General features: G+C 56.2%; 60 protein-coding genes (1 of these 60 cut by a window edge). 50 read left to right on the plus strand and 10 right to left on the minus strand.

Annotated elements, in window-relative coordinates; all coding sequences use genetic code 11:
- From xseB to spo0A, 9 genes are all read left to right on the plus strand, one after another.
- On the plus strand, positions 1-105 hold the 3' portion of the coding sequence (gene xseB, locus AAC01S_RS01560; protein ID WP_067617667.1) for an exodeoxyribonuclease VII small subunit. It extends 153 nt beyond the left edge of the window; 105 of the gene's 258 nt are visible here — the last part of the coding sequence; the start codon falls outside the window, past its left edge; its stop codon occupies positions 103-105.
- Complete coding sequence (locus AAC01S_RS01565; RefSeq protein WP_245630014.1) at positions 102-989, plus strand: polyprenyl synthetase family protein; 888 nt, start codon at positions 102-104, stop codon at positions 987-989. The genes xseB and AAC01S_RS01565 overlap by 4 nt, the downstream gene beginning before the upstream one ends.
- An 821-nt stretch (positions 990-1,810) precedes the next feature.
- Entirely contained in the window at positions 1,811-2,395 is a 585-nt protein-coding gene (locus AAC01S_RS01570) for a CNNM metal transporter family protein (RefSeq protein ID WP_067617670.1), read from the plus strand.
- Positions 2,396-2,417: 22 nt separating this feature from the next.
- On the plus strand, positions 2,418-3,263 hold the full coding sequence (locus AAC01S_RS01575; RefSeq protein WP_067617671.1) for a TlyA family RNA methyltransferase: 846 nt from the start codon (positions 2,418-2,420) through the stop codon (positions 3,261-3,263).
- 39 nt (positions 3,264-3,302) lie between these two features.
- Positions 3,303-3,803, plus strand: coding sequence for a hypothetical protein (locus AAC01S_RS01580; protein ID WP_067617674.1), 501 nt, complete (start codon positions 3,303-3,305; stop codon positions 3,801-3,803).
- A 15-nt stretch (positions 3,804-3,818) separates the two neighbouring features.
- Complete coding sequence (locus AAC01S_RS01585; RefSeq protein WP_067617677.1) at positions 3,819-4,667, plus strand: NAD(+)/NADH kinase; 849 nt, start codon at positions 3,819-3,821, stop codon at positions 4,665-4,667.
- A gap of 20 nt (positions 4,668-4,687) precedes the next feature.
- Positions 4,688-6,379, plus strand: a complete 1,692-nt coding sequence (gene recN, locus AAC01S_RS01590) for a DNA repair protein RecN (protein WP_067617679.1) — start codon at positions 4,688-4,690, stop codon at positions 6,377-6,379.
- Positions 6,380-6,470: 91 nt separating this feature from the next.
- Complete coding sequence (gene spoIVB / locus AAC01S_RS01595) at positions 6,471-7,742, plus strand: SpoIVB peptidase (RefSeq protein ID WP_067617682.1); 1,272 nt, start codon at positions 6,471-6,473, stop codon at positions 7,740-7,742.
- A gap of 154 nt (positions 7,743-7,896) precedes the next feature.
- Positions 7,897-8,721, plus strand: a complete 825-nt coding sequence (gene spo0A / locus AAC01S_RS01600; RefSeq protein ID WP_067617685.1) for a sporulation transcription factor Spo0A — start codon at positions 7,897-7,899, stop codon at positions 8,719-8,721.
- An 86-nt stretch (positions 8,722-8,807) separates the two neighbouring features.
- Here the strand turns inward: spo0A and AAC01S_RS01605 are convergent, their stop codons facing one another.
- Entirely contained in the window at positions 8,808-9,173 is a 366-nt protein-coding gene (locus tag AAC01S_RS01605) for a hypothetical protein (protein WP_067617687.1), read from the minus strand.
- A gap of 147 nt (positions 9,174-9,320) precedes the next feature.
- On the opposite strand from AAC01S_RS01605, the gene hemQ reads away from it, so the two are divergent.
- The 3 genes from hemQ to AAC01S_RS20020 all read left to right on the plus strand — a co-directional run bounded on the left by hemQ (position 9,321) and on the right by AAC01S_RS20020 (position 11,549).
- A complete protein-coding gene (hemQ, locus tag AAC01S_RS01610) occupies positions 9,321-10,100 on the plus strand; it encodes a hydrogen peroxide-dependent heme synthase (RefSeq protein ID WP_067617689.1) in 780 nt (259 codons plus the stop codon).
- A 16-nt stretch (positions 10,101-10,116) separates the two neighbouring features.
- Entirely contained in the window at positions 10,117-11,298 is a 1,182-nt protein-coding gene (locus tag AAC01S_RS01615; protein WP_067617691.1) for a M20 family metallopeptidase, read from the plus strand.
- 128 nt (positions 11,299-11,426) lie between these two features.
- Positions 11,427-11,549 (plus strand): hypothetical protein, encoded by a 123-nt coding sequence (locus AAC01S_RS20020; RefSeq protein ID WP_281178100.1) that lies wholly within the window; start codon positions 11,427-11,429, stop codon positions 11,547-11,549.
- A gap of 114 nt (positions 11,550-11,663) precedes the next feature.
- On the opposite strand, the gene AAC01S_RS01620 is transcribed toward AAC01S_RS20020, so the two are convergent.
- Positions 11,664-12,404 (minus strand): M48 family metallopeptidase, encoded by a 741-nt coding sequence (locus tag AAC01S_RS01620; protein WP_169793987.1) that lies wholly within the window; start codon positions 12,402-12,404, stop codon positions 11,664-11,666.
- Positions 12,405-12,516: 112 nt separating this feature from the next.
- Here AAC01S_RS01620 and AAC01S_RS01625 point away from each other — a divergent pair, with 112 nt between their 5' ends.
- Positions 12,517-13,053 (plus strand): LptM family lipoprotein, encoded by a 537-nt coding sequence (locus AAC01S_RS01625; RefSeq protein WP_067617695.1) that lies wholly within the window; start codon positions 12,517-12,519, stop codon positions 13,051-13,053.
- 50 nt (positions 13,054-13,103) lie between these two features.
- Here AAC01S_RS01625 and AAC01S_RS01630 read toward each other — a convergent pair whose 3' ends face one another.
- From AAC01S_RS01630 to AAC01S_RS01640, 3 genes are all read right to left on the minus strand, one after another.
- Complete coding sequence (locus AAC01S_RS01630; RefSeq protein WP_067617698.1) at positions 13,104-13,613, minus strand: permease; 510 nt, start codon at positions 13,611-13,613, stop codon at positions 13,104-13,106.
- 27 nt (positions 13,614-13,640) lie between these two features.
- Positions 13,641-14,999, minus strand: coding sequence for a glycosyl hydrolase family 18 protein (locus AAC01S_RS01635; RefSeq protein WP_067617701.1), 1,359 nt, complete (start codon positions 14,997-14,999; stop codon positions 13,641-13,643).
- A gap of 81 nt (positions 15,000-15,080) precedes the next feature.
- Entirely contained in the window at positions 15,081-15,761 is a 681-nt protein-coding gene (locus AAC01S_RS01640) for a molybdenum cofactor biosynthesis protein (protein WP_067617704.1), read from the minus strand.
- Between the two features lie 53 nt (positions 15,762-15,814).
- Here AAC01S_RS01640 and moaC point away from each other — a divergent pair, with 53 nt between their 5' ends.
- From moaC to AAC01S_RS01695, 11 genes are all read left to right on the plus strand, one after another.
- Complete coding sequence (moaC, locus tag AAC01S_RS01645) at positions 15,815-16,342, plus strand: cyclic pyranopterin monophosphate synthase MoaC (protein WP_067617707.1); 528 nt, start codon at positions 15,815-15,817, stop codon at positions 16,340-16,342.
- A 102-nt stretch (positions 16,343-16,444) separates the two neighbouring features.
- A complete protein-coding gene (lipA, locus tag AAC01S_RS01650) occupies positions 16,445-17,350 on the plus strand; it encodes a lipoyl synthase (protein WP_067617710.1) in 906 nt (301 codons plus the stop codon).
- 12 nt (positions 17,351-17,362) lie between these two features.
- Positions 17,363-18,049, plus strand: a complete 687-nt coding sequence (gene lipB / locus AAC01S_RS01655; RefSeq protein ID WP_157070999.1) for a lipoyl(octanoyl) transferase LipB — start codon at positions 17,363-17,365, stop codon at positions 18,047-18,049.
- Positions 18,039-19,199, plus strand: coding sequence for a M20/M25/M40 family metallo-hydrolase (locus AAC01S_RS01660; protein ID WP_067617713.1), 1,161 nt, complete (start codon positions 18,039-18,041; stop codon positions 19,197-19,199). The genes lipB and AAC01S_RS01660 overlap by 11 nt, the downstream gene beginning before the upstream one ends.
- A complete protein-coding gene (locus AAC01S_RS01665; protein WP_067617716.1) occupies positions 19,186-19,716 on the plus strand; it encodes an NUDIX hydrolase in 531 nt (176 codons plus the stop codon). Before AAC01S_RS01660 ends, AAC01S_RS01665 begins: the two co-directional genes overlap by 14 nt.
- Entirely contained in the window at positions 19,713-20,894 is a 1,182-nt protein-coding gene (locus AAC01S_RS01670; protein ID WP_067617719.1) for an endonuclease Q family protein, read from the plus strand. The genes AAC01S_RS01665 and AAC01S_RS01670 overlap by 4 nt, the downstream gene beginning before the upstream one ends.
- A gap of 152 nt (positions 20,895-21,046) precedes the next feature.
- Positions 21,047-21,715, plus strand: a complete 669-nt coding sequence (locus AAC01S_RS01675; protein ID WP_245630015.1) for a stage II sporulation protein M — start codon at positions 21,047-21,049, stop codon at positions 21,713-21,715.
- A 10-nt stretch (positions 21,716-21,725) separates the two neighbouring features.
- Complete coding sequence (locus AAC01S_RS01680; RefSeq protein ID WP_067617722.1) at positions 21,726-22,052, plus strand: RNHCP domain-containing protein; 327 nt, start codon at positions 21,726-21,728, stop codon at positions 22,050-22,052.
- A 110-nt stretch (positions 22,053-22,162) separates the two neighbouring features.
- A complete protein-coding gene (gene xerD / locus AAC01S_RS01685) occupies positions 22,163-23,050 on the plus strand; it encodes a site-specific tyrosine recombinase XerD (protein WP_067617875.1) in 888 nt (295 codons plus the stop codon).
- A gap of 21 nt (positions 23,051-23,071) precedes the next feature.
- Positions 23,072-24,256 (plus strand): phosphopentomutase, encoded by a 1,185-nt coding sequence (locus tag AAC01S_RS01690; RefSeq protein ID WP_067617725.1) that lies wholly within the window; start codon positions 23,072-23,074, stop codon positions 24,254-24,256.
- Between the two features lie 106 nt (positions 24,257-24,362).
- Entirely contained in the window at positions 24,363-25,613 is a 1,251-nt protein-coding gene (locus AAC01S_RS01695; RefSeq protein ID WP_245630016.1) for a D-alanyl-D-alanine carboxypeptidase family protein, read from the plus strand.
- A gap of 106 nt (positions 25,614-25,719) precedes the next feature.
- Here the strand turns inward: AAC01S_RS01695 and AAC01S_RS01700 are convergent, their stop codons facing one another.
- The gene (locus AAC01S_RS01700; protein ID WP_067617728.1) at positions 25,720-26,982 is read right to left on the minus strand and encodes a helix-turn-helix domain-containing protein; all 1,263 of its coding nucleotides are present in this window, start codon (positions 26,980-26,982) and stop codon (positions 25,720-25,722) included.
- Between the two features lie 172 nt (positions 26,983-27,154).
- Here AAC01S_RS01700 and spoIIAA point away from each other — a divergent pair, with 172 nt between their 5' ends.
- From spoIIAA to AAC01S_RS01790, 18 genes are all read left to right on the plus strand, one after another.
- Positions 27,155-27,502 (plus strand): anti-sigma F factor antagonist, encoded by a 348-nt coding sequence (gene spoIIAA, locus AAC01S_RS01705; RefSeq protein ID WP_174520807.1) that lies wholly within the window; start codon positions 27,155-27,157, stop codon positions 27,500-27,502.
- Between the two features lie 7 nt (positions 27,503-27,509).
- Entirely contained in the window at positions 27,510-27,971 is a 462-nt protein-coding gene (gene spoIIAB / locus AAC01S_RS01710) for an anti-sigma F factor (protein WP_067617731.1), read from the plus strand.
- Between the two features lie 14 nt (positions 27,972-27,985).
- Positions 27,986-28,741, plus strand: a complete 756-nt coding sequence (gene sigF, locus AAC01S_RS01715) for an RNA polymerase sporulation sigma factor SigF (RefSeq protein WP_067617734.1) — start codon at positions 27,986-27,988, stop codon at positions 28,739-28,741.
- 84 nt (positions 28,742-28,825) lie between these two features.
- On the plus strand, positions 28,826-29,278 hold the full coding sequence (gene spoVAC, locus AAC01S_RS01720) for a stage V sporulation protein AC (RefSeq protein ID WP_067617886.1): 453 nt from the start codon (positions 28,826-28,828) through the stop codon (positions 29,276-29,278).
- A gap of 12 nt (positions 29,279-29,290) precedes the next feature.
- Positions 29,291-30,316: a stage V sporulation protein AD gene (spoVAD, locus tag AAC01S_RS01725; RefSeq protein WP_067617737.1), complete on the plus strand. Its 1,026-nt coding sequence runs from the start codon at positions 29,291-29,293 to the stop codon at positions 30,314-30,316.
- Positions 30,316-30,678: a stage V sporulation protein AE gene (spoVAE, locus tag AAC01S_RS01730; RefSeq protein WP_067617740.1), complete on the plus strand. Its 363-nt coding sequence runs from the start codon at positions 30,316-30,318 to the stop codon at positions 30,676-30,678. The genes spoVAD and spoVAE overlap by 1 nt, the downstream gene beginning before the upstream one ends.
- A gap of 6 nt (positions 30,679-30,684) precedes the next feature.
- Positions 30,685-31,305, plus strand: coding sequence for a stage V sporulation protein AE (locus AAC01S_RS01735; protein WP_281178101.1), 621 nt, complete (start codon positions 30,685-30,687; stop codon positions 31,303-31,305).
- A 326-nt stretch (positions 31,306-31,631) separates the two neighbouring features.
- On the plus strand, positions 31,632-32,309 hold the full coding sequence (locus AAC01S_RS01740) for a spermidine synthase (protein ID WP_083511417.1): 678 nt from the start codon (positions 31,632-31,634) through the stop codon (positions 32,307-32,309).
- Positions 32,310-32,355: 46 nt separating this feature from the next.
- Entirely contained in the window at positions 32,356-32,952 is a 597-nt protein-coding gene (locus AAC01S_RS01745) for a site-2 protease family protein (RefSeq protein WP_067617747.1), read from the plus strand.
- Positions 32,953-32,976: 24 nt separating this feature from the next.
- Positions 32,977-33,696, plus strand: coding sequence for a segregation and condensation protein A (locus AAC01S_RS01750; protein ID WP_067617749.1), 720 nt, complete (start codon positions 32,977-32,979; stop codon positions 33,694-33,696).
- Entirely contained in the window at positions 33,697-34,257 is a 561-nt protein-coding gene (scpB, locus tag AAC01S_RS01755; protein ID WP_067617752.1) for an SMC-Scp complex subunit ScpB, read from the plus strand.
- A 90-nt stretch (positions 34,258-34,347) separates the two neighbouring features.
- Positions 34,348-34,977: a DUF2953 domain-containing protein gene (locus AAC01S_RS01760; RefSeq protein ID WP_067617755.1), complete on the plus strand. Its 630-nt coding sequence runs from the start codon at positions 34,348-34,350 to the stop codon at positions 34,975-34,977.
- A gap of 1 nt (position 34,978) precedes the next feature.
- Positions 34,979-35,419 carry a GerW family sporulation protein gene (gene ytfJ, locus AAC01S_RS01765; RefSeq protein ID WP_067617758.1) on the plus strand — a complete coding sequence of 147 codons (441 nt, stop codon included), beginning with the start codon at positions 34,979-34,981 and terminating at the stop codon, positions 35,417-35,419.
- A 79-nt stretch (positions 35,420-35,498) separates the two neighbouring features.
- The gene (locus AAC01S_RS01770; protein WP_067617762.1) at positions 35,499-36,095 is read left to right on the plus strand and encodes a nucleoside recognition domain-containing protein; all 597 of its coding nucleotides are present in this window, start codon (positions 35,499-35,501) and stop codon (positions 36,093-36,095) included.
- The gene (locus AAC01S_RS01775) at positions 36,095-36,640 is read left to right on the plus strand and encodes a spore maturation protein (RefSeq protein ID WP_067617765.1); all 546 of its coding nucleotides are present in this window, start codon (positions 36,095-36,097) and stop codon (positions 36,638-36,640) included. Before AAC01S_RS01770 ends, AAC01S_RS01775 begins: the two co-directional genes overlap by 1 nt.
- A 50-nt stretch (positions 36,641-36,690) precedes the next feature.
- Positions 36,691-37,500, plus strand: a complete 810-nt coding sequence (locus AAC01S_RS01780; protein WP_067617768.1) for a pseudouridine synthase — start codon at positions 36,691-36,693, stop codon at positions 37,498-37,500.
- Positions 37,501-37,663: 163 nt separating this feature from the next.
- On the plus strand, positions 37,664-38,368 hold the full coding sequence (locus AAC01S_RS01785) for a response regulator transcription factor (protein WP_067617771.1): 705 nt from the start codon (positions 37,664-37,666) through the stop codon (positions 38,366-38,368).
- Positions 38,365-40,110 carry a sensor histidine kinase gene (locus tag AAC01S_RS01790; RefSeq protein ID WP_067617774.1) on the plus strand — a complete coding sequence of 582 codons (1,746 nt, stop codon included), beginning with the start codon at positions 38,365-38,367 and terminating at the stop codon, positions 40,108-40,110. Before AAC01S_RS01785 ends, AAC01S_RS01790 begins: the two co-directional genes overlap by 4 nt.
- Positions 40,111-40,365: 255 nt before the next feature.
- Here AAC01S_RS01790 and AAC01S_RS01795 read toward each other — a convergent pair whose 3' ends face one another.
- A complete protein-coding gene (locus AAC01S_RS01795) occupies positions 40,366-40,773 on the minus strand; it encodes a helix-turn-helix domain-containing protein (protein WP_067617777.1) in 408 nt (135 codons plus the stop codon).
- Between the two features lie 172 nt (positions 40,774-40,945).
- Between AAC01S_RS01795 and AAC01S_RS01800 the strand changes: the two genes are divergently transcribed.
- Positions 40,946-41,584: an SIR2 family NAD-dependent protein deacylase gene (locus AAC01S_RS01800; protein WP_169793988.1), complete on the plus strand. Its 639-nt coding sequence runs from the start codon at positions 40,946-40,948 to the stop codon at positions 41,582-41,584.
- A gap of 183 nt (positions 41,585-41,767) precedes the next feature.
- Positions 41,768-42,184 (plus strand): hypothetical protein, encoded by a 417-nt coding sequence (locus AAC01S_RS01805; protein ID WP_245630017.1) that lies wholly within the window; start codon positions 41,768-41,770, stop codon positions 42,182-42,184.
- Between the two features lie 9 nt (positions 42,185-42,193).
- On the opposite strand, the gene AAC01S_RS01810 is transcribed toward AAC01S_RS01805, so the two are convergent.
- Positions 42,194-42,856, minus strand: coding sequence for a PrsW family intramembrane metalloprotease (locus AAC01S_RS01810; protein WP_245630018.1), 663 nt, complete (start codon positions 42,854-42,856; stop codon positions 42,194-42,196).
- Between the two features lie 70 nt (positions 42,857-42,926).
- On the opposite strand from AAC01S_RS01810, the gene AAC01S_RS01815 reads away from it, so the two are divergent.
- The 4 genes from AAC01S_RS01815 to AAC01S_RS01825 all read left to right on the plus strand — a co-directional run bounded on the left by AAC01S_RS01815 (position 42,927) and on the right by AAC01S_RS01825 (position 45,215).
- On the plus strand, positions 42,927-43,727 hold the full coding sequence (locus tag AAC01S_RS01815) for a DUF2797 domain-containing protein (protein ID WP_067617783.1): 801 nt from the start codon (positions 42,927-42,929) through the stop codon (positions 43,725-43,727).
- A 70-nt stretch (positions 43,728-43,797) separates the two neighbouring features.
- Positions 43,798-43,971 (plus strand): hypothetical protein, encoded by a 174-nt coding sequence (locus tag AAC01S_RS19510; RefSeq protein ID WP_169793989.1) that lies wholly within the window; start codon positions 43,798-43,800, stop codon positions 43,969-43,971.
- 128 nt (positions 43,972-44,099) lie between these two features.
- On the plus strand, positions 44,100-44,807 hold the full coding sequence (locus tag AAC01S_RS01820; protein ID WP_067617786.1) for a S1C family serine protease: 708 nt from the start codon (positions 44,100-44,102) through the stop codon (positions 44,805-44,807).
- A 99-nt stretch (positions 44,808-44,906) separates the two neighbouring features.
- A complete protein-coding gene (locus AAC01S_RS01825; RefSeq protein ID WP_067617789.1) occupies positions 44,907-45,215 on the plus strand; it encodes a rhodanese-like domain-containing protein in 309 nt (102 codons plus the stop codon).
- Here the strand turns inward: AAC01S_RS01825 and AAC01S_RS19135 are convergent.
- Entirely contained in the window at positions 45,173-45,541 is a 369-nt protein-coding gene (locus AAC01S_RS19135; RefSeq protein WP_157071001.1) for a hypothetical protein, read from the minus strand. The genes AAC01S_RS01825 and AAC01S_RS19135 overlap by 43 nt on opposite strands.
- Positions 45,542-45,702: 161 nt before the next feature.
- Here AAC01S_RS19135 and AAC01S_RS01830 point away from each other — a divergent pair, with 161 nt between their 5' ends.
- Positions 45,703-46,428 (plus strand): class I SAM-dependent methyltransferase, encoded by a 726-nt coding sequence (locus tag AAC01S_RS01830; protein ID WP_067617792.1) that lies wholly within the window; start codon positions 45,703-45,705, stop codon positions 46,426-46,428.
- A gap of 267 nt (positions 46,429-46,695) precedes the next feature.
- Here the strand turns inward: AAC01S_RS01830 and AAC01S_RS01835 are convergent, their stop codons facing one another.
- A complete protein-coding gene (locus tag AAC01S_RS01835) occupies positions 46,696-47,400 on the minus strand; it encodes a metallophosphoesterase (protein ID WP_067617795.1) in 705 nt (234 codons plus the stop codon).
- Positions 47,401-47,542: 142 nt separating this feature from the next.
- On the opposite strand from AAC01S_RS01835, the gene AAC01S_RS01840 reads away from it, so the two are divergent.
- Positions 47,543-48,937: a UvrD-helicase domain-containing protein gene (locus AAC01S_RS01840; RefSeq protein ID WP_067617798.1), complete on the plus strand. Its 1,395-nt coding sequence runs from the start codon at positions 47,543-47,545 to the stop codon at positions 48,935-48,937.
- The last annotated feature ends 61 nt before the right edge of the window (positions 48,938-48,998 follow it).

Here is a 48,998-nt window from a genome sequence, read left to right on the forward strand (position 1 = left end):
TTCTGCCGAGAGCAGCTGGACAAGGCCGAGTTTCAGTTGGAACAGTTGTCCATCGAGCATGCCCAAGCGGATGCGAACGGATCTGGAGAAGTGGAAGGGGCGTGATCGAGGATATGTCGTCGTACTTGGATACTTGCAAACAGGAATTGAACGAGTATTTGTCCCATGCGCTCACAACCAACGGTTTGGCCGCCAAGTTGTACGAATCGATGAACTACTCGCTGATGGCTGACGGAAAGCGTCTGCGCCCGGCCCTGCTGATGGCGACCGCGGAAACGTTCGGGGTCTCCCGTCGCGACGTCCTGCCCGCCGCGGCAGCCGTGGAAATGATTCACTGCTATTCGCTGATTCACGACGATCTCCCGTGCATGGACGACGACAACCTGCGCCGCGGCCAACCGACCAACCATGTGGTCTACGGCGAAGCGATGGCCTTGCTTGCAGGGGACGGCCTGTTGACGGAGGCGTTTCGCCAGTTGTCGCAACCTGGGCTCGACATTCCTGCTTCGAGACAACTGAAAATGGTTCACATTTTGTCCTCGCGAGCCGGAGCGGAAGGGATGGTCGGCGGACAGGCGGTCGATATCGAACGCACGGGTGGACAGGGAAGTCTCGCCGACGTCGAGTTCATCCACCTGCACAAGACGGCGAGGCTGATTCAGGCGAGCATCGAAATCGGCGCCTTGTTCCCGGATCTCTCCGATGCCCAGTGGTCGGCCCTGTCGACCTACGGCGAGTCGCTCGGACTTGCGTTCCAGATGATCGACGACGTGCTCGATGTGACGAGATCGACGGAAGAGCTGGGGAAGACGGCGGGCAAAGACGAGGAAGAAGGCAAGCTGACCTATCCTCGATTCATTGGGGTCGAAGAGACGAAGCGCCTCGCCGAAGAGACGATTCAGGCCGGTCAGCAGGCACTGAGGGACAACGGCATTTCCTCGCCGCTGCTGGAGGAATTGCAATCCATGGTGCTTGTCCGATCCCGCTGATTCGATCCGGCGAGCATGTTTGGTCCTGCCGCATCGAATTTCCAATGGATTTCTGTGGCGGTTCTGGTCGGAATGCGCGCGCGGCACCAGAAACGACTACGATGCACTCATCGTTCATATGGTATAATACATGTACGACTTGCTGACGTAACAACTGAACGTGTTGTTCGTTTGTCAATGGGTGGCGCAGTATTCTAGTCAGCCGTCCGTACCTGAAGGCGGGGCTAAAAATCCGTCAAAGGGCACATCGATGAAGTTCCTGGTGTTGGCTTGGGGCGCCCAGCCCTGGGCTTATGCTGGGAGTTAAGAAAGTTGGGTAGCCCGCAATGGCATGTGGATGCTAACCCACCTTTCGCGGAGGCCCAAGTGCGTAGCTCGCAGTCCACTGGCGTGGAAGGGTTATGGCTTGGGGTATGAACCTGCATGCGGAGGCAATCTGTGTGCAGCGTAGCCTGCCTTGAGTGGTGCTGAAGGATCTCAGGGATTCGAGCGGCATGCCGCGGCCACGGTGATGTCGCTGGTGCTGAGTGAAATCCGTACTGCAAAAGAGGCTAGGGCGCGGTAACGGCTGTCGCGGAAAACGCCTAGACTGTTCGCTACAAGGTGAGGCATCTTGAGGATTATAGTGTGGACTAAGTGGTAATCCAGTCTGACAGGCGGTGACGCGGTCAAGGCGTTCATAATGGGAAACCGCCGTGACGGCGACGTCGCGGTGAATGCTTGGGAAAACCTACTGGACCTAAGCCACAGCGTTTACTCAAGATGTCGCCACCCTTTGATTTTCAATACATATTCCGACATATACGCGTACGCGAGGATCTATGAGAAAAAACGGTTCGAGAACCAACTATAAATTCGTTTTGACCATCGCCGCACTGACGTTGCCTATCAGTGCGGTTTTCGATACATCCACGATTTTTATGAACAAGACGACTTGGTACATAGGCGCGATCGTGGTGACGTGTATTGTCATTATTGGCGCCGTGTTCGACATGTTGGGCATGGCTGCCGCGGCGGCTCGGGAAACGCCGTTTCACGCGATGGCGTCAAAGCGGGTTTACGGCGCTCGCAAAGCCATCAGCATCGTTCGCAATGCCGAAAAAGTGTCGAGTGTGTGCAGCGACGTGATTGGGGATATTGCAGGTGTGCTCAGCGGCGCCGGCGCACTCGCCGTGAGCGTGCAATTGCTGGCGACCATTCACGGTTCGGGATGGATGGGTGAAACCGTGAAAATCGGCATCACCGCCATCATTACCGCCCTCACTGTGGGCGGTAAGGCGATTGGCAAGACCATCGCCATCCATTCGCCGACGCCAATCATTCTGTTCGCCGCCCGAGTTTGGGAGACGGCCGTGCTGGTCGTTCGCCGGGGCATTCCATGGCGGAAAAGCAAGTCAAAGTCGTAGGAAAAGTTGGAGAGGCCTGCGGATGGAAAAGAGAAGGTTGGACGTGCTTCTGTACGATCGCGGAGATTTTCCCAGCCGTGAAGCGGCGCGGCGCGCTGTCATGGCAGGCATGGTCGAAGTCGACGGCGTTCGCGTTGACAAGCCAGGCACGCAAGTGGCGACGGACGCGCCCATTCGTGTGAAACGGGCCGATCACGCGTTCGTGTCCCGCGGTGGACTCAAGCTCGAACGGGCCCTGTCGCGGTTTGGTGTCCCGGTCAAGGATCGGATCGCCATCGACGTTGGCGCTTCGACCGGCGGCTTCACGGATTGTTTGCTCCAACATGGGGCGAGAATGGTCTATTCGGTGGATGTGGGTTATGGGCAGCTTGCGTGGTCACTGCGCCAGGATGCGCGGGTGCGCGTCATGGAACGCCTCAATTTTCGCCACGCGGACGCGGCGCTGTTCGTCCCGAAGCCCAATTTGGCCGTGATGGACGTGTCGTTTATCTCCACGAAACTGCTCTTCGCCAAGTTGGTCGAAGTGTGTGAGCCGGACTCGGATGTCGTCAGTTTGGTGAAGCCGCAATTTGAGGCAGGGCGGGGCCGCGTCGGAAAAGGTGGAATTGTCCGAGATCCGAATGTTCATTTGGACGTGTTAGTGGACATGCTGGATCATGTCACATCCATCGGCTGGTCCTGCAACGGTTTGGATTTTTCACCGATTTCCGGCGGCGACGGGAATATCGAATTTCTCGCGTGGTGGAAGATGAGCGGCTCACCTTCCGAACAAGCCGCCACAGGACAGTGGCGAGACGCCTGTCCCGAACTGGTGAAAACGGCTTGGCAGACGCTCAACGGCGCGTCTGTCGATCTCCGCGTTGATTAAGACCAGCTCCATTCCGTGACGGTTTGGAGTTGCATTGACGTGTTGAATGCTTTGGCCATGGTGGGAGCTTTGGTGTGTTTGACGGTTGTGATTCGCTCGCTGTGGTTCGCCTTTTGGTATCGCAACAGTGAAGAGGGTGTCGAAGGCGGGCTGTCGCAAGTTCGCAAATGGCTTCAGGCAAACGGGTATGACGTATTGAATGTCAAGGGTAAAGCCGAGTACAAAACGCTGTTCGACGATGTATGCATGGAATACTCCGAGAATGCGCCGTTTATTGCGCGCAAGGACGGGCATGAGTATGCTGTATTTGTGGAGTTGGACGAAACGCCCAACGAAGAGATTCACGCTCGATATTTTCCCTTGTCGGTGATCCTCGGTGTGCGCGGGGTCATCGTCGTCGACATATTCCGAGAACGCGTGCGACACGTGGAATTTCAGATTCTGAAAACAAGGCGCCAAGTCATTCGGCAATGGGTGAGGAATAGCGTTTGGTTCGCAAGCGGTGCGCTATTCATCTTCGGGTGGCTTCATCGTGGATAGAGATGGGGGAACGACGTGCGATACATCGCGTTGCTGTACAATCCGAACAAGGCGGAAGCCTGCTCGGTCCGCAAGGAAGTCCAGGAACAACTGACCGTCGCGGGGATCGGCGTGATCGACATTGCGATTGACTACGAGACGGATCTCGTCGCGAATTTTCCGCAGATCCGCCAGACGGAATTGGCCATCGTATTGGGCGGCGACGGGACGCTGCTCGGAATCGCCAGGCAATTGGCTCCATTGTCCATCCCGCTGGTGGGTATCAACGTGGGCCATCTAGGTTTTCTCACGGAATCGGAGCCATCGCAACTAGATGGAGCCATCCGTCGCATCGTGTCTGGCGAGTACCATCTGGAAGGCAGACTGATGCTGGAAGCGTTCGTCTATCGGGATCGAAAGGAAATCGCCCGCTTCACAGCGCTCAACGACGCAGGCATTGGCAAAGGCTCGTTTGCGCGCATGGTGAAGTTGGACGTGCACGTCGACGACGTCTATGTGGATACGTACACAGGCGACGGCGTCATCATTTCGACGCCGACGGGATCCACGGCCTACTCATTGTCCTGCGGCGGACCGATTGTCAGCCCTCACCTCCAAGTCATGCTTATCACGCCTGTCTGCCCGCACTCCTTGTATTCCCGGCCCTGCGTCATCGACTCGTCCGGCGTCGTGCGCTTGACCGTCCACGCCCGCCATCGCGACGTCGCCCTGTCCGTCGACGGGCAGCAAGGCATGATGCTCGACGACGGGGATGAAATCCTCGTGCGGCGCGCGCCGTACGATGCGACATTTGTCAGGTGGCCGGATCGGGAGTTTTTCGATGTGCTCCGAAACAAACTGCACAACGACCAAGGCGGTATGTAGCACGATAGGGAGGCGATAACGTGTTCGTTGAACTGTACGTTCGTCATTTCGTGTTGATCGATGAACTCCGATTGCAGTTCGATCGCGGTTTGCACGTCTTCACCGGCGAAACAGGCGCGGGGAAGTCGCTGTTGCTCGACGCGACCCGCGTCGTGCTGGGCGGGAGAGCGTCGTCGGGCGTGGTGCAGCCTGGTGCGGATCACGCCATTGTCGAGGCGGTGTTCGAAATTCAGCCAGGCTCCCAGGCTGCCTCGTTGCTGGACGACTGGCAGATTGACGTGGGCGACGACGGCATGGTGCTGCTGTCGCGGACCGTCTTTGCCAACGGAAGATCGACCTGCCGCATCAATGGACGCAGCGTCACGGTGCAAATGCTGAAGAGCGTAGGCGACACGTTGGTCGAGATGCAGGGACAACACGAGTCGCAGGCCCTTTTGCAGAAGAGCTATCAGCGGCGTTTGCTCGATTTGTACGGACAGCATTTGCCGCTCGCGGAAGCGACCGCACAGGCCTACAGGGAATGGCAGAACATGGCCAAATTCGTCGTGGAGGCGGAAGCGAACGAGCGCGAGCGCGCGCAGCAAATCGATATCTATCGGTTTCAAATCGACGAGATCGAACGCGTGAATCCCCAACCCGGCGAGGAGGAAGCGCTCCGCGAGGAAAGGCAGCGTCTGCTGCTCTACGGCAAGCTGCAAACGCAGATCGAGCGAGTTGCGAGTTCGCTCGAGGATCCGTCGATCGGGGCGCTTGGCCAGTTGGCTGCGGCGGAACACGACGCTGTCGAATTGGCGAGCCGCGTCCACTCGCTGGCCAATGTCGCGGACTTGTTGGCTTCTGCGCGTGCCCAGGCTGAAGAGGCCGCATTCGAAATCAGCAAATTTTCGGCGCGTATTCAAGCGAATCCGGAACGGCTGGCGGAGATTGAAGACCGGATCGTCGAATTGCGAAGCCTGATGCGCAAGTACGGCGCGTCCGTGGCCGAAGTGCTCAGCCATCTGGAACACGCGAAGCAGGAACTGGCCGATCTCGAAAAGATCGACGCGCATCTCGGCGAACACAAGGAACAGTTGCGCGTGCTTGAGGAGCGCTACCTGCAGCTCGCCGAGGAGCTTCACCAGGCGCGAGTCAGAAGTGCAGCACATTTGCAGGAGGCGATTTTGGCCAGACTGGCGCAACTTCAGATGGGCGACGCAAGGTGGCGCATTGACGTGACGAAAGACGATTCCCTGCAAGGTGAAGACGGCATGGATGATGTCGCGTTCCTGTTCAGCGCGAATCCCGGACAACCTTTGATGCCGCTTCAGAAAGTCGCATCAGGCGGCGAACTTTCGCGAACACTATTGGCAATCAAGGTAGTCGTGGCCGATCTCGAACAAATCGGGACGCTCATTTTCGACGAGATCGACGCTGGAGTGAGCGGCGAGGCGGCGCAGCGAGTCGCGGAATTGCTTCGCATTTTGGGGCGGGATCGGCAGGTTTTGTGCGTGACCCATGCGGCCCAGGTGGCAGCGGCGGGACATGTGCACTTCGAGATTGCCAAGCAAACGCGTGGGAATCGGGCAGTGACGGAAATTCGAACGCTCACCATGGAGGAGCGGCGCAGAGAAGTGGGACGCCTGCTCGGGGCGGCCGCATCGGACGAGACCGCGGTGCGACATGCGGACGCGCTGTTGGAAAGCTTCCGAAAGGACGCCATTGTCTGCACCTAAGTGGGAGCTTTTAAACGTTATATTCCGCCCCTTAGCGGGCACCTTAGGACTACGCTAGACAGGTGCCATGACGAAGGGGAGGGAACGAACGATGGCGGGTCGGTTGCGTACGATCAAGTTCGTGAGTCTTCTCGCGGTAACGGCTGCGTGTTTTGTCCCACAGGTTCGGCAACTGGCTGCGCTGCCGACGGAAGTGACCTTGACAACGCAAGACAAAGTAACGCTTCCTCGTCCGGAAGGCTATCGCTTAAGTCATTCCTCGAACCACTTGGTTGAACCGGACTCATCGTATCCATCCTGTGTAACCATTCAATCCTCATCGCCTGGAGAAACGTCGGTTGACGGCAAAGTGCTGGGGCTGATTCCGTGGCGCACGCGTGTGCGCGTGGTGCCCACTGAACGCGTGGTTGTCGGCGGCCAAGCAGTTGGCATCAAACTGTCGTCAGACGGACCCATTGTCGTCGGCTACCGCCATCTTCGAGACGGCACATCGCCGGCCGCGAATGCCAAAGTTCTGGTTGGCGACGTGATTTTGTCCGTGAACCACCAATCGGTGCACAGTGCGACAGATCTCCAGCGCGCAATGCGCCACGAGGGATCCCCGTTGCAACTGACAGTCAGGCGGGGACGCGCGACGAAACACATTTCGGTCGTCTGTCCGCGAAATACTGGCACGCCGGAACTGGGGTTGTTCGTGCGCGACAAGACCGTTGGTGTCGGTACACTGACATTTATTGATCCCAAGAATCATACATTTGGGGCGTTGGGCCACGTCATCACCGACATCGACACAGGCCAGCCTGTCGTCGGCCAGGGCTCCATCTATCCCGCCATGATCACAGGTCTGCAGCGAGGTCGAATTGGCGCGCCTGGCGAGAAGAAGGGCACATTTTCGTTGCAAGGAAGTACGTTGGGATCCATAGATGAAAACACGCCCTACGGCATCTTCGGCACGATCCCGGCAGTCGCCCAATCTGCGAGAAGTGTTCCAGTCGCTCTTCCTTCACAGGTTCATACTGGCGAGGCAAAGATATACACGGTATTACATGGCAGCCAAGTGGAATCGTTCGACGTTCGCATCGAAAGCGTTGCGCGTCAGTCGGAACCTTCGACGAAAAGCATGATTATCCGCGTTACCGATCCGCGCTTGCTGTCCCAAACGGGCGGTATCGTGCAAGGGATGAGCGGCAGTCCAATCGTTCAGGACGGCCGTTTGGTGGGAGCCGTAACCCATGTGTTTGTATCCGATCCAACTCGCGGGTACGGTGTGTACGCGATGTGGATGATTCAGGAAGCACAAACGCATCGACAGAGTGCCCCAGCCTGGACCGCTTGGTCACATTGGTTCCGGCGGGCTGTGTGACGACAGGATACGACGGAGAGTCATCGTTTTCAGATGGCTCTTTGTCGACAACTGTCGAAGCCGACGACATATAGACGAAAAGTATTACATAGATTTGGCAGGAGTGACTTGTATGTCGTCGAATTCTTAGACTAGCAACGAAAGCTCAGGGGGTATGTTGACTGTGTCGCTTTTGAAGGTCCTCATCGCTGACGATAATCATGAATTTGCTGACTTGCTGGGCGAGTTCATTTCTGCGCAGCCAGATATGCAATTGAGTGGTATCGCGTACAATGGCAACGACGTGCTGAACTTGGTTCGCGATACTGAGCCAGACGTAATCGTATTGGATATTATTATGCCGGTTTTGGATGGCATCGGTGCGCTCGAACGATTGGGCGAAATGGTTTCCCGCATGCCGAAGGTCATTATGCTGACGGCGTTCGGTCAAGAGACCGTCACCCGCCGCGCAGTGGAGCTTGGTGTATCGTACTTCATCCTGAAGCCATTTGACATGCCCCTGTTAGCGGATCGAATTCGTCAAGTGATGCAAGGAAACGCGGCGCCTGTCGCTGCTGCCCAACAGCCGCTGGCCGTATCCAGTTTCTCGAGCCTGGCGCCTTCTCACTTGTCCAACCAGCCTCGTCGCTCGGTCGACGCCCAAATTACGCAAATCATCCACGAAATTGGTGTTCCTGCTCATATCAAGGGTTATCATTACTTGCGCGAAGCCATCGGCATCGTGTACGAGGACGTCGAAATTCTAGGTTCCATCACGAAAATTCTCTATCCGCGCATAGCGGATCGCTATAAAACGACGCCGTCTCGCGTCGAACGCGCGATTCGCCATTCCATCGAAGTGGCATGGGGACGGGGCAATATCGATGCCATTCGCAAAGTGTTCGGCTATACCGTGAGCGCTTCCAAGACGAAGCCGACGAATTCGGAGTTTATCGCGATGATCGCAGACAAACTCCGTATGGAACACAAAGTGGTCTGAAGATTGCTCGAACGCGCTCCAACTTTATCGCGTTGCCGAGATCTCGCCCAATGAATCTGTTCGTATTCATTGGGCGTTTTTCGTGTTTACGAAGGACTGAGTTCGGAAGCGGGGTTGCGCCGACGCATAGTTCGTCTCCGGCCAACGACAAACGACAGCACGGCGAACAGGGCATTGACGGCGCACCACGCCCAGACCGTGAGATCTCCATACGCCGCCGCGATCGCGCTGCACCAGACCAGATTGAGCAAGAATCCGCCTATCGCCGGCCATGCCCGCCACAGAACCAAAAGCCCCGACACCATGCACAGCAACCCAGCCAAGCTTTCGGCTCCGCCTGCGGCGACCAATTGCGAGATCTGGTTCGTCACGCCGTAGCGCGCGAGCCAAATCGATGTAAACATCCCGTAAAGCCCGCAGATGAGCGATCCGATCCAAACAGCGTGCTTCATAACCCAGTCTCCTTTCGGGCTCGTCCATATGTGCTGTCCCTTCATGATATGACGAATCAACTCGTCGATATGCTCGGAATTGCGCAGAGATTTCGCCCACATGCGATGCACTGGTATAATGGCGTGAGAGAAGGAGGCTCGATGGCCATGGCCGCTCCCATAACACTGGATGGATGGTATGTGTTTCACGATCTTCGCCGCGTTCGCTTGCATGACTGGAAGTCCCTTGGACAGACGCGGGCGCAAGCGCTCATGCGCGATTGGGCAGATTTCGCGAACCGTCAGTACGATGTGCAGCGAAATCGCGAAGGTAGCTTTGGACAGTTCGTCGTGTCGGGCAACAAGGCGGATTTGCTGTTTATCTATATGCGTCCTACCTTGAGCGAGTTGAACGACGTCAAGGCGCAATTCGCGAGCACCGACTTGGCAGACGTCACGGAAAGCGTGTATTCGTATGTCTCCGTGGTGGAACTCGGTGGATATTTGGCAAAGCCAGGCGTCGATATCGAACAGGACGAGGCCTTGCAGGCTCGGTTGAAGCCAACGATGCCGGTGCACAGCCACGTCTGTTTTTATCCGATGAACAAGCGCCGGCAGGGTGCGGACAATTGGTATATGCTCCCGCCTGAAGAACGGCGTGAATTCCTGAAGGCTCACGGTATGATCGGCCGTCAATTCGCCGGCAAGGTGAAACAGATCATCAGCGGTTCCGTGGGCTTGGACGACTGGGAATGGGGCGTCACGCTGTTTTCAGACGATCCTCTCCACTTCAAAAAATTGGTCTACGAGATGCGGTTCGACGAATCGAGCGCTCGATTTGCGGAATTCGGACCGTTTTACGTTGGCGTTCAGGTCGACAACGACGGCATATCCGACTGGATGATGTCCTGTGTTTCGGCGTCATCGCGAAACGCCGAGTCAAGATGAGCGGGAGGCGTAACATATGAAGGAAACTGCGACGAGAGCTGCATCCTGGGTTGCCGAGGTAGAATCGCAACTGATCGCGTGGCGGCGGCATTTCCACCGCCATCCGGAATTGTCCTTTCAAGAGGAACAAACCGCAAACTACGTGTACGACACGTTGGCGTCGTTTCCCGGTCTCGAACTGTCGCGCCCCACGAAGACGAGCGTGGTAGCCCGTCTCGTCACGGGGCGTCCCGGCAAGGTTCTGGCTTTGCGCGCGGACATGGACGCACTCCCCATCGACGAAGAAAATGAAGTGGAGTTCGCGTCGCAAAATCCCGGCGTTATGCACGCCTGCGGCCACGATGGTCACACCGCCATGCTGCTCGGGACTGCGAAGATTCTCTCGGAACACCGAGACGAATTGTCCGGGGAAGTTCGGTTCATTTTTCAACACGCGGAAGAATTGATTCCTGGCGGCGCCCGCGAATTGGTGGAACAAGGGGTTCTGGACGGTGTGGACGCCGTTGTGGGGCAACACCTGTGGCAGGGGACGGCGAGCCAGAAGATCGCTGTTCGGGCAGACGCGTTGATGGCGGCGCCAGATACGTTTTACATCACGATCCTGGGGCGGGGCGGACACGCGGCGCAGCCGCATTTGAACGTGGATCCCATCGCGATCGGCGCACAAGTCGTGACGAATCTGCAACACATGGCCTCGCGCATGGTGGATCCGCTGGAGCCGTTCGTCCTCAGTGTCACCAAGTTTGTCGGCGGCACGGCAGACAACGTGATCCCTGGCTCCGTGGAGATGTGCGGGACGGTCCGGACATTCTCCGAAGAGCGCCGAGACTATGCGGCCGAATGGATGGAGAATATCATTCGAGGAATCACCTCGGCCCATGGCGCGAACTATACGTTCCGCTACGAAAAAGGGTATAGTCCGGTCATCAACGACGAGGCGGTCACGGAGTTGGTAAGACAAGCGCTGCTCGCGGAATTTGGCGAAGAGGTCGTAGAAGAAGCCGTCCAAACCATGGGAGGAGAAGATTTCTCGGCGTATCAAAGCGCGGTTCCGGGCACGTTTTTCTTCACGGGCATTCGCAATGACGAAAAGGGTATTGTGTACCCGCACCACCATCCCCGGTTCGATCTCGATGAAGACTCGCTGGCTCTCGGCTGCCGCGCCTTCGTCGCAATCGCCTTGCAGATGCTCGCCTGACGTCGATGGAATGCGGAGCATGAACGGCCCGAGGCATGAGTGGGGTTGTTCGTCCGGGACATCCGCACATCCGAAGGCGGAGAGGCCGTCATACACTACACCAGAACTCGATGAGGGGGGTGTAGTGAATGTACGGAGTATTCGGCGGTTACACCCGTTGGGCAGTCGTGTTCCTGATCATCTTCGTGCTGTTCATCCTGCTGGTGCCGTACACCACCACGACGACCTGCACGACCACGCCAATCGCGTAAAACCATAACCATGGTAGAAGGGAACTGTCTGGCTCCGATCCAGACAGTTCCCAATATACATAGCTCCCGTTTGATCCCGCGCCCGTCTGACCACGCCGGGCTGTATTCTTCCCTTCAAACGCGAATCAACACGCCGTCTTCCTGCAAGTCGTACAAGCGCTCTCCATGGCGTCGCAACCACGCTCTGTGCGTCTCGAAATTCGGCTGCAAACGGCCAACCACGGCCCAAAACGCGGGGCTGTGATTCATCTGTTCCAGATGGGCCAACTCGTGGACGATGACGTAGGAAGCTACTTCGTATGGCGCTCCAATCAATCGCCAGTTCAAGTTGATGTTTCTGCGGCTGGAACAACTTCCCCAACGCCGGGCCTGCTCTTTGATGGTCACGCGCGCAGGGTGCAGGCCGGAACGCGCTTCCCAGACCTGAACCTGTTCGCGAAGCCGCTCCGCCGCCAGGCTTCGCAAAAAGCGATACGTCATCCGATGCAGATCCCAATCGTTCACGTGACCTGGCACGATCACGCTGTGTGCCGTTGGGTCGAGCGTGATCGACCGGCGCTTGGACGCCGTCGTCGCGATGGTGTACGCCTCGCCGCGAATGAGCACGGTGTCACCGGCTGCGATGGGCCGCTTGTAGACGGTGGTCGCCGCGGCTTGCTGCGAGAGGACCCACGACTGATGTTTTCTGATGGTTTGTTCGATCACGTCGTCCTTCACTTGCGTCGGGGCGCTCACGTGAAGCACACCGTCGCGCCAGCGGAGAATGATTCGAACTTGATGAGGACGGGCTGGCACCCGGATATAGGAAATCTGATGTTTGTCGAGCAGCAGAGACTTCACTTGGCCTTTCTCCAATCCGATTCGCCTCGCGGAATCGCGTGCTCCATCCATTGTACAGGATGGGGCATAACCGTGCCTATGCGTCGCAGAATAAGACATGGGATTGGCATTCAAAGGGGGCGTTACTGTGAAGAGGCTGCGCAACGTCGGTCTAATGGTCATGCTCATTGGTTTGGGATTAACGGGATGCGGCCAGAACGGATCCAGTGGGCAAAGCCAACCTTCCGCACAAGGGCAAGCTGCTGCGGTACAAGGCGCTCTGCCGAGCACCATCGCGGATCCACCAAAACATTTGGACATTCCCCACTGGGGGGCGCGCAATCCGCATTTTCACGTCTTGTCTTCCGGTGATCAGATTCGGATTTCGTCGACCGATCACGGTTGGAATGGACAGTTTGTCGATTTGTATTTCGTTCCGTATGCGAACGTAAAAGTCGAAGACGGCGACTATGCTGTTCGCGACACGGCCTCGCCGCAGCGAATCGCCACGGCTCGTATGAAGAACGACCAGACGTGGAGTGTCACGTGGAATACAAAGGGACATCCGCTTCCACAGACATTCTACATACTGGCGAGGACGAACACGGGGCAAGTGAATCTGGAACGAGTGATCAGATCATCTGGGAAGTATATTGATGGAGGCGCGGAGTCGTCGCTCCATTGACTTGTCGTTTCTGATTCGTCGCTTCCAGTTCACCGTTTCGCGGACTTTCGTCACATCTCGTCCGGGCTCTTGAACTGCTGCCACGCGATGTTGAACAACACGCCGCCGGCGATCGCGATCAACACGGAGATGACGGTTCGTATCACGGTGTAGCGAACGCCAAAGAACGGCACTTCCGCGGGCAGTCTCGTCAGGGAGACGAGTTGCCAGGACGTGATGAACGCGAACACGGCGCCAGGAGTCGCGTCCGCCGACAAGAGGCCCGCCGCGATTGGGTAGACCGCCCACCGGGAGCCTGTGCCAAACAGGCCGAGCAAGGCCGCCAGGACGATGCCGAAGAGTCCGGATTTCGGACCGAACCACCGCGCGATGGAAGAGGGTTCGATCAACTGGGCTGCGAGACCGGCGGCGAACATCGAGACGACAATCCACGGAACGGATTGGGTGAGCATCGACCATGACTCATCCAATCCTTCTGCTGCGATGTGGGGGCTGACGAAACTCAGAACCACGTAGCTGCCACAAGTCACAATCGCCAAGACTACCAGGCTCTTATCCACGCTTTTCAACTCCGTTGAAGGGATCGTTTACGGTTCCACCGTCCCGGACGATGCAGCCGAGCCATGCAGCATTTTGACGGTCGACTGCCATGTTTGGGTATCGATCCAGTCCAACGACCAGACCGATATGCCAGCGAGACCATCGTCATTGACCAGCGCAAGGGTGTCCGCATACGTTTGGGCTGTCGGATACCAGATTTCAATATATCCGTCTGGCTGAGGGTAGCGCGTATACATCAGATCGAGCATGGAATTCCACGTTCCTGCAGGCGCGTGCGCTTCAGCCAAAAACGATTGAACACCGCCCGCACTGATTGCGGCGCTGGTCACTGAGCCGTCGTTGTGGACGTGCCAATAACGGGTATAAAACGGGACTCCGAGCACCAGTTTGTCGGTCGGTACGCCGGTGTCGAGCAGATCGTTGACACTTTGCTCAATCCAAGGCACGTCGGCGACGGGACCTGGGTCCTGATCTGAGCTCCAGTGTTCGTCGTACGCCATGAGGACGATCTCGTCCGCGTACTCCGCGAGACCCGCGTGGAAAAACGCTTCGTCATCGCGCAACGGCACAATATCCGGCGAGACGTCTACGGACAAATTGATATTCAGCGGCTGCAGTTTACTATGCAGATCTTCGATGAACTTCGTGTACGCGTCGCGATCGTCGGATGCGATATTTTCGAAATCGACGTTGATCCCGTCCAACCCGTACGTCTTCGCTTGATACACGAGTTCGTCCACCAAATTTTGTTCCGCACGCGGGTTTTGCAGTACGGAATGGGTCAGTGTGGACGAGAACTGGTTGTCGACCATTGCCCACACTTTGATGTGGTGCTGGTGCGCATATTGAACGACCGACGGCAGAACGCCGACGGAAATATTTCCGGATGCATCCTGCAATTCAAACCAGGACGGGCTGACGACGTTGATGCCCGGCGCGTCTTGCATCAATTGAATGCTCGCGGCGGATGTCGTGGCTGGAAGCCAGCCCATGGCGATTTTGTTGCCTGCTATGGCCCAGGTCGAGATCGACGACATCAACGAGGATTGACTTCCGTTTTCGTTGAGCACCTGGGTTGCGGTCTGCGGCAGTACGGATTCGAGTATTTGCTTTGGATTGGACAAGGGCACAGGCAGGCGGGCAAGCAGACTGTCGACCGCCGAACGCATGCGAGATGTGGAAGATTCGCGATAGTCGGCCGTTCCGACAAGCTGATTCAATTCGATACTCGCAAACGCGTTGGCTTCGGACGAGGAGATTTCAGAAAAGAATTTGCTTCCAAACAGGAAGACAATCGCACCCGTCATGGTGGCGACGAACAAGACGAGCGATAGACTGGCTGCTAGAAATTGAGATATCACCTGTCGGACGGGTTGGCGATCCATAGCACACACTCCCTTATGGCAAGGTCCTAAGGGAGTCTATGAATGGCTAGGACGGTTTAGAAGAGTGATAGGCCGGAAACGCTACGAACGATTGGGGGCCCATTCTTGGCGGCCGTCGGCCAATTGCTCCTTTTTCCAAATAGCGACTTCCTTCTTCAATCGCTCAATCAACAAATTGGCGACTTCGAACGCGTCTTTGCGGTGGGGGGCCGATGCGCCGCAGATGACCGCAATGTCAGTCGGTACCAGCGTTCCGATGCGATGCCATTGAAGCGTCTTGACACCTGGATACAAGCGCGCCACATCCGATTCGATTTGCTCCATCTGGCGACGAACCATCGCGCCATACGCTTCGTAGGTCAGGTGTTTCGTCTGTTTGGCGCCCGTCCATTCCCGCACTGTGCCGATAAACAAAACTGTGCCGCCCTGATGCGGGTCTTCCAGGATGCGATACGCTTCGGACACATCGAGCGGTTCCGACGACAGACGGAGCGAGCCAGTTGAGAACGTATCTGTTTCACCGCCCCCGACAGGCGGCAAAAGGGCAATTTCGTCGGACGCTGTGAAATGATCCGCTGCCCGAGCCAGTTGATGGTTTCGCGCGACCATCACGTGGGCGAGGGCCTCCGACGCGTGCGGGTAGCGCGCCGCGACAAACGCGGGCAGTTCTCCGGCCGGCAATTGGCTGGGAATATCGATTTCGATCTTGTCCGTGCCGAAGATCTCCTTCAAGTTCGCAAATAATCTGATCTGAATTTGCATCAGGGATCACCTCATGTCAAAGTAGTAACAGGATCGAATCGGGAGCGTGATCGATGGTGTCTGAAAGACAGTTTACACATTTCACAGAAGATGGGCGACCTGTCATGGTCGATGTGAGTGAAAAGGCATTCACCAAGCGCACCGCAGTCGCGGAAGCGTTTGTTCGCATGCGCGGTGAAACTCGCGAGGCTATTGTACAACATGCCATAAAGAAAGGCGATGTCCTTTCGATCGCGCAGTTGGCAGGCATTATGGCAGCCAAACGCACGTCGGAATTGATCCCCTTGTGCCACCAGGTGCCTTTACACCATGTGTCGCTCGACATCGGGTTTGAGGATACCGATGAAGCGCGTTCCAAAGCCCATTCCGCCGAGGATCCAGAGGCGATCCTTCGCATCGAATGCACGGTGGAAACGGCATACCAGACGGGCGTCGAAATGGAAGCGTTGACGGCTTGCTCGGTTGCCGCGTTGACCGTCTACGACATGTGCAAGTCGATGGATCGGGGAATGTCGCTCGAGCAAGTGAGGTTGATCTACAAGAGCGGCGGCAAAAGCGGAACATTTCGGGCCGATGCGTGAGATGCCGCCTCGTGGAGCCTGCGTGGAGCCGATGGTCGGAAAGATGTACAATGGATAGGTGATGGAAGGCCTATGACACGTCGATGGTAGGGTGATGAATAGATGGAACGCTTGGTTCAGTCGAAGCAGGAAAAAGCGTTGAAGATGGAAGAACAGCGGAAAAATCGTCCTGAATGGCTGAAAATCACCGCCAAGACGGGACCAAACTATACAGCGTTGAAAGACATCATGCGCTCACAATCGCTTCACACCGTTTGCGAAGAAGCGCACTGCCCGAACATCTTCGAATGTTGGGAGCAGCGCACAGCCACGTTTATGATCCTGGGCGACATCTGCACGCGAGCTTGCCGTTTCTGCGCCGTTCACACAGGCAAGCCGTCAGAGTTGGATCTTCGTGAACCGAAACGGGTGGCAGAAGCGGTTGTGGCGATGGGCCTGGAACACGTCGTGGTCACGAGTGTCGCCCGAGACGATTTGGCCGACGGCGGCGCATCCGTGTTCGCGGCGACCATCCGGGAAATTCGCCAACGCGTGCCCGGCTGCGGCGTCGAAGTGTTGATTCCCGACTTCGACGGCAACTGGGACGCGCTGAAAGTCGTCATGGACGCGCGCCCCGACATTCTCAACCACAACGTCGAGACGGTTCGTCGCTTGTCCGACGCGGTGCGATCGCGGGCGAAGTATGATCGCACGCTGGAACTGCTCGAGCGCGCGAAAGCTTTGCGGCCCGATGTGCAGACCAAGTCGAGCATCATGGTTGGCGTCGGCGAAACGATGGAAGAAGTGTTTGAAACGATGGACGACCTGCGGGCTGTCGGCGTCGACATCCTGACCATCGGCCAGTATCTGCAGCCGACCGAAAAGCACCTCGTCGTCGAGAAATTCTACACGCCGACGGAGTTTCTGCGGATGCGCGGGGAAGGTTTAAAACGGGGATTTCGGCACGTCGAATCAGGGCCGATGGTTCGCAGTTCGTATCACGCGAAAGATCAGGTCGTCAGAGCGTAAGGAGGGTGTCGCGTGACAGTCGAGATCGAGTGGCGGGAACTCGGGACGATGCACTATGACGAGGCGTTGCGGCTGCAAATGGACCAAGCGTCGGCGTTGTTGAACGGGGGCGAGGACCGACAAGCCGTCTTCGTCGTGGAGCATCCCCGCACCATCACCATCGGGCGGAACGGTTCGTTCGCCAACGTGGTAAAACCCGTGCAGGAACTCGAAGCTTTGGGATTCACCATTCGCGAGGTCGATCGCGGCGGCGACGTCACCTACCACGGTCCAGGACAATTGGTGGTCTACCCGGTCCTCCATCTGGCTCCGTGGGACAACGACGTATCTGCCTACGTGCGCAAGCTGGAAGAAGTAGTGATCAGATCTCTGGCGGAGGTCGGTATCGTCGGCGAGCGCGTGGAAGCGTATCCTGGCGTCTGGGTCGGCGAGAACAAGATCTGCGCCGTGGGCGCTCGCGTCAAACGGAGATCGAGCGGGGAGTTTGTGACATACCATGGATTCGCGCTCAACATCAACACCCAACTCGACGATTTCGCGACCATCGTCCCTTGCGGGATTCACGACAAAGGAGTGACGTCCATTCAGAAGGAGTTGGGCGCTTTACAGGACTTCCAGGAATGGGCGGAGCGGATCCAGCGAATCTTCTTGTCCGTATTCAATGCTGTGGTGAGCCCGGAGGTCAAGGTTGGACGCTGACAGTACGGCCGTGCTGGTTCGCGATGTCAGACAGACGTTTTTCTCCCTGCTTGGCATTCCCAGTCCTTCGCTGCAGGAAGGCGCGTTGGCCCGATACTGCGTTGCTCGTCTTCGCGAATTGGGAATGACGGTCGAGGTCGATCGCGCCGGGGAAGAGATCGGCGCCGACACGGGGAACCTGATCGCGTGGTTGCCAGGGGACACGACGTTGCCGACCATCCTTCTTTGTGCCCACATGGACACGGTGCCATCGGCGGTGGAGGTTCGACCAAGGGTGGACGAAGGCGGGATCGTGCACACGGACAAAACAGCCGTCTTGGGCGCCGATGACAAGGCTGGTGTTGCCGCGATCCTCGCGGCGTTGCGGCAAATCCGCCGCCTTCGCCCGACGCATGGTCCCATCCAGGTCTTGTTGACCATCGCCGAGGAGCGCGGTATGGAAGGCATCCGCCGTCTGCAGCCGCAGCGGTTGGCGGCGGACTTCGGGCTGTGCCTCGACAGCGACGGCCCGGTGGGGACATTCGTCGTCACGGGCATGGGATGCGTGAGTTTTCGGATTGAATACGGCTTCAGAGCAAGTCCCGCAGATGTTCGCCAGACGAGCGCGGTGCGAACGCTGCGCCAAGTGCTGGTCGAGCTGCGGCGTTCACCCGCGTTTGCCGATGTGCAATGGGAGATTGCGCAATTTATGGGTGTCGAGCGCGATCACGGCCTCGGCGTTCAGGCCGTTGGCCGCATTCGATCGTGGTCCAACCGCCAGTTGCAGGCGGCGGTTCGGGCCATGCGAACGGCGTTTCAATCGCTGGCGATGCGGACGGACTCGTATTTTATTCTGGAGACCGACGTCTCGTTTCCGGCGTACGACATTCCGGCTCACAGCATGGTTCGCGAGCGGATCGAACAGAGTATGCGCCGTTGCGGTCTCACACCTGTCCCCATGCGGGTTACGGACGGTAGTGACGCAAATTGGCTGTGCGGCGAGTTCGGGCTGCCTGTGGTCAATCTCGGAATGGGTTACGAGCACGCACACAGTGTACGCGAGCGGATTGCGATCTCAGACATTTGCGATGTGACTCGAGTTGTGTTGGACTTTGTAGCGAATCCACCGCGAAACCCGCTTGAAGGAGGGGCTTGGCATGGCCAACCATGAACGAACCATCGACACAGAGCCGATCTTCGAAGGTCGGATGATCCGCGTGAACAAGCTGACGGTCGAATTGCCAAACGGCAAGACTAGCACTCGCGAAGTCGTGGTGCATCCAGGCGCCGTCGCTGTGTTGGCCGAGGTCAGCCAGAATCGCGTGATCTTGGTTCGCCAGTACCGGAAGGCTTGCGAGAAGGAACTGTGGGAGATTCCTGCCGGCAAGCTGGAAAAGGATGAAGACCCGTTGCAGGCGGCGATTCGAGAACTCTCCGAGGAAACCGGCTACGTCGCCGCTAAACTGGAGCCCATCTACCGATTTTACACGACGCCCGGCTTCACGAATGAACGCCTGCATGTCTACTATGCCGACGAATTGACAGAAGGAGACGTGCACCCCGACGAGGACGAGTTTGTCGACGCTCGCGCCTTTACGCGCGACGAAGTCGAGCGGATGATGGCGTCCGGCGAGATTGAGGACGCGAAGACCTTGATTGCGCTTCTGTGGTGGAGAACGCGCGCTTGAAGTCGTTGTACGCGGACTTTCATGTGCACGTCGGGGAGGCCAAAGGGAGACCGGTCAAAATTGCGGCCGCGCGCAGCTTGACCTTGCCGCGGCTGTTGGAGCATGCGAGGTACGTCAAAGGGTTGGACGTCGTCACGGTGATCGATGGTGTGTGCGATCACGTCCTCGAGGAGATCGACGACCTTTTCGCCAAGGGCGAGTTGACTCAGGCACAGGGCGGCGGTCTGCTGTATCGCGGCGAATTGCTCGTCATCCTGGGGGCGGAGGTCGAATTGAGCGGTCCGTTCGGCCGCGCCGCACACTTTGGATGCTGGTTTCCCAACCTGGATGCCGCGAGGGATTTCAACGCTTGGCTCAAAGGTGTCCAACGCAATACGAGCCTGTCGTCCCAACTGGCGCGAACGGATGCCGGCGCTCTGGCGAAAGCGACGCACGAACGCCGCGGATTATTCGTCGTTCACCACGCGTTCACGCCTTTCAAGGGGATTCTTGGGGCCGCCGTGGACCATCTGTCCGAGTTCGTCGACACTCATCAGATCGACGCGCTGGAACTCGGCTTGTCGGCCGACACGGCGATGGCGGATCGGATTGAACACATTCGTCCATTCACGTTTCTTTCCAACTCCGACGCGCATGGGCTTGCAACCATCGCGCGCGAATTTAACCGCATCAGGCTCAATCGCCTGTCTTTTGACGAAGTGGCGGCGCTTGTGCACAAGCGGAGTCCCGGCTCGATCGTCCTGGAGAATTTCGGACTGCATCCAGCCCATGGCAAATATTATCGATCGCGCTGCCGCAAGTGCGGCATGTACCTCGACGATGATCGGCAGTGCGTGTGCGGCACCGCACGGCACCACGTCGTCGGCGTAGCGGAACGCGTGTCGCAGCTCGCGAACGGGGACAGTGCGCTGCATCCGCCGGATCGACCGCCCTACCGACACATTGTGCCGCTTCGATCCATCCCGGGGCTCGGCCCGAAGGCGTACCAGCGGATCCTGGACGCGTTCGGTACGGAACTTGCCCTGTACGAAGATGGCGTGACGTTGGCGGCACTTGCCGACGTGATCGATAGGAAGCTGGCCGAACGCGTGTTTGCGGCCCTGTGCGGCGACGTGTCGTTCCGTGAAGGCGGCGCCGGGCGCTACGGAAGGATGTTGGTAGGCGAAGATGTGAACTAGATTGTTTCGCGTTGTTTCGCATTGTTTCAGGTAGAAGCCAAAGCCCATCGCAAAATGTTAGTCTAGCAGAAGGGGCCGGATCATAGACTCGTCGTAGAATGCTTGACGGACTTCGCATGGACAGGTGCGGGCCGTTACAGGGGGAGACTGCGATGAGAACATCGACCTTTGTGCCGAGATCGACCCGACAGCCGATGGGTGTTCAGAGCCTGACGCGCGCTGCGATGCGCGAGTTTGTCAGGCGGCACCTGCACGTATGGTCGTTTTTGCTGGGCGTCATGTTGTGCGGTTTGGTGTTTGGCGGAATCCTATCGGCACAAATCGGACAAACCGATAAGCTGGTCCTCGGGAACGCGCTGGAAGAGCTGTTTACGGCCATGAAAAACCACTCGCTTGCTTCCGGTCCGGACCTGTGGTTCCAGAGGGCGATCGACGATGGCGAGTGGGTTGGCTGCATCTGGCTGTTTGGCGTTTCGGTCATCGGCATCCCATTCGTCGTCGCCACGATGTTTTACAAGGCGTTTACCGTGGGGTTCGGGATTGGCTATACGACGCTGCAGTTTGGTTGGAAGGGCGCAATTGTCAGTTCGGTTGGCATTTTTCTGCATGAAGTGATTATTCTATTCACGTTGTTTATCGCCGCTGGCACAGCCATTCGCTTTTCGCAGCGCATTCTGGCTCAAGCGCTGCCGATGACAGAGCTGACCATGCAATTTCTGAAATACACGGGCACCTTTATTCTCTGCAGCGGCGGCGTCATGTTGGGCGCTTTCGTCCAGGCCTTTATGGTTCCGCATTTACTGGTCCACTTCATTCGTTAGGCGGTGCGCGATGTCTTCATTTACGTATCGAAATGAATCATTCACATGCGGGCATTGCGGGCTGTTTGTACAGCCCAGTGAACGAACGTGTCGAAATCACTGTCCCCGCTGCCTGTATTCGGTTCACCTCGACGTCTTTCCAGGAGATCGGATGGCCGACTGCGGCGGGCTGATGGAACCTATTCGCATCGAATACAACTCCAAAAAGGGCTATCAGATCGTGCACCGATGCCTGACGTGCGGGCACATCGGACGGAATATTGTGCTTCGAGACGTGGCCGTTCAACCCGATGACGAAGGGGCGATTTTCCACCTGATGCGCCATCCAAAAGCCTGAGTGTGATCCTGGTGTTGGCGAGTCTTGTCGAATCATGGCAGGACTTTTTCTGTTTTTGTGGAATATTCCACGAGACGTCGGCATACGGAACACAAAAAGGGAGTTTCGGCATGGATGAGTGGATTCGCCGTTTCATAGAGTATCTCGCCATTGAACGGAGCTTGTCTGCCAATACGCTGGACTCGTATGAGCGGGACTTGCGATCGTTTCAGCAATATATCAAACGTCGCGGCGATCTGCCTCTTGAGGCTGTACAAAGGCATCACCTCTCGGCCTATCTTGGGCACTTGCATGAAATGGGCCGCGCCAATTCGACCATTTCGCGCAACTTGGCCGCCATCAGATCTTTCTTTCACTTTCTGGTGCGGGAGAATGTCATCGTTCAAGATCCGACCGTACATGTGGAAACACCGCGGATTGAAAAACGACTGCCTCGCGTGTTGACGCCTGAAGACGTCGAGCGCCTCTTGCGGGCGCCTGACCAAACGACGCCGTCCGGCATGCGCGACTACGCGATGTTGGAGTTGTTGTACGCCACAGGCATTCGCGTCAGCGAATTGGTTTCACTGCAATGCGAAGATTTGCATCTGTCCGGGGGATTTCTGCGGTGTATGGGCAAAGGCGGCAAGGAGCGCATCATTCCCGTTGGAGAGTACGCGCTCCACGCGCTTCATACATATATGGAGGTGGCGCGGCCGTCATTTATCAAAAACCGGGCAGTGAACGCCTTGTTCCTGAACCATCACGGAACACAGATGTCGCGGCAAGGGTTTTGGAAGATCTTGAAAAAGTACGCCCAGGAAGCGCAGATCGTGAAGGAGATCACACCGCACACCCTGCGCCATTCGTTTGCGACACATCTCTTGGAGCGCGGCGCAGATTTGCGGGCGGTTCAGGAAATGCTAGGACATGCCGACATTTCCACGACGCAGATATATACCCACGTGACACGTGGTAGATTGAAAGAGATTTATATGTCTGCCCATCCTCGGTCATAAATCGGGTAAGGAGCACGCGCAATGGCAAACGACAAACGTTGTATCTGGATTGTGTTGGACAGCTGCGGTATCGGAGCAGCGCCAGATTCGGAGAAGTATGGGGAAGCGGACGCCAAGAGCAACACGTTCGCGCACGTCGCCCGTCACGCCGGCGGCCTGCACGTGCCCAATCTAGCAAGGTTGGGACTCGGGTGTATTCACCCCGTCGACGGGGTATCCACGGACGATGTAACCGGAGCCTTCGGGAAGATGGTCGAGCGGTCGGCGGGCAAGGACACGACCAACGGTCATTTGGAGTTCGTCGGGGTCGTCTTGGACAAACCCATGCCGACGTATCCGGATGGGTTTCCCCCTGAGATCATTCAACCGTTCGAAGCGTACGTGGGCAAACCGGTACTGGCCAATCGTCCTGCCTCCGGCACCGAGATCATCAAGGAATTTGGCGAAGAGCACATGCGGACAGGACGGCCCATCGTCTACACGTCCGCGGATAGTGTCTTTCAAATCGCCGCGCACGAGGATGTCGTCCCGGTCGATCGATTGTACGACTGGTGCGAATACGCGAGATCCATCCTCACGGGAGATCACGCCGTGGGGCGGGTCATTGCCAGACCATTCGTCGGACAGCCGGGCAGTTTTGAGCGGACGGATCGGCGCAGGGACTTCTCTCTGACCTTTGGAAACACCGTCCTGAATGCCATCGAGGATGCTGGCTATCCCGTGATCGGCATCGGGAAAATCGGCGATATCTACGGCGGAAGCGGCATTTCCGAGAGCGTGCACACGCACGACAACGAGGACGGCATGCGTCAGTTGCTGCGCCGCTGCGAATTGCACGACCATGGGTTGTTGTACGCCAATCTGGTCGATTTCGACGCCAAGTACGGCCACCGCAACGATCCGGTTGGTTTTGCCAAGGCCATCGAATCATTCGATGTGCAGCTCGGTGAACTGCTCAAGGTGCTCGCCGATGGCGATCTGTTGTGCATCACCGCCGATCACGGCTGCGATCCAACGGTTCCAGGTACGGATCACACTCGAGAAGTGGTGCCGTTGCTGATGTACCATAAAGGTTTGCACAGGGCCATCGACTTGGGAACGAGATCGACGTTCGCCGATCTCGGCGCGACCATCGCCGACTTTTTCGGCGTCAGCAAGCCTGATGTGGGCGTGTCATTCCTGGCGGATCTGCAGCTGTCGAAGTAAACGGCCCGAAGAGCAGCGAGTAGAACGTGTAGAAAGGAAAATCTTGCGCAAACTAACCCCTGATTCTGTCCAACGTACTTACATACGACAAACAGGGGGTTGCAAGATGGCACGGAGAAGCAGTTTCGTAAAACGGGTGACCGTCGCCAGCCTGACGATGCTGGCGATAGGTTCGCCCATTTTTGGATCGATACATGCACAGACGGCTGCTGCCAACGTTGTGACGGTGACACCGCTCAGCGAACGGACGCCGGCGAAATCGGAGCCGACTTCTGCGGTCGACTTGGCCAAGAACGCTCGATCCGCTGTGCTGATGGATGCGGCGACAGGCAAGGTCCTGTATCAAAAGGACGGCAATGAAGAGCTGCCGATGGCCAGTATCACGAAAATCATGACGATGCTGCTGATCCTGGAGGCAGTGGACAGCGGCAAGATCAAATGGACGGATCAGGTCAAGACGAGCGACTATGCCGCCAGCATGGGTGGTTCACAAATCTTTCTGGAACCCGGAGAAAGCATGAGCGTGCGCGACATGCTCAAAGGAATCGCCGTCGCGTCCGCGAACGACGCGTGCGTCGCCATGGCCGAATACCTGGATGGCAGCGAGGAAGCGTTCGTCTCGAGAATGAACGAGCGAGCGAAGCAGTTGGGGATGACCGACACCCATTTCTCGAATTGCAACGGACTTCCCGCAAAAAATCACTACTCCAGCGCACACGACATCGCCGTGATGTCGAGAGCGTTGTTGGCGCATCCGGAGATTACATCCTTCACATCGATTTATAGCGATTATCTGCGCAAGGATTCGGATCGGCCGCTGTGGCTGGTCAACACGAATAAATTGGTCCGCTTCTACGATGGCGTGGACGGGTTGAAGACCGGGTACACGCAAGAGGCTAAATACTGTCTCTCGGCTACCGCAAAGCGGGGAGATTTCCGTGTCATTGCTGTCGTGATGGGCGAGCCGAAGCCGACCGTGCGCAACGCCGAGGTCAGTTCGATGCTCAATTGGGCGTTCAGTCACTATTCCTCTGTCCTCGTCTACCCAGCAGGGCAGGTGGTGGCACAGGCCAAAGTGTCGAAGGGAACGAAAGATACGGTTCCTGTGGTGACCCAAACGTCGGTTGGTTACGTCGTTCAAAAAGGATCGAAGAAAGCGCATGAATGCAAAATCGAGATCGACAAGCTACGCGCACCCGTGAAACAAGGTCAACGGGTCGGAATGCTGCATCTCATCGTCGACGGCACCACGGTCGAGCAAGTGCCTTTGATTGCGCAAACCGGGGTCGATCGCGCGAATTTCTTCCAGGGTCTTTCGAAGACGGTGAAGAAAATCGTGACATTTGGCCAGGGCTGATGGTCGCCTGGCCCGACGGCTCGACGGGCTTCGACAGCCTGTCGAGCTCTCGAGAAATTTGTGGACAAATCTTATTGATCAGGAAATATGGATTCGGAACGATCGTTTATTTCTGTATGGTGAGCACCGCCCGTGCGTGCGCCTGACACAGCCTAATCAGGTCGCCTTGACGGCCGCTCGCCATGAAATACTGTCGCTGCGCCTCGCGAATGTCAGGCAGCAGCGCGGGCGGCAGCCGTTCCTGGTTCGATTCCAGCCATTCAAGTTCTTGCGCGGCATCTTCCAGCTCGCCGAAAGCCAAACGGCATTTCGCCCGCACCAATTTCAAACTCGCTTCAACTGACCTTTCCAGCTTCGTGTGTTTCAACGCCTCATCCGCTTGTTCCATCGCCTCTCGATAGTTGCCCATGGCCAAACTCACCAGGGCGAGCTCGTGCTGAACGGCAATCCTCTGCAGCGAGTCCAGCGGCGCGATATTGGCAAGGGTCGACCGAAGCACCGCGTGCGCTTCCTCGTATCGCTGCGCATATCGCAAGGCCATGCCCTTGTTGATAAAACATTGAATCAGCGAATAGGTGTTTCCATTCTGAAGATATTCTTCAATCGAACGATCACAGTATTCTATCGCCCGATCGAAGTTGTGCATGCACAGGCAGGCACAGGCAAGGCCGTGATAGACCCGGCCGTGATCGACTCCGCCGTAGATGGCGTGAAGCTGGAGAATTTCGTCGTACAAGTTCGCAGCTTCCGCGAATCTGCCCTCCAGCAGGTACATACGAGCGAGATGCATATCGATTTTGACCGCGATCGGCATGTAGAGCTGGGGATTGTGCAGCAGCACTTCTCGGGCGCGCGCAAAATAGACCGTTGCCACATTGGCGAGGCCATGTTTGCGCAAGGCAATCGCCGCATGATAATAGTTGTGGACGACCATGGGCAGGTCGTTTCGTTCGTAACCCAATTGAATCAGGCATTCGTACATTTTGACGGCTTGACCATAATCGCGAATTTTCGAATAACAGTCGGCCAGCTCGTTGTAAATCACTTCGGGTTTCAGTGGGGCTCCGAGCGGCCACGACAACCCTTTGAGCAATCCAATGGCCTCTTCGAACTTGCCTTCCTGAAGGCACTGTTTCGCCAATTTGAAGTTCGCCACGTCATCCGCTTTCTCCACCAGGCTGTTGGCAAAATACTCGATGTCCACGCCAAGTCGGTTGGCCAATGCTTCCAGCAGGGCGGGCGACGGAGTCGCGCGATCGGATTCGACCTGACTGACCATACTCGCCGTAACAAGCCCTTCTGCCAAAGATTGCTGGGTAAACCCGCGCTGCTTCCGCAAGTTTCGGAGCTTGGTGCCCAGTGTCTCCATGGTTGTCGCCTCCTCGCCACATTTATTCAATTCTACTACGGATATCCAACGGCAGGAACTAGGAATTTGTCGAAATGAAGAGAAGCCCCACTAGTTTTGTCAAGGAGCAGGAATTGTGTCCTGAAACCGTGAATTCTTGGCGACATTGTGTGAATGAGAGGAGTCGTATGCGGTGCCGTTAGTGGAGACGAGATTTGAGCACGGTGTGTTGGTCATCTCGCTAAAAGGGGAGCTTGACCACCACGCTGTCGAGCAGATTCGGGACAATATCGAACGTCAATTGGCAGAAAACCACTACAGAGGTCTGGTCATCTCGTTTCGAAATATCGAATTCATGGATAGTTCGGGATTGGGCCTCATCTTGGGACGATATCGAACCGTCAGGGAGCACGGCGGCCAGATGGCCTTGTGTGAAGTCGGCGCCTCGCTTCGCAAACTGTTTGAAATGTCCGGATTACTGAAGGTGTTGCCAGTGTACGACTCGGAGGAAGTCGCTGTGCAAGCTATCCAGGGAGCGTGAGAGCCAGATGGATCGAGTCATGGAGGAAGTTCGATTGAGCAACTACCTGCGTTTGCAGTTTCCGAGCAAATCCGAAAATGAGTCGCTGGCGCGCATCACCGTGGCATCGTTTGTGGCCAATCTCGATCCCACGATGGAAGAGTTGACCGAGCTGAAGACCGCGGTTTCGGAAGCTGTCACCAACGCCATCATTCATGGTTACGGAGAGCAGGCCGGGGAAGTCACGATTGAGTGCGCGTTGTTCGATCACACCGTGAAAGTCGTCATCGAAGACAAGGGCGTCGGTATTGCCGATATCGACGAAGCCCGCCAGCCCATGTACACGTCCCGGCCCGAACTCGAACGATCCGGGATGGGTATGACCATCATGGAGACGTTTGTGGATTCCATCGAGATCGAATCGACGGTCGGTGAAGGAACGCGCGTGACGTTGATCAAGACATTCGGCATGAGCAACGACGTCATGTGATGGAGGTCTCTTCAATGGACTACGCAAAAGAGGCTTCTGCAAAACATCACAAGCTGAGCGACGACGAGGTTCGGGAGCTGCTGGAAAAGAGCCATGCCGGAGACGTCGAAGCCAGAGAACGGCTTGTCGTGCACAACCAACGGCTCGTTTGGGCCGTCGTGCAGCGGTTTCTTGGGAGAGGCTACGAAGCCGATGACCTGTTTCAAATTGGCTGTATCGGTCTCATGAAGGCTGTCGATAAATTTGATCTGTCGTACGATGTGAAATTTTCCACCTACGCGGTTCCGATGATCATCGGCGAAATTCAGCGGTTTTTGCGCGATGACAGCACCGTAAAGGTCAGTCGGAGCCTGAAAGAGACGGCGAAGCAGATTCGCCACGTTCGGGATCGGCTGTCGAAAGAATTGGGCCGGCAGCCCCATATTACCGAAGTGGCGGAAGCCATGGGCATGGAACCGTCGGAAATCGTGTTCGCCCAGGAAGCGTTGCGCGCGCCTGCGTCGATTCACGAGACGGTCTACGAAAACGATGGCGATCCCATCTATTTGATGGATCAAATCGCGGACGAGGAGACCGAAGGAAAGTTTGACAAAGTCGAACTGCACGAAATCATCGGTCGGCTGCCTGAGCGTGAACGATACATCGTGTACATGCGCTTCTTTCGCGACAAGACACAGAGCGACGTCGCAAAGGTGCTCGGCATCTCGCAAGTGCAGGTGTCGCGGCTGGAAAAACGAATACTTCAGCAAATGAGAGAGGAACTCGAATAGCCGCGTCAGCGGCTTTTTTTTATGGGAATTGGGACACAATACGAATTGCAATTCGATGTCTGTAGGGGGTGGGGCTCTGTGGCTATGGCTTCAGAAGCGGATAAACGACGCTATCGAGAACTCGTCAAACGCGAGCAGCCAGGGCGGCGAATTGTTCGAAACACGATTCGCGCGTTTGTGGTTGGCGGCCTCATTTGCGAAATCGGCCAATGCGTCCAGAGCATGTTTATTCGCTTTGCCCATTTCAAACCGACGGAGGCGGGGAATCCGACGGTCGCTGTCATGATTTTTCTGTCCGTCGTGTGTACGGCGCTCGGTGTCTACGATCGGTTTGCGCAGTGGGCTGGGGCGGGGTCTGCGGTTCCTGTCACCGGATTCGCCAACACGATGAGTTCCGCTGCGATGGAACACCGCAGCGAAGGTTGGGTGTCAGGCGTTGGCTCCAACATGTTCAAGGTGGCGGGACCAGTCATCGTCTATGGCGTGGTCAGCGCGTTTTTCGTCGCCATGATTCGGTATCTCGTCACGCATCTGTAGGGAGGAGCGGGCATGAGTCGACTAGGTCGAGCAACTTGGGATTTTCAATCGACGCCGGTGTATGTCGAAGGATACGGAACGGTCGCCGGCCAGTTGGAAGGCAAAGGACCTCTCGGAGCCGATTTTGACCTGGTTCTCGAAAACGACCGGATCGACGATGACACCTGGGAACACTCCGAGCAACGCATGTTCGCCAAAGCCGTTCAACTGGCGATGACGACGGCGAACGTGACTGCGGAACAAATCGACGTACTCGTCGGCGCCGACCTGAATGCGCAATTGACCGCCTTTTACTTGGGGACGCGGGCGTTCGCCCGTCCGTCGCTCGGCGTGTACAGCGCCTGCGCGTCCATCTGTGAGAGCCTCGCTGTCGCAGGTCTGTTGGTGCATACGGGGCATGTGGATCGCGCCGTTGCCGGCACATCGAGCCACACGAGTACAGCGGAACGTCAATTTCGCTATCCGACCGAGTACGGCGCGCAGAAACCGCCGACGGCGCAGCGGACGGTTACCGGCAGCGGCGCGGTGGTGTTGGGGACGAGCGTCCATCCCATTCAGGTAACGCACGCGACGGTGGGAACCGTGGTGGACTACGGCATCGCATCCCCGTGGGAAATGGGCGCCGCCATGGCTCCAGCCGCATGCGATACGATTCTTCAACACCTGTCTGACACAGGACGATCCGTCAAGGACTACGACCTGATTGCCACCGGCGATTTGGGACACGTCGGCTTGAAGCTGTTGAAGGAATTGCTCGCTGAAAAAGGCGTCCCGCAACCAGAACTGCGCACCTTCGTCGATTGCGGCGCCATGATTTACGATCCAAATCAGCCGGAAGTGTTTTCAGGCGGCAGCGGCGGCGCGTGCTGCAGCATTGTGACGTTTTCGCACCTGTTTCGCAAATTGTTGAACGGAGAATGCCGCAGAATTTTGGTCAGCGCCACCGGCGCTCTCCTATCGACCGTCAGCGTTCAGCAAAAGGACAGCATTCCGAGTGTCTCCCACGCAATCGCATTCGAACGAAAGGACGTGCAGTGATGGCAACGTGGACAACATTTGTCTGGGCTTTCCTGGTCGGCGGCGGGATATGCGCCATTGGCCAAGTCTTGATGGATTCGACCAAGCTTACGCCAGGTCACATTATGTCGCTGCTCGTCGTCGCCGGGGCGGTACTCGGCGGGCTGGACCTGTACGATCCGCTGGTCAAGTTCGCTGGCGCGGGCGCGTCCGTTCCCATCACCAGCTTTGGCAACTCGCTTGTCCAAGGTGCGATTGCAGAGGCGCAGAGGGACGGGTGGATCGGCGTCTTGACCGGCATTTTTGAAGTGACGAGCGCGGGCATATCGTCCGCAATCGTCTTTGCCTTTCTTGCGGCGGCGCTCGCCAAACCGAAAGGGTGATCCACCTTGCCAAAGCTTCATGAATTGCATGGATCCGAGCCGGTGAAGGAACGCAAGCGCGTGATTGTCGTCACCGACGGAGATCACATGGCCCTTCGCGCGCTCAGGATGGCCGCACGCCGGACGGGATGCCGCGTCATCGCCAAGAGCGCCGGCAATCCCACGCCGCTGTCCGGTGTCGAACTTGTCCAGTGCATTCGGGACGCAGAGGGCGATCCGGTGATCGTCATGTTGGACGACAATGGAGATTCCAATCAAAGCGGCGGAGAAGAAGCTTTGAGCGTTTTGCTGCATCATCCGGATGTCGATGTGATCGCCGCTTTGGCGGTCGCGTCCAAAACGTCGAGCGTGGAAGGCGCGGCGGTGGATTTCAGCATCGATCGCTACGGCAACCGGATCGAACGGGCTGTCGACAAGGACGGCTGCGAATCGAACAGCTACATCGTGGAGGGGGACACAGTGGATATCCTCCGTCGCCTCGACGTGCCCGTCGTGATCGGTATCGGCGACATCGGGAAGATGCACGGGATGGACGCTCCCGAGCGGGGAGCCCCAGTCACGACGGCGGCCATCGAATGGGTCCTGCACCACGCGACACAAGCGCGTCAGTCCGCCCACAACCGATAATCGGCTTCAGCATAGGCTGAAGAGAGTATCGTAGGGAGGTGACGCTAAGTGCTGAGTATGTTGATGTTCCTGCCGCGATTGTTCCAATACTTTGGCATGTTTCAAAGCTTCATTGGGTTCGTTCGTCCCGTATTGCCTTTCCTCTCGCGCATGTGGAGTCGTACGCCGGCAAGAGCCGCCGCGTAAATTCCGCGCGGTTGTCTCATGGAGTATACTGAGAGAAAGAGATTGAATATGGGGAATGACGTGCCATATCGACGATATATGCTGGATCCGGAACAGTTCATGAAAGCATCGAGGTTGTCCAAGAGGGACAGCTTCGCCAAATGCGGTTCGGCAAACGGGGCGGTTGGCAAGGGGCAGTCGATCTGTCTCGGCCCGACCGACCGGTTTTTCCTTATCAACGAGCGTTTGCCGCGCTCGTTGAGGCGCATGGCGACATGCGGAAATTTTTGTCCGTCGGCGTCGGCACAGGGACAAGTATCCGTACAGTTCGGCGTTTGCAGCCAGGGGTCGTGGCGCACGGCATCGAGATCGACGAAGCCGTGTTGAACATCGCCATCGAGTACTTCGACGCACCGAGTCACCGCGAAGTGGATTACTGGATTGGCGACGGCATCGCGTTTTTGACATCGCGATTGATTGTCGGATACGACTGTGTGTTTCTGGACGCCTACATGCGCAACTCGATTTACCAGAAGTCTTTGCAAGAAGACGTGGTCGACGCGCTGGCGGAAGCGCTCGTCGAAGACGGTGTCGCCGTCTACAACGTGATATCCGCACGCTATGAAGAACCGTCGCTTCGCGCGTTTTTGGCCTCCGCGCGTCAGGTGTTTCGCACCATCCTCGATTGGCCTGTCGGCCTTCCGTTAACCAGCCAAAATCGGCTGCTTATCGTGACCAATCGACCGAACTATGCCCAGTCGCTGCTTCGGCATCTCCGCGGCGCCTCCGTGATGGACTTCGAACGGCGCCTTTGGTCAATTCGCATTCGAGACCTCTGACCCCCCGTGTTATAATGCGATCAACGCGAAGCCGGGAGGTTTGTCTTTGTTTTCCCAATGGTCGTCTCCACTGTTTATCCTTCAGATTCTGATTGTCCTGTTGAGCCTGGTGGTTCACGAATTCAGCCACGCCTTGGCAGCGGACTTGCAAGGGGACAAAACCGCCCGATACAACGGTCGTTTGACGCTGAATCCGCTCGCACACCTGGAACTCGTAGGACTGATTATGATTTTGTTCGCGCCCATCGGATGGGCCAGGCCTGTGCCAATCAATCCCAACAATTTTCGCAACCGCCGCGTTGGCTACGTGCTCACGGTGGCGGCCGGGCCCATATCGAATCTGGTGCTTGCTGTCATCGCGTTTTTTGTGTTGAGAACGTTTTATTTCGGCGCGGGAAACATTCTGTTAAGCGTGTTCAGCCTCCTTCTCGAGGTCAATATTTCGCTGTTCATCTTCAATCTCATCCCGATTCCTCCGCTTGACGGCTCGCGCATCCTGCGCGAATTTCTTCCGTACCGTCAAGCGGTGAGCTACAGTAAGCTCGACGCGTACGGTCCATTCATTTTGTTGTTTCTGTTCATCATTCCACAGTTCAACGATCTGTTTCGAGCCCTGATCGATTGGGTTCTCACCTTGCTGTAGAGTTCGATCCGGGAGGCATGCCTCGTGCCGTACGAAGTAAAACTCGCTCAGTTCGAAGGTCCGCTGGATCTTCTGCTGCACCTCATTCGCAAGAACGAAGTCGACATCTACGATATTCCGATTGCCATCATCACGGAGCAGTATATGGACTACCTCCACGCCATGGAGGCTTGGTCGCTCGAGATCGCAAGCGAGTTCTTGGTCATGGCCGCGACGCTCCTGTCCATCAAATCCCGCATGTTGCTGCCCAGAACGCGCGTCGCGGAAGAAGAGGGCGAAGAAGATCCCCGCTTGCCGCTCGTGGAACAGCTGCTCGAATACGAACGATGCAAGTGGGCGGCGTCCCAGTTGTCCAACATGGCTTCAGCTCGGGCGGAAGTGTACTCGCGGTCCCCAATGGACTTGTCGCCGTACCGCAACAGGGACATCCCGGCGCTCGACGGGGTGACGATGTGGGATCTGGTCGACGCGTACCGCAAGTTGTACATGCGGCTTCCGGCCGCCGAACGCGTCGCGGAAATCCGCGGTCACGTCGAACGGGTGGAGGATGTGATGGTCGATCTCGTCGATAAAATCCGCCGTTACCGCAGAATCGAGTTCATGATGCTGTTTCAGTCCGTGCGGACTCGCCAGAGTCTCGTCACGGGTTTTCTCGCGGTATTGGAAATGATCAAAGACGGCACTATCGCCTGTGAACAATCCGAACCATTTGGACCACTTGAACTGATATGGATGGGTGATTAGATGGAGCTCTTGTCAGCACTGGAAGCGCTGCTGTTTGCGGTCGGCAGCGAGGGATTGGATACAAAGGAAATTGCGGCGATCTTTGATATCGCGCCTCCAGAGGCAGCGAGCCTCTGCCTTCAGCTTGCGGAGAAGCTGGACGAAAGAAGCGCAGGCATCGCGGTTCAGCAGGTGGCCGACACGTGGCAGTTGGTCACGCGTCCGGAGTACGCTCCGTATCTCAAGCGAATGGCGCAAAGTCCGATGCAGAGCACCTTATCCAACGCGGCGCTCGAGGTGTTGGCCATCGTCGCGTACAAGCAGCCGATCACGCGCGGCGAGATCGAGGACATTCGCGGCGTTCAGTCGGACAGAGCCTTGGCCACGCTCGTCCACCGGCAGCTGGTGGAAGAAAAGGGCCGGGCCGACGCGCCAGGGCGTCCGATCCTGTTCGGAACGACGGTGGATTTCCTTCGCCAGTTTGGTCTCAAATCGCTGCAAGAACTCCCGCCGTTGCCGGAAAACATGGGCCATGATGACATCTCGCTGTTCCAATTGCCGACGGAACGAGCTCGCGATTAGGGGCTTTCATCGACACGTATGACACATATTGGGTATATAAGGATCCCTCCATACACATAATGTCATCGATCGCAAAAAGGTGGCATGCGTATGGTGTGGATCTTTCTGATTGCAGCGGCGGTCATCGCGCTCTTCGCCATCGTCTTGATGCTTCCGGTCGACATCCATGTCCAGTATGAGCGCGTTCGGGCGAATGACAAGGGGTCGGTTGAAATTCGAACGCTGCTTGGATTGGTTCGACTGCGCCGGGAATTGACAGAGGTGACGGCTGGAATGAGTTCGGAAGGTCCGGCCGTACGGGCGGAAGCAGGACCACCGGGCAAGGAGAAGCAGGACGACGCGTTAACAACGAAGGAACTCCCTAAATTGACCGATCAGGTCCGGGAAATCTGGCAGTTCGCGAGAGCGTCGCTGGGGATTGCCCGGCGTACCTTGCGCTATGTCCGCGTACGCGAACTGCGGGTCGAAGCGCACATTGGACTCACGGATTCCGTTTACACGGGCGTTTCGGTCGGACTGTTATACGCCATCCTCGAAACCGCATTCGGCTGGCTCAGTTATCGCTGCCACTTTGACGACAAACCCGATGTTCATATTCAACCTGTGTTCCATCAAAACGCGTTTCAGTTGCGCACCAAGAGCATACTGAGAATTCGGATGGGACACGCTATCTCTGCGGGTATCCGGCTACTCTTTGCCTGGAAAAGGAGGACATCATAACGTGGATCATCCAATCCAAGGTCTGATGCAGACCGCGATGGCGAATATTCGCGAAATGGTAGACGTCAATACAATCATTGGCGATCCGGTGGAGACGCCTGACGGTACAGTGATTCTCCCGGTCTCACGAGTTGGCTTTGGATTCGCGGCCGGCGGCAGTGAGTTCGAGGGCGGCTCGAGCGGGAAAGGAAACGACGACGGCTCCGGCGAACATCCGTTCGGAGGAGGCAGCGGCGGCGGCGTGTCGATCACGCCCATCGGCTTTCTCATTGTGCATGGCAACAACGTGCGCCTGTTGTCGACGGACAATCAGAATCAATTGTTTGATCGCCTCATCGACATGGCGCCGAGCGTCATGGAGCGCATTCAACAAATGTTGTCCGGCGGATCGTCCGGCGGTCAGCAAAATCGCAATCCACAAAATCAGCCGCCCGTGATGTAACTCAGCGTGTGTTATCCCTGCCGCGACTGGCATACCTTGTACGGACAGGTCCTGTTTGTCCGATGGAGGTGTTCCAGTCGTGATCGATCTCATTTGGTTAATCCTCTTCCTAGCTGGCATCGTCACAGCGATGTTTACAGGTAACATGAGTCATGTCGCGAATGGCATTTTGAAAGGCGCAGAAAGCGGCGTTGAACTTTCGATTGGCCTGGTCAGCGTGATCGCGTTGTGGCTCGGGCTGATGAATATTGCGGAACGAGCCGGCGCCATCGCCTGGTTGTCGCGACTGCTGCGCCCTGTCGCTCGGTATCTGTTTCCGTCTGTACCAGAAGATCATCCGGCCATGGGGGCCATTCTCGCGAATATGAGCGCCAACCTTCTTGGCATTGGCAACGCCGCCACACCGCTCGGATTGAAGGCCATGAAAGAACTGCAAACCCTCAATCCGGACAAGGATACGGCGAGTGACGCCATGTGCACCCTGCTGGCGGTGAACACCGCGAGCATCACGCTGATTCCGACCACCGTGATCGCGTTTCGCATGCAATATCACTCAGCGCATCCGACAGCCGTGGTGGGCACCACGCTGATCGCCTCCGCCATTGGGACGATGGTGGCCATCGTATTGGATCGGATGTACCGTTCGATCGACGCCCGCCGCAGGAGGCATGCCTGATGCAGGCGGTCCTTTCGAGTGCAAGCGAGTGGATTCTGCCGTTGCTCATTGGCACGATTCTGGTCTCGGGTTATATCCGGAAAGTACCGATTTACGAAGCGTTTGTGGAAGGTGCCAAAGGCGGATTTGGCACCTCCATCAGGCTCATTCCGCACTTGATCGCGATGGTCGTGGCAGTCAGCGTCTTCCGGACATCCGGCGCGATGGATCTCCTGGTCAAACTGCTTACGCCCGCTTTGCGTTGGTTGCACATTCCGGCGGAAGTGGCGCCGATGGGACTCCTGAGACCAATCAGCGGGCAGGGCAGCCTCGCGTTTATGATTGACATATTCCAAAAACATGGCCCCGATTCGTGGCTCGGCATGTTGGCATCGACCATGCAGGCGTCGTCCGACACGACGCTGTACATTCTCACCGTTTACTTCGGGAGCGTGGGCATTACGCGTTTTCGGTATGCTCTGAAGGTCGGTCTGTTGAGCGATTTTGTCAGCGTTCTCGCTTCGGTCTTCGCCGTTTCGCTGCTATCTGGTATGATACACTTTTGAGATCAGTGAATGGACGCCTTCAAGAAGGCGTCTCGAGACGGGAGAAAATCATGGAACGACTTCAAAAAGTCCTAGCCCACGCGGGCGTTGCGTCGCGCCGCAAATGTGAACAGTTGATTGTGGAGGGCCACGTCACGGTCGACGGCCAGAAAGTTACAGAACTTGGATTTAAGGTCGATCCCGACTCGCAGGCGATCGCAGTGGACGGCAAACCTGTCAAACAGGAGAAGAAGGTCATCCTGCTCTTGAACAAGCCGACCGCGTATGTCTCCACGGTCTCGGATCCAGAAGGGCGCCGAACGGTGATGTCGTTGCTTCCGACTGTCGCGGAGCGGTTATATCCGGTTGGCCGGCTGGACTACGACACCAGTGGATTGCTGCTGTTTACCAACGATGGCACGTTGACGGAGCGCTTGCTGCACCCTTCGCGCAACATTGAAAAGGTGTATCGGGTGACCGTCGAAGGTACAGTGGACAAGGAAGCCCGGCGGCGGCTTGCGGAAGGCATTGAGTTGGAAGACGGAATGACCGCGCCCGCCATCGTCGAAGTGATGAAGCAGGGGCCGGAGTCCGTCGTCCAAATCGCCATTCATGAGGGTCGCAACCGCCAGGTGCGCAGAATGTTTGCGGCGCTTGATTTGCCAGTCAAACGTTTGAAGCGAATCGCCTTTGGTCCCATCGCGCTGGGCCACTTGAAGACGGGCGAGTGGCGTACGCTCGATCCCGCGGAGTGGAAAGCGTTGTATCGTTCCGTCGAACTATCGCCGCCGCCGTACGCGACACCGACGTTTCCCAACCGCAAGGTGGAAAGACCTGCACGGACGTCCCGCTCCCCAAAAGGCAAGCGATCACGCCGGTGAATTCGCCGTCGCGGCCGGCCCGCGACGAATCCTCCATTGGGCGAAGCTGACAACGCTTCGCTCAGCTTCGTCCGCTCCCGTTCGACAGTTCCCTTGGCAGTCTGTTGTTGTTCCTGATCCTCAGTTTTATAATGAATTCACACTGAAATACGGAGGTTCAGCCATGGTGCAGCCAAGGATTCTCATTGTTGACGACGAGGAACGGATCCGCCGCTTGGTCCGAATGTATCTGGAACGCAGCGGATTTTCGGTTACAGAGGCGGAAGATGGGCCATCGGCAGTTCAACTCGCTTTATCGGAGCCTTTCTCGCTGATTGTGCTGGATTTGATGTTGCCGGGACTGGATGGGAGAGATGTGTGCCAACAGATTCGGCAGCACAGCGAGGTTCCTATCATTATGTTAACAGCAGCCGGAGACGAGATGAACCGAATTCACGGATTCGAGATCGGCGCTGACGATTACGTGGTAAAACCGTTCAGCCCCCGAGAATTGATCATGCGCATCAAGGCGCTGTTGAAGAGAGCGGGTGAAGCGGAGTACGCCCGTACAGATCTGCAGCAAGCTTTGACATTCCCGGAACTCGTCATTCATATTGACGCTCGTCGAGTGGAAGTAGAGGGCAAGGAGGTCAGTCTTACGCCCAAAGAGTTTGATTTGCTCGTATATATGGCCCAGCGTCCGGATAAGGTGTTCAACCGTGAGGAATTGTTGCGCGACGTATGGAACTATCAATTTTATGGCGATCAACGGACGGTCGACACGCATATCAAACGTCTCCGCGAAAAACTTGGCCAGGCCTCAGCGCTCGTCAGTCAGTACATTGTCACTGTCTGGGGCGTAGGATACAAATTCGAGGTAACCCAGTGATTCGAAACAGTGTCGTTACGAAACTTTGGCTCACGATTGTCGGCATGTTTTTTGTCGTTCAAGCGCTTTTGTCCGTATTTCTTCAGCAGGTCTACAACAAGTACGTCGTGGGTCGGGAGCGCGACAGTTTAATCCAACTCGCCCAATCGGCGAAAACCATCTTGTCCGATCCGACGGATCGAACGATCAAAGCTGAGGTTGCCAGCGAACTGGCTTCCACTGTGCAGCAGGCGCAACTGCATTACAGCATTCCCTTCGCGAATGACGCAGACCTCAAGGCGGCGTACGATCGATTGTCCGCAGCGGAGAAGAAAGCTTTTTCACAAGGAAAGCCCGTCATCGTTCAGCGTGCGGTAAAAGGTGTGGAAGAGGTTTCTGTGTACCTCCAAGTTCCTGTTCCTTCCGGAGCACCCGGCATCGTTACGGTCAGCCAACAAATGAGTGTCCTTGACGAGCCGTCACGCGAGATGCGGAACTTGATCCTCTTCGATACCATTTTTGGGATCATCCTCGCGACCGGCCTCGCTTTCGTGGTCTCGAAAAACGTCTCCCGCCCTCTGATTGAAATGAATCGCGCCGCCGAGGAAATGGCACTCGGCAGGTATCGGCAGCGGGTCGCCGTCGTGACCGGTGACGAAGTTGGCATGCTGGGCAAGACGTTTAACGCATTGGCGGAAGAGCTTGCGAATACAATTCAGGAACTGTCAAACGAACGAGAAGGACTGCAGGGCATCCTGTCGTCGTTGCAAGACGGCGTTGTGGCCACCGATATGCAAGGACGTGTCACGCTGGCCAATCCACCCGCGCTGCGCCGGCTTCGCACGTTGTCCGTGGCCGATCACGGCGTCGTCGACATGGACCTTCTGCCAGAGAGATTGATGCGCCTGTTCGATCAGGTCACCAATCTCCAAGCACCCGTGTTTCGCGAGGAACAGTGGGAAGGACGAACCATGGCCGTCACCATGCTGCCCCTGTATGAACCGGATGGCGTACATTTGCGAGGGACGCTTTCAGTGCTCCGGGATATCACGGAGGAGCGGCGGCTGGATCGGCTGCGGAAAGATTTTATCGCAAACGTCTCGCACGAACTTCGCACGCCGCTCAGTATGATGCAGGGGTACGCGGAAGCGTTGCTGGACGATATCTCCGACGATCCGGTCCTTCGCCGGGAATTGACCGAGATCATCCACGACGAATCGCTTCGTATGAAGCGCCTTGTCAATGACCTTTTGGACTTGGCGCAGTTGGAGAGCGGACAGTTCCAAATGAAACTTGAGCCTGTCGACTTGACGCAAATGGTTCGCCGTGTGGCGCGTAAATTCCAAGCGTTGGCCGCTGAAGGAAACGTTGAATTCATCGTCTCGTCGGGCGATGAAGAAGTTCTTGTGCTGCTCGACGAAGATCGGATGGAGCAAGTGTTTACGAATCTCTTGGACAACGCGTTCCGACACACGGAACAAGGGCAGATTCTGTTTGCTTTCGACGTCAGGGGCGATTACGCCTATGTGCGCATTCGCGATACCGGAGCAGGCATTCCGGCGGAAGACCTGCCATACATCTTCGAACGTTTCTATAAAGCGGACAAGGCCCGTACGCGAACCGGTTCAGGAACTGGTCTCGGATTAGCGATTGCCAGACAGATCGTGATGGAGCATAACGGCGACATTCTTGTGGAAAGTCAATATGGGGAAGGCACCACATTCACTGTGGTCTTACCCACTGCACAGACATCATCTTCGTGAAGGCGGGTGTTGCACCGATGGGTTGGGTATACTACTTGAGCTTGGTCAACACGAAATTTCAAGCTGATTGCCTTGCCGCCCGTCTTGAAGCGGGGACTTGGTGGATGCCGAAGCGACCTCCCAAATATGTGGGCGTATATCAGACGTCACGCGGTCGATATGGCGTGAAAGTGCTGTGGGATTGACAGCAACGCCCCTCGTTCTGGTGTCCTTGTTTGCCGTACAAGGGGCACATCGTTTCACGGTTCAGTCGTTTTAGAGCATATCGCCTGCCTGCAGACGGTGCCGTTCCGAAAGCAAGTCGATCAGCATTTTCAACAGCGACGTATCCTCTTCGGAAAGCTTGCTCATTTGCTGTGCGGCTTCAAGGTAAGGGTAGGCGGCTTCATTCAAAATGAAGTTTTGCATGTCCCAAGGCAGTTCCTCCGTTGAGTTGCGGATCCTTGGCGCTACGAACTCACGTGTCGAATCACACAGGGCGTGGAGTGGAACGCCAAGCGCGCTTGCGATACGTTGCGCATATTCGAGCGACGGATGGCGCAAACCTCGTTCGATGGAGGAAATGTGTGGTGTAGAAATACCGGACCTCATCGACAATTCCTGTTGTGACCACGATCTTGCGACGCGAGTTGCTCGAACACGGCTACCAAATGATTCTTTCATCGACAATCCTCCCAAAATTCCAATATAAAGGGTGATACTGTCAATATAGAGCGAAAGTTGTTTTCTTGTAAATACAATATTGGAAATTATGATTAATATTTTGAATAGGTGTTTTCATATGCTCTATCATTGTGATGGACCGGTATCCTATAATTTGGTGAACACAATTCGGATGAACCAGCGTCGTGCAAACGATATCATTGCCGTCACTGGCGCCGGCATCAGTGTGGAAAGCGGACTGCCGGTTGGAGAGAACAGCGTGCTTGGACTGCCGCTGCCTGAATTCTTTCGGACAGCCGTGTGGATGCGCGACCCAGCGTTCGCATATCGAGTCTTGCGCAGTATGCTTCGCGACTGGCGCGGTGCATCGCCCAATCTGGCGCACAGAGTGCTCGCGAAAGCGAATGTGCGGATTATCACCCAGAATATCGATGGATTGCACAGAGACGCTGGTACAAAGCACCTGATTGAATTGCACGGAAATCTGCGTGAGCTCAGCTGTCGGACCTGCGGTGCAGTGTTTCCAAGTTCATACACATTCGATGTCCAGATCGATGTGCCGATCTGTCCGACGTGCAACAGCATATTGCTGCCGGGTGTGGTGCTGGAAGGCGAAGAAGTTCGTCACGTAGCCCGCGCCATGGAATGGGTGCTCGATTCGCGCCTGCTGTTGGTGATTGGGACGGAATTGAACATGGATCCGGTGCGCCGCCTTCGGGAAGCGTGTCAACAAAATGCGGGAGATGTGGTGTGGATCACTTCCGACGCCGAATCATGGGTCAATGCTCTGTTCAGCGAATATCGAAGCTAATTTTGCGGACAAAACCTCCAATTGGTGATATAATTTTACAAAAAATCTCGAATTTTGTTGAGAAAACAGGGAGAATGCTATTTCCTTCTCTTCAAAGCTTCGCTATAATGACTACAGACTTTCCCATATTCCTATGCAAAATTGCCCCCTAATCCGGTTGGTTTACCAAAGGGGGCAATTTGCATGATATGCAGACTTATTCATCGGACCGAGGGATGTTTCTTGGCAGACAACATGGCACATTACGCACTCGTATTGGAAGCTAGTCGCAAATCAAAAGCCATACGTCACGTGTATGAAGTCCTGCGAGCTCGAAACAAATCGCCTCTGGCAGAGCCGAGCATTCAGTTTGGAGACATCGTGGGTATCGATGGAATTCGGGTCGATCCGCAGGAGCGATATCGAATTCTGAATCTCCGGATTCACGATGAACATTTGAGTCCGTACTTTCATACCAACATGAACCTGTTTCAAATGTTGATGATCGACGAAGAGACAGAAATGAACCTCTACCGAGGCGATAGAGGTTGGTTGCTTGCATTTGCCGGCCTGTCTTCAGGTCCTCAGCCATTCGGTCAAAACGGCTTTGACTTACGCTAGGAACCGTCCTTACGCGAATTGACGATTTCCCATTCGACGGGCTCTTCGCAGAATCAGAATAGAAATCTCGACCATGAGGAGCAATAAACCAGCCAAGACCGCGTCGGATGCAAGCGTCGACGATAGGGCGAATGTGTCATAGGTGCCGTGCGCAACCGCGGGTACTACATAGGCCAGCGCTTTATTGCGTCCGTCGAACCGCGCTCGTCCGAAATAGTACCCCATGATGATTGCGAACATGAAATGGGCGGGGACAGCGGTTACGGATCGCACGACAGCCGTGGTAAACCCGGAACTGGTCACGTACATGATGTTTTCGACGGTCGCGAATCCGAGGCCAATCGCTGCGGCGTATACGATGCAATCCATTCGATTCCGAATGAGCTTGCTGTGCAACAGCCCGCGATCGAAGATGGCGGCTTTCAAGAACTCCTCAATCATGCCAGCGACGAAGAACGCTGTGACCAGTCGCCCCTGAAAGCCGCCCAGGGAGAAACCTGGAGAGGCCATCGTGATTCGTTCAATCAGGCCGGCCGGAAATACAATCGCCGCGCCGAGGATGAAAAATCGCAGGACATATCTCTTCGGCTCGGGGTGCAATTGGTCTCGCGTATAGATGAAAATGAGCAAGAGCAGTCCGGGAATCATGGCCAATCCAACGTACAACAACATGCGCAGAACCCCTTTTTTCAGATCGAGAAGATGGGCAACATCTGTAGTTTGATTCACGGAGGTTCAAATTATGTTGAAAGGCGACATTCGGGAGCTAAATCAAACGTACGCAAGTCCGGTCGAATACGAACTCTGTCTGACCACACAATCGGAGCCTGTCAATACGTGGATTGGCCGCGAGGTCCACATCGAGTTCACCGGTGTGCGCCGATGCATCGCGTGTGGACGGACTGCGAAAAAGCTGTTTCAAAACGGCTACTGCTTTCCTTGCGTAACGTCATTGGCAGAGTGCGACTTGTGTATTGTCAAACCGCACGAATGTCACTATCACCAAGGAACATGCCGCGACGAAACGTTCGCGAAAACGCACTGCATGATCCCTCATTACGTGTATCTTGCATGGAGCAGCGGATTCAAGGTTGGACTTACGCGCAAAGGGCGCCAATTGAAGCGTTGGATGGACCAGGGAGCGACGGCGGCGGTCGTGATCGCGGAAGCACCGACCCGTAAGCAGGCCGGCGAACTGGAAATGGAAATCGCGAAGTTTATGCCGGACAAGACAGATTGGCGCAAGATGCTGAAAGAGGAATCAAGACCTGAGACGACCTTGCACGCGCTGCGGGAGCAGGTTATCGAGCGTTTGGACCGCGCCTACCATTCGTTTCTTATCGAAGACGAGGCACAGGCGTATGAGTTTGAATATCCGCGCAGTCCATCGTTTCAAGTGAGTCTGAAGTCGATCAATTTGGACAAGTCCCCGATTTTCACCGGTACCTTATTTGGCATCAAGGGGCAGTATCTCTTATTTGATACGGGTGTTCTCAATGTGAAAAAGTACGGTGGATATGAGGTTGTCATCGACGTGAGTTGATCGAACCCCCGGACGCCAACTCATGATCCCGCTTCCCCTGGGTAAACTAGCTCGGCAAGGGGGAAGAAGAATGGCATGGGTTTATGAAGCGCGTCTGTACGATTCGAAGTCGGTAGCGTCCTACGTGGCCATGTGCATTCGGGACGATTATCTGCTGAACGGGACGTTGGATTTGCGCGTGCAGGTCTATAAGACGAAACGGGGCAACTACGGCGTACGCTATCGGAAGGACATGGCGATGTAAGTTGCGCGGTTCGGTCTGCGGGTGTTCGCCTTGCCGGAGCATCTCACACGAAGCGCTCCCTGAGAATACAATGTACAACGTCAAGTCGTGGCTGATGGCGACTTTTGTTGTTCTTAGGGGTGACGCACATGAAGAAGGCACAGTCGCTCGCATCCAAGCGGAGCGCAAGCGGTTCAATCCCAAACTTTGTCAGGTTGGTTGAACGATATAAGAAGTCTGTCCTAGGGATCGAGGTCGTCCAGTTACCTTATCGGGAACGAACGATGATTTTGCCATGGGATCGCCCTGCTGGGCGGTCAGGGCGATCCGCGTTGAACATCGGTACAGGGTTCGTGTTTCATCCCAAAGGATACATTTTGACCAATGAGCATGTCGTCTCTGAGGCTGATCGCATCATGCTGCGGGCGTTCGGCAAAAAAGAGCCGATTCAGGCGGAGGTGGTTGGGCGCGATCGCCGGCACGACATCGCCGTCTTGCGCGCCGACATCGATATTCCCTCGCCTGTACTCCGTTTGGGCCACAGCAAGGACGTCCGAGTGGGGGAATGGGTGCTTGCCATCGGTTCGCCGCTCGGCTTGGACCACACGGTGACCGTGGGCATCGTATCCGCCAAAAACCGACCGCTGCAGATTGGAGACAGGGATTACCCGAACCTGATCCAGACGGACGCCGCCATCAATCGTGGAAACAGCGGCGGTCCGTTGATCAACTTGCGCGGCGAAGTGGTTGGCATGAATACCGCCGTATCGCAAAGTTCACAAGGAATAGGCTTTGCCATCAGCGCGGATGTGCTGCGCAAGCGCGTGAACGAAATCCTCGGAGAATCCATATCGTAGGCCGATCACTGTGCGGTGTGTTAACATGATAGGTGTACTGTATGTCAGGCAAATTTCTGGCCTGAAAACCTATGTCGTTCACGCACGGAGGTCGCAAACATGTCAGGCGAAATTGCCCAATATGGCCCAGATGAGTTGAAGGAAATTCTCGCGGAAGGTCGGATGCAGGTGATCGACGTCCGCACCCCAGAAGAATATGCGGAAGGGCATATTCCTGGTGTTCCGCTGAAACCGATGCAAGAGGTCGCTGAGTGGATGAACGATCTCGATCCCTCACAACCGTATGTGTTCGTCTGCCGCAGCGGCAACCGTTCACAGCGGGTCGCAGAGTTCCTGCAAGCCAATGGATTCACGAACGTCGCGAACTATCGCGGCGGTATGTTGGTCTGGGACGGAGAGCTGGAGTAACGCTGCAGAAAGAACAGCTGCCTCGGATTTTGTGAATACCAAGTATCGAGAACGGCCTCGACACTCCATGTGTCGGGGTCTAATCGTTTTTGGACGTCGTTTGTCACATCGCGAATTCGAACGTACAACCCTTGTTCCCGGACGCCTTCAACGAGATCGTCCCAACCATGGCGCATGCACGTTCGACGCAAGAAATTGTGCCTGGCGCTTTCACTGTATATCAGAAAATTCCCATTATGTAAAAGCAAGACGACGCCGGATGGCGTAAAGATGTAATCCCCTTGCTCTTCAATGCTGGCTTCGAAGATCCGTGTGATTTTTGCCACTCAACAACCCCCCAATTGGATTCCACTCTACGTCATGATGTCCTGACCCGCAAGTCCAACGCCACCCGTGAGGCGGGCTTCAGACCAGTTCCGATGGGCTGGGCATCCGTCGTCAAAGGCAAGTGCCAGCGTTCATACGATGGGCTGAAGGGGGCTATCTTGTGAATTACCACGACGCGTTGTCACGTCTAGGCGTTATGAACGCACATCCCGGGGGCGCGGACGTTACGCTTGCGTGGATGAACAGCATCACGGTATCGCCAGGAGCGAAAGTGCTCGACATTGGCTGCGGGAACGGTGACACGGCGTGCAAACTGGCCGAAACGTTTGACGCCGAGGTCACCGCAGTCGATCTTCATCCGCGGATGGTAAACAATACGAAGCGTCTCGCGAGTGCGCGCGGTGTCAGGATTCACGGAGTCGTCGGCAACGTCGAGGCGCTTCCGTTGGCGAATGACACGTTCGATCTCGTCGTCGCGGAGTCCGTTCTGGTCTTTACGAATATCCAGCGATCCATCCGGGAAATCCGGAGAGTCGTCAAATCTTCGGGGCAAGTCGTCGACGTCGAAATGATGGTCTTGGAACCTGTAACCGACGAGTGGCGAAAGGAAGTCCGAAGTATTTACGGAGCGAAGGAAGTTCCCGACGCAACGGGGTGGAAAGCTCGCTGGAAGCAAGGTGGATTTCGCGGCAAGGTACTTCGATCCGGCCCGCTGTCCAGTCTCCATGTCGACGCGAACCAACGAGACATGGGTCTTGCCGACGATCTTGCCTTGAGCGATCCGAACGTATTGCGCGTCCTCGAGCGCAACGGGCGGTGGATGCAAGAACACGGCCATCAGATGGGCTACGTCGTGTTCTTGCTAAATCCCGAGTTTGGTTCATAAACTGTGCGTCCACGGGAGATATTACTTCCGACACCACTTCCGTGTTTCGAGCATATCCTGCTCAGGGAGTGCCGATGAAGTATTTCTGAGTATCCCGGTGTTTCCCGGGCGACGGATGTCAGTCAAGCGGAAATACAGAGGTAATTCTCCGCATCTAAGCCGCTCACTGAGGCAGCCAATGCCTTCAACTGGCGTGAACGGTGTGATGGAGCAGGATTGTCGACCACACGTGGTGTTTGTACCGGCGGCCCCGAGCCGCCGGTTGTTTTATGTGAGCCAGGCGTCCGGGATCCTCAATGGCTTGAATCCGAGAAAATCGCTGCTGACCAGTTGGTACACCGTACCGCCAACGAGATCGTTGACTGCGAATCGGTGGGACGGGCCGTGCAGATGTCCGTACAAACAAAGTTTGACACCGTATTGTTCCAGTGTCGTCTGAAAAACGGTTTTCGAAACTTGGTTTTCGATGGGGGGATAATGTGTCATGCAGACGATCGGCAATTCTGTCTTGGCGGCTTCCTGCAGTGACAACTCCAGCCTGTGAAGTTCGCGCTGCAGAATTCTTTCGTCCTCCGCCCCGTGAAACGAAGGGTGTGATGGCAGCAGCCAGCCGCGCGTTCCCGCAAAACACAGGCCATCGATCACGACACAGTCGTTTTGCAGCGCAAACATTCCTTCTCCGAGCAGCTTCCGAACTTTCGATATCCCGTTCCACCAGTAATCGTGATTGCCGCGTATCATGATTTTTTTCCCTGGCAGCGACGCGATCCAAGATAGGTCGTCGACCGCCTCATCGAGCGTCATCGCCCAGGATATATCGCCTGGAATACAGACGATGTCGTCGTCGTCGATGGCGTCGAGCCAGTTTTGTCTCATCTGAGCGGCGTGATCTTTCCATGTCGAGCCAAACACATCCATCGGTTTATCGACGGCGGTTCCCAAATGTAAGTCGCCAATGGCATAGAGGGCCATGTACTCTCCTCCTTAAATGCCCATGATACCACGACTGGCTGGTGGAAAATACTCAGACGATCCTGCGCTTTGTAAGAGAATTCTGCTCCACGTCATGGCCGCCAGCGCGAAGATGGCGCATCTTTGTCTTGGAGGGATGGTTATGTGGTCAGAAGAACAACTCGACGTCATTCATTCGAAATCGCATTCCACATGCGTCATCGCGGCCCCAGGCAGCGGCAAGACAGCCGTGCTGACAGAGCATATTGTGCACTCGATTCGAACAGACAACATGTCACCGCAGTCCGTCATGGCGATGACGTTTACACGCCAAGCCGCGGAACACATGCGCCACCGCCTGCTGCTTCACCCGTCACTGTCTGTCCGCGAAGCGGAGTCGTTGCAACTCGGGACCTTCCACTCTCAGATGTTTCACGCGCTGCTCAGAGATCAAGCGGATATTCCGGTCATTTTGAATTCCCGCGAACAGGCCCAATTGATGCGTGAAGCTCTCGTTCGCCGGCATCGAGCTTCGGCCGCGATCGATGATCGCCTTGTTGCCGAATGGTTGACCATGTACTCGCGCGATGTGGGTACTGGCATGGCGCCGCTGCCGCGCGAGAAGCGAAGAATCTACGAGGTTTACCGACAACTGAAGCGGAAAAGCCGGCGTTGGGACTATGAAGACATCCTCCTTGAAACGGAACGTCTTCTGGAACGACGCGGTCGCGACAGCAGTTTTGAAAGACTGTCCTACCTATTGGTCGACGAATTTCAAGATACGAACGAACCGCAGTGGCGGATCGTTCAGATGCTGCAGGAACGATATGACGTCAGGGTGTTTGTCGTTGGCGATGACGATCAAGCCATTTACGCCTTCCGCGGCGCCTCTCCCAAATATCTAAGAGAGGCGGCTGGACAATTGAAAGGAACGGTTCAGCGTCTATTGACTTACAATTTTCGATCTCGACACACGGTGGTCGATCACGCCCAACACCTGATTCAACACGCGTCGGGCCGCATCGAAAAGCCTCTGCGAGCTTTTCATTCAAACGTTGGATACGTACAAGTGTTTCAGGTTGCGGACGACCTTTCAGAGCGGTTCGCCCTCATTCAATGTTTGACCACCATGCTCGCGACGTTGCCTCCGACATCCACGATTGGCATACTTGGGCGGACACGAGAACGGGTGGCCTCCGTCTGGCATGAAGTGCGAGCGTACTTTGGCTCACAATGGAATTCGTTTCATCGTCGCGTCCAGTTCCGCACGTTTCACGACAGTAAGGGTAAGGAATGGGACGTTGTACTGTTGGTCGACTTGGTGGATCCTCACTTGTCAGAACCAGATGAAGTGGAGGAAGAACGACGGCTGATGTATGTCGCCATGACCCGGGCAAAGACGGTGGTCATCGGATTTGTCCCCGTCCGTCTCAAAAGCCACCGTTGTCGGCAAAGCAAGTTTCTCTCCGAGGCGGCATTATCGACGCAACGATGGTCTTCACGAACCATGACGGATCTGTCCGATTGGATCATGGCCGAGATGCCGTCGGAGCAGTGAAGTTGGCCTTCAAGCCGCGCGATTCCATGCAAAACGTCAGTCCGGTTCGAAATCTGGTACA

It is taken from the genome of Alicyclobacillus acidiphilus NBRC 100859 (genome assembly GCF_001544355.1).
GTDB classification, from domain to species: domain Bacteria; phylum Bacillota; class Bacilli; order Alicyclobacillales; family Alicyclobacillaceae; genus Alicyclobacillus; species Alicyclobacillus acidiphilus.

Excerpts from the sequence above, each read along its gene's own strand:
- AAC01S_RS01570 (WP_067617670.1), top strand. The coding sequence starts at position 1,811 with ATGAGAAAAAACGGTTCGAGAACCAACTATAAATTCGTTTTGACCATC.
- AAC01S_RS01575 (WP_067617671.1), top strand. The coding sequence starts at position 2,418 with ATGGAAAAGAGAAGGTTGGACGTGCTTCTGTACGATCGCGGAGATTTT.
- spoIVB (WP_067617682.1), top strand. The coding sequence starts at position 6,471 with ATGGCGGGTCGGTTGCGTACGATCAAGTTCGTGAGTCTTCTCGCGGTA.
- spo0A (WP_067617685.1), top strand. The coding sequence starts at position 7,897 with ATGTTGACTGTGTCGCTTTTGAAGGTCCTCATCGCTGACGATAATCAT.
- AAC01S_RS01605 (WP_067617687.1), bottom strand. The coding sequence starts at position 9,173 with ATGAAGCACGCTGTTTGGATCGGATCGCTCATCTGCGGGCTTTACGGG.
- hemQ (WP_067617689.1), top strand. The coding sequence starts at position 9,321 with ATGGCCGCTCCCATAACACTGGATGGATGGTATGTGTTTCACGATCTT.
- AAC01S_RS01615 (WP_067617691.1), top strand. The coding sequence starts at position 10,117 with ATGAAGGAAACTGCGACGAGAGCTGCATCCTGGGTTGCCGAGGTAGAA.
- AAC01S_RS20020 (WP_281178100.1), top strand. The coding sequence starts at position 11,427 with ATGTACGGAGTATTCGGCGGTTACACCCGTTGGGCAGTCGTGTTCCTG.
- AAC01S_RS01635 (WP_067617701.1), bottom strand. The coding sequence starts at position 14,999 with ATGGATCGCCAACCCGTCCGACAGGTGATATCTCAATTTCTAGCAGCC.
- AAC01S_RS01640 (WP_067617704.1), bottom strand. The coding sequence starts at position 15,761 with ATGCAAATTCAGATCAGATTATTTGCGAACTTGAAGGAGATCTTCGGC.
- moaC (WP_067617707.1), top strand. The coding sequence starts at position 15,815 with ATGGTGTCTGAAAGACAGTTTACACATTTCACAGAAGATGGGCGACCT.
- lipA (WP_067617710.1), top strand. The coding sequence starts at position 16,445 with ATGGAACGCTTGGTTCAGTCGAAGCAGGAAAAAGCGTTGAAGATGGAA.
- AAC01S_RS01665 (WP_067617716.1), top strand. The coding sequence starts at position 19,186 with ATGGCCAACCATGAACGAACCATCGACACAGAGCCGATCTTCGAAGGT.
- AAC01S_RS01675 (WP_245630015.1), top strand. The coding sequence starts at position 21,047 with ATGAGAACATCGACCTTTGTGCCGAGATCGACCCGACAGCCGATGGGT.
- AAC01S_RS01680 (WP_067617722.1), top strand. The coding sequence starts at position 21,726 with ATGTCTTCATTTACGTATCGAAATGAATCATTCACATGCGGGCATTGC.
- xerD (WP_067617875.1), top strand. The coding sequence starts at position 22,163 with ATGGATGAGTGGATTCGCCGTTTCATAGAGTATCTCGCCATTGAACGG.
- AAC01S_RS01690 (WP_067617725.1), top strand. The coding sequence starts at position 23,072 with ATGGCAAACGACAAACGTTGTATCTGGATTGTGTTGGACAGCTGCGGT.
- AAC01S_RS01695 (WP_245630016.1), top strand. The coding sequence starts at position 24,363 with ATGGCACGGAGAAGCAGTTTCGTAAAACGGGTGACCGTCGCCAGCCTG.
- AAC01S_RS01700 (WP_067617728.1), bottom strand. The coding sequence starts at position 26,982 with ATGGAGACACTGGGCACCAAGCTCCGAAACTTGCGGAAGCAGCGCGGG.
- spoIIAB (WP_067617731.1), top strand. The coding sequence starts at position 27,510 with ATGGATCGAGTCATGGAGGAAGTTCGATTGAGCAACTACCTGCGTTTG.
- sigF (WP_067617734.1), top strand. The coding sequence starts at position 27,986 with ATGGACTACGCAAAAGAGGCTTCTGCAAAACATCACAAGCTGAGCGAC.
- spoVAC (WP_067617886.1), top strand. The coding sequence starts at position 28,826 with ATGGCTTCAGAAGCGGATAAACGACGCTATCGAGAACTCGTCAAACGC.
- spoVAD (WP_067617737.1), top strand. The coding sequence starts at position 29,291 with ATGAGTCGACTAGGTCGAGCAACTTGGGATTTTCAATCGACGCCGGTG.
- spoVAE (WP_067617740.1), top strand. The coding sequence starts at position 30,316 with ATGGCAACGTGGACAACATTTGTCTGGGCTTTCCTGGTCGGCGGCGGG.
- AAC01S_RS01740 (WP_083511417.1), top strand. The coding sequence starts at position 31,632 with ATGCGGTTCGGCAAACGGGGCGGTTGGCAAGGGGCAGTCGATCTGTCT.
- scpB (WP_067617752.1), top strand. The coding sequence starts at position 33,697 with ATGGAGCTCTTGTCAGCACTGGAAGCGCTGCTGTTTGCGGTCGGCAGC.
- AAC01S_RS01760 (WP_067617755.1), top strand. The coding sequence starts at position 34,348 with ATGGTGTGGATCTTTCTGATTGCAGCGGCGGTCATCGCGCTCTTCGCC.
- AAC01S_RS01775 (WP_067617765.1), top strand. The coding sequence starts at position 36,095 with ATGCAGGCGGTCCTTTCGAGTGCAAGCGAGTGGATTCTGCCGTTGCTC.
- AAC01S_RS01780 (WP_067617768.1), top strand. The coding sequence starts at position 36,691 with ATGGAACGACTTCAAAAAGTCCTAGCCCACGCGGGCGTTGCGTCGCGC.
- AAC01S_RS01785 (WP_067617771.1), top strand. The coding sequence starts at position 37,664 with ATGGTGCAGCCAAGGATTCTCATTGTTGACGACGAGGAACGGATCCGC.
- AAC01S_RS01795 (WP_067617777.1), bottom strand. The coding sequence starts at position 40,773 with ATGAAAGAATCATTTGGTAGCCGTGTTCGAGCAACTCGCGTCGCAAGA.
- AAC01S_RS01800 (WP_169793988.1), top strand. The coding sequence starts at position 40,946 with ATGAACCAGCGTCGTGCAAACGATATCATTGCCGTCACTGGCGCCGGC.
- AAC01S_RS01805 (WP_245630017.1), top strand. The coding sequence starts at position 41,768 with ATGATATGCAGACTTATTCATCGGACCGAGGGATGTTTCTTGGCAGAC.
- AAC01S_RS01810 (WP_245630018.1), bottom strand. The coding sequence starts at position 42,856 with ATGTTGTTGTACGTTGGATTGGCCATGATTCCCGGACTGCTCTTGCTC.
- AAC01S_RS01815 (WP_067617783.1), top strand. The coding sequence starts at position 42,927 with ATGTTGAAAGGCGACATTCGGGAGCTAAATCAAACGTACGCAAGTCCG.
- AAC01S_RS19510 (WP_169793989.1), top strand. The coding sequence starts at position 43,798 with ATGGCATGGGTTTATGAAGCGCGTCTGTACGATTCGAAGTCGGTAGCG.
- AAC01S_RS01820 (WP_067617786.1), top strand. The coding sequence starts at position 44,100 with ATGAAGAAGGCACAGTCGCTCGCATCCAAGCGGAGCGCAAGCGGTTCA.
- AAC01S_RS01825 (WP_067617789.1), top strand. The coding sequence starts at position 44,907 with ATGTCAGGCGAAATTGCCCAATATGGCCCAGATGAGTTGAAGGAAATT.
- AAC01S_RS01835 (WP_067617795.1), bottom strand. The coding sequence starts at position 47,400 with ATGGCCCTCTATGCCATTGGCGACTTACATTTGGGAACCGCCGTCGAT.
- AAC01S_RS01840 (WP_067617798.1), top strand. The coding sequence starts at position 47,543 with ATGTGGTCAGAAGAACAACTCGACGTCATTCATTCGAAATCGCATTCC.